Genomic DNA, 56,915 nt, shown 5'->3' with positions numbered 1-56,915 from the left:
GTCGACTACTTTAATATATTCATCTGCTGAAACGAAAGCGACAAAGCCCTCTTTCTTTTCATCCAGCAATTCTTTTAACTCATTGATGAAATAATTCCGGTTCGGCAAAGCGGTTTCTTTATCGGTGTACGCTAAGCGCAAGATTTCTTCCTGCTGCTGCGAATACCTTACCGTCAAAGACACAATGGAGCCAATCTGCTCCACGAAGGCAATGTCTTCTTCAGTCGGCAATGTCTTGTCTGTGAAATAGATGCCGAATGTCCCGATTGCTTTGCCATTTGCGTCATCGATCGGCACCGACCAGCTGGAAGTGAAGTGAAGCTCCTCCACCAGGTATTGAAGGCCATTCCACAGCGGGCTCGTCTTCATGTCTTCCACTATGACTGTTTGATTGGTGTGGAAAGCGGCTCCGCACGTACCCGTCACCGGAGAAGACTGAATTTGCTCGACTTTATCATGAAATTCACTTGGCATCGATTTTCCGGCCCCTACTTGAAAGTAGCCGGCATCATTGACAAAAAGCACCGTGCATTTCGTATCGTCTTTGAAAAAAGATTCCACTGTATCGCATGCTTTTTGAAGCAAAAAGCTCAACAGATAGCCTTTTCCCATATCGTTATGGATTTGCTGCTGCAAATTGATCAATGCTTCTGCGCGCTTGCGGTCGGTAATATCCCGCTGCAGCATGATCGTGAACGTAAAGTTCGTTTCATGCATGATAATTGGCTGGATCGTGATTTCGTTCCAGAAAGGCAGCCCGTCTTTGCGATAATTAACGATTTCAAAAATGCCCGCTTTTTTCGATTCCATGCAGTTCCTGATTTTCTGTCCGACCCGTTTATCCGTTTTTGAGCCATGCATAAACTTGCCATTCTGCCCCAAAACTTCCTCTTCCTCATAGCCGCTCATCTCTAAAAAGGATTGGTTGGCATAAATGATCGGATGGTTTTCCAACTCTGTATTCAGCACAATAAAACCTGTCTGGAATTCCATTCCCAAACGCCGCAGCCAATTAATGATCACTTTTTTCTCTTCATGTATTTCGTGAGTAGGCATACGCGGTTCACCCAGCTTCCCTTAGTTAATGTATTCTATGTATTGCTGCTTTGTGAGGAAATTAGAAATAAGTAACATTATTAATAGAATTACCAGTTTTATACCAAATTTGCATTTTTATTATTCAAAAATCTTGGAAAAAAATACAGCTGCCCAAATTGCTCTTTGGCAGCTGTATTCCCTTATTTGTATAATGGAAAACTAGCTGTAAGTTTCGCAGTGCGTTCAGCAGCTTCTTTTTTCGCATTTTCATCCTCAGGATTTTTCAGCAAGGATGCAATAATCGAGGCAATTTCTAACATTTCCGGTTCTTTAAAGCCGCGTGAAGTGACAGCCGGCGTTCCTAAACGGATGCCTGACGTGACAAACGGGCTTTCCGGATCATACGGAATCGTATTTTTATTTGTCGTGATGCCGACTTCATCTAATACGTGCTCCGCCACTTTTCCGGTTAGACCGAGTGAACGAAGGTCAATCAGCATCAAATGGTTGTCAGTTCCGCCAGAGACGATATCTACGCCTTCAGCTTTCAATCCTTCAGCCAGTTCATTGGCATTTTTCACCACTTGTTCGATATAAGTTTTAAATTCAGGCTGCTGCGCTTCGCCGAATGCAACCGCTTTTGCAGCAATGACGTGCATTAACGGTCCGCCTTGAATTCCCGGGAAAATCGTTTTATCGATTTTCTTAGCGAATTCCTCTTTGCAAAGAATCAACCCGCCGCGAGGCCCGCGCAAAGTTTTATGTGTGGTCGATGTGACGAAATGGGCATGCGGAACCGGGTTTGGATGGGCACCAACTGCGACCAATCCGGCGATATGCGCCATATCCACCATTAAATAAGCCCCTACTTCATCCGCGATTTCACGGAATTTAGCAAAGTCCAGCTGGCGTGAGTAGGCACTTGCTCCAGCCACAATCATTTTCGGCTTGTGCTCAAGAGCGGCCTCCCGAACGGTTTCGTAATCGATCAATTGATTGTCTTCCGTTACCCCGTACTCAACGAAATTATACTGCATGCCGCTGAAATTCACCTTGCTGCCATGCGTTAAATGGCCGCCATGGTTCAAGTTCATCCCTAAAATCGTGTCGCCTTTTTCTAGAACCGCTGTATAAACGGCCATATTGGCTTGTGATCCGGAATGCGGCTGTACGTTGGCATGGTCCGCGCCGAAGATTTCTTTCAGGCGATCACGAGCAATGTTTTCTACGATATCCACATATTCGCAGCCGCCGTAATAGCGTTTGTTTGGATAGCCTTCAGCATACTTATTCGTAAGTACTGAGCCTTGGGCGTCCATCACTGCTTGTGATACAAAGTTTTCAGATGCGATAAGTTCGATGTTCGATTCCTGACGTTCTTTTTCCGCTTGCATTGCTTCATAAACTGCCTGGTCCTGCGTCTTAATCAATTCCATCTGTTATTCCCTCCTGTAGTTGAACAAGCTCACGATCGTACCTAGCGCGTTCCCCGCCAATCAATTTCGGCCGAGTGGTTGCAGCTGAGACAATCGCTTCTCCTACTAGTTTAACAGAAGTTCGCACAGGAACGGCTACTCTTTTTAAATGCATGCCAATCATTGTCTGTCCGATGTCGATTCCCGCATGCGCCTGCACTTCTTCCACGACAACCGGATCTTTTAAATTTGAATAAGCGAAGGCACTCATTGAACCGCCCGCTTTTGGCACCGGCACGACTGACACAGGCTCCCAGCCGTATTTTTCCGCTGCTTCCCGCTCGAGTGTCAACGCCCGATTGATATGCTCGCATCCTTGGAAAGCCAAAAAGATCCGGTGGCGGTCTGCAAAATTCTGCAAAGGTTCAAATAAACTTTCGGCTATATCCAGGCCGCCAGCTGTCCCGATCCGTTTGCCTACAACTTCTGAAGTTGAGCAGCCGACGACAAATACTTGGCCATTTTTAAATTGAATTTCCTGCTCCAATTCACTTAAAGCTTCTTCAAGCTGTAATTGCCATAAGGGTTGCATGCCAGCCACTCCTTCAGTTTTTTATTTTTCCAAATCCGAGATTTTTTGAACGCGTTTTTGGTGGCGTCCGCCTTCGAATTCTTCAGTCAGCCACGTCTCTGCAATTTCACGCGCGAGTCCTGGGCCGATAACGCGTTCGCCCATTGCCAGAACGTTTGAATCATTATGCCCTCTTGTCGCTTTTGCACTGAATACATCATGCACAAGCGCGCAACGGATGCCTTTTACTTTGTTAGCGGCAATGGACATGCCAATTCCTGTTCCGCAAATAAGGATGCCGCGGTCAAATTCTCCGCTGGCGACTCTTTCCGCAACCGGTGTTGCATAATCCGGATAGTCGACCGAGTCATCTGTATGCGGCCCAAAATCTTGATATTCCATGCCAAGTTCGTTTAATAAGTTGACGATTTCTTTACGAAGATTATTTCCGCCGTGATCTGATGAGATTGCAATTTTCATTAAAAACCCTCTTTTCTTTTCGGATAAAGCGAAACGCCAAACTGCATTCCACTTACTTTTGCTTCGCTGGGAGATTTTCGTTCACACGAGTTCCCTCAACGATGGTTCACTTTATTTTAACATCATTATATGAAAAAACATACAAACCCGCATAGGCTTGTATGTTATCGCTCCATTTCTCTATTCAATTTTCCAGCCACTTGGTTGATCAGGCCGTGCAGTTCATTGAACGTAGACTGATAAGTGGATAAAGAGCCGCCGTACGGATCGCTGACGTCTGCTGCAGAACCGTTTGCAAATTCTTTTAATGTGTAGATTTTTGTCGCGTATTCAGGAAAATTCTGCAGCAGGAATGTCCGATGCGATTCGGTCATCGTCAAGATCAATGTTGCCCATTCCATATCTTCAGGCATCAGCTGTTTAGAGGTGTGGGCAAAGTCGATTCCTTGATCGCCTAAAACCGTTTGGGCATGGGACGACATCGGCGATTCTCCAGCAAAGATGCCGGCGGAACGAACTTCCACACCCGGCAGTTGCTTCGCTGTTAAAATGGCTTCCGCCATCGGACTTCTGCATGTATTCCCGGTACAAACAAAGAAAATATTCATGTTACTTCCCCTCTTTTCGCATCATTAACTGAACCATTTATGGTCAGCTGCTTTTTCTAACCGATTCATCATCGCTTCACTTCGATTGGCATCTGCAGAAATTGCCGCCAAAATTAAATCCGCATCCGTTTGATCGCATTTGCGCAAGCTAGCATAAAGCGTTTCCGCTGAAAGCGGGAAACAATAATCCGCACTCGGGTGTTTCTCCGAACTTAGAATGGCCACTTTTTTGCCGTCATTTTGCACATGCGCTATCGCCTTCTCTATTAGCCCGTCTGTCTTTTCAATCAAATAGACCGGTGCTTCAGGCGCATAATGGATATATTTCATTCCCGGTGATTTGGGGATATTCCCTTGAATTTCTGAAGACAGCCGGACGGTGCCGATCACCGCTTCTAAATCTTTTTTTGTGATCTTGCCGGGACGAAGGATCACCGGCGGTTCACTGGTCATATCCAATACGGTCGATTCAATCCCTATCATCGTCGCACCGCCATCCAAAATCAATGGAATAGTCCCTTCCATATCGTGATAGACATGCTCCGCTAACGTCGGGCTCGGCTTGCCGCTTGTATTGGCACTTGGTGCCGCAATCGGCAATTTCACACGCTTCAGCAAATTCAAGGCTACCGGGTGGTTCGGCACTCGAATTCCAACTGTGGATAGGCTGGCTGTGACGTTTTCAGCAAAAACGCCTGGTTTCGTTTGCAGAATCAACGTCAGTGCTCCAGGCCAGAAGGTTTCCATGCATTGAATCGCTTTCGGGCCAACATTTTGCACGTAATTCAACGCACTTTCTTTTGAATCCACATGAACGATTAATGGATTGTCTGCCGGGCGCCCTTTCGCAGCAAAGATTTTTGCCACTGCCTCTGCATTTGTAGCATCCGCTCCAAGCCCATAAACAGTTTCCGTCGGAAAAGCAACAACTTCACCGGTTTGCAGCATTTCCACAGCCTGTGAATAAGTTTCTTCTTTATTCACATTACTATCCACAAGTATGGTTTCCGTTTCCATATAAACATCTCCTATTATCACTAGTTTTTGATGAAGTTATGCACAATTCGTGGATAACTTCATCTGTTCTGTTTAAAATATGTTAGCAACTTATTTGTTTATGCAAAAAACCATCCGGTCCTTTTTGTTGATATCTTTTTTTACATATACATTCGCTTCCGGAAAAGCAGCTTTTAGGAAGGCTCTCACGGCTTCTCCCTGTGCATAACCGATTTCAAAGCCGATAATGCTTGGTTTATCCACAATTTCCGGAAGTCCTGCAGCCATTTTTTCATACAATGCCAAGCCTTCATTTTCTGCAAATAAAGCAGTATGAGGTTCGAAATCACGTACACTGTCCGATAAATCAGGGGCTTCTTCGTAGCCGATATACGGAGGATTGGATAATACAATATCCCATTTCCGCTCTTTGATCGGTTCCAGCAAATCTCCTGATTCAAACGCGACATCTGCATTCAAACGCTTAGCATTGTCTTTCGCAACCGCTAAAGCTTCTTCTGAAATATCCGTTGCTGTCACTTTCGCAGCCGGCAACTCGCATTTCATGGTGATCGCAATCACGCCGCTACCTGTGCCTATATCCGCGATTGAAGGATTGCCTTCCGGGAAATAGCGAGCGGCTATTTTTAAAGTTTCTTCAATCAGCTCTTCTGTTTCCGGCCTCGGAATTAGCACTTGCGCATTGACTCGGAAAGAGCGTCCATAAAACTCTTCGGTGCCCGTTATATGCTGAACCGGCGTACCGGATGCATGCAATTCAATTTTATCCCAAAACTCGCGGAATTTCTCTTCTTCCAACTCTTCGCGCATTGAAGCAAGCAGCCCTGCATGGGAGAGTCCCAGCTCATGCTGGAGGATAATCCGCGCAGCCGCTTCTTCACGGCCATTGCTCTTTAAAAAAGAAGAAGCCCCTTGGAGGGCCTCGAAAATGTATTTTCTATTAGTCATTGTTTAAGCTTTCCATTCTGGCTGATTGCTCTTCAATGATCAAAGCATCAATGACTTCATCCATCTTGCCTTGAAGAATCTGATCCAGTTTTTGGATCGTCAAGCCGATCCGGTGATCTGTAACGCGGTTTTGCGGGAAGTTATACGTACGGATCCGCTCAGAACGATCGCCTGTTCCGACTGCTGATTTCCGGACCGCATCATATTCCGCTTGCGCTTCTTGTTGGAATTTATCGTATACACGGGCACGAAGCACTTTCATCGCACTCGCTTTGTTCTTGATCTGGGATTTTTCATCCTGGCACGTTACCACTGTATTGGTCGGAATATGGGTCAAACGGACAGCCGACATTGTCGTGTTGACCGACTGGCCCCCTGCACCAGATGATGCATAGGTATCGACACGGATGTCGTTGTCATGGATTTCAACTTCCACTTCTTCCACTTCCGGCAGGCAAGCGACTGTTGCTGTCGAAGTATGGATCCGGCCGCCTGATTCCGTTTCCGGAACCCGCTGCACCCGGTGGGCACCATTTTCATATTTCAATTTTGAATAAGCGCCTTTTCCGGTAACCATGAAGACCAATTCCTTGAATCCGCCGAGCCCTGTCGGATTGGAATCCATGATGCTCACTTTCCAGCCATTTGATTCAGCAAATCGGCTGTACATGCGGTAAAGATCCCCCGCAAACAGCGCCGCTTCGTCTCCGCCGGCAGCTCCCCGGATTTCCATGATCACGTTTTTGTCATCATTCGGGTCTTTCGGAATCAATAATACATGTAAACGGTCTTCAATCGCTTTCGCTTGCGCTTCCAATTCGTTCACTTCTTCTTTGACCATTTCACGCATCTCGGCATCAAGCTTCTCATCGAACATCGCTTTTGCATCATTCAACTGGGAAGTGATTTCTTTGTATTCGCGGTATGCTTCCACTGTTTCCTGCAAATCCGACTGCTCTTTTGAGTAATCGCGCAATTTGTTTGTATCGCTGACAATCGCCGGGTCGCTTAATAACTCATTTAAGCGGTCGTACCTGTCTTCTACTGCTTGTAATCTATCGAACATTGCTGCTTCACCTCTAATTCACATATTTATACTTAAACTATATAAGTTGGATGAAAGAAGTAGCATTTATACACCGCTTCGGCGCTATGGATACGGCTTAGCGCATGTCCCCGGCAAGCCCAGCTGTTTTGCGGAATATCGGTTTGTACAAATCATTAGTTCAACTTATATAACGATTTAATTAATATAACGGGCAAAAAAATAGTTTCACCTTGTTTAGGAAGCTTCCAAAATAAGCTATTTCGCCACTGTCACGCCAGCAGGCACTTCATGGTGATGGCGGCAGCGGGGCTCATAGGCTTCTGAAGCGCCGACTAATATGGTCGGGTCGTCAGAACCAGCGGGCTTGCCGTCAATCAGGCGCTGCGTCCGGCTTGCTGGAGATCCGCAAACGGTGCAAACGGCTTGAAGTTTTGTCACTTGTTCGGCGATCGACAATAGAATCGGCATCGGCCCGAATGGACGTCCTCTGAAATCCTGGTCTAAACCGGCAACAATTACACGAAATCCGTGGTCTGCTAATTTCTGGACATTCTCAATGATCTGTTCATCGAAGAATTGAGCTTCATCAATAGCGATTACGTCGAAATCATCGGAGATATAGTCCCAGATTTCCTTTGAATGCTGAATCGGCAAGGCAATCACTGTTGCGCCATTATGGGAAACAACCGCTTCTTTGCTGTAGCGGTCATCGATTTTCGGTTTAAAAACTGCAATCTTTTGTTTGGCAAATTGTGCGCGGCGCACACGGCGGATCAACTCTTCTGATTTCCCTGAAAACATGCTTCCGCAAATCAGTTCAACCCAACCGGATTGTTTCATAACGTACATAAATAAGCCCCTTTCAAACAACTTTATCATTATTCATCATACCCAAAATCGGGCTGAATTACTGCTTTTTTCTCCATTATGTAAAAGATTTAACGCTCAAAATGTGTCTTTAAACGAAAAAATACCTGCTTCGCGTTTTCGCGCAAAGCAGGTATATTCTTTACTATTACTGGTTGATTTCTTCTTTGATGCCGTATTTTTTGTTGAAACGGTCTACGCGGCCATCTGCTGCTGCGAATTTCTGACGTCCAGTGTAGAATGGATGACATTCAGAGCAAAGCTCGACGTTGATGTTTTCTTTTACAGAACCTGTTGTGAAAGAATTCCCGCAAGAGCAAGTTACTGTAGCTTGTTTGTAGTCTGGATGAATACCTGTTTTCATTATTGTTTCTCCTCCCGCCCTGAACCATCTGGAACAGAGTTTAATAATCTATTTTGACTATTGCCTTACATGGCTCTTTAGGCCATATATGCAATAGCACTGTTTTAATTCACTCTCATAATCATAACAAATCTTTCGCTTGTTTGCAACTAATTAGATCATCTTTTTAGTGCTTCGATGAGCTTTCAATTCGCTGTTAAGCTGTTCAAAAAATTCTTCATTGGATTTTGTTTGGCCGAGCTTTTTCAAGAAACGCTCCCCGAAATCCGGTGAATCCGAGAAAGTTTTGCGGATCGTCCAAAGCTTATCGAGCTGATCGGCTCCGATGAGCAATTCTTCTTTCCGCGTTCCTGAACGGCGGATATCGAGCGCCGGGAAAATGCGGCGTTCCGCTAAACTGCGGTCCAAATGCAATTCCATGTTGCCCGTTCCTTTAAATTCTTCGTAGATGACTTCATCCATCCGTGAACCGGTATCGACTAATGCTGTCGCAAGAATCGTCAAACTGCCGCCTTCTTCAATATTGCGGGCGGCTCCGAAGAATCGTTTCGGCCGGTGAAAAGCGGCTGGATCAATCCCTCCTGATAGTGTACGCCCACTTGGAGGAATGACCAAATTATATGCTCTCGCCAGACGTGTGATGGAATCCATTAATATGATAACATCCCGCTTGTGTTCGACCAAGCGCATTGCTCGCTCTAATACAAGTTCAGCCACTTTTACATGATTTTCCGGAACTTCATCGAATGTGGAAGAAACCACATCGGCATTGACGGACCGTTCAATATCGGTCACCTCTTCCGGACGCTCATCAATCAACAGCACAATCAATTCCGCTTCCGGATGGTTGGTCGTGATGGAATTGGCGATTTCTTTCAATAGCATCGTTTTGCCGGCTTTCGGCGGAGCGACAATCAATCCGCGCTGCCCAAATCCGACTGGGGCAACCAAATCCATGATTCGTGTTGATAAATGTTTAGGCGACGTTTCCAGACGGATATGGCGATCCGGGTAAAGCGGCGTCAAACCAGGGAAATGGACGCGTTCTTTTGCGACTTCCGGATCTTCGCCGTTCACGGCTTCGACTTGCAGCAATCCGAAATAACGTTCATTTTCTTTTGGCGGACGGACTTTCCCTGAAACTTTATCGCCATTTCTCAAATCGAAGCGGCGGATTTGCGACGCGGAAATATAGATGTCCTGAGAACTTGGCGAGTAATTGATCGGGCGCAAGAAACCAAAGCCTTCGGACTGGATGATTTCTAGCACGCCTTCCATGAAGAAAAATCCTTCTTGTTCCGCACGGGTTTTCAAAATAGCAAAAATCAATTCTTTTTTCGTCAATTTGCTGTAATTCGTCAATTTATATTCTTTTGCTAAATTATAAAGTTCTTTTAGCGTCATATTTTCCAATGCGGAAATTGTTATCGTTGTCATGTGTCAGACACCACTCTTAGTCATTTTTTAGGGTTAATTTGTTGAGGATCAGTCGTTGCAATGATTGGAAGATCTTTAAAGAAGGAGTCCGGCATAGAGCCGGACCCATTGAGAAGCAGGATCATTAATCGTGCATGACAAGATTCGGTTTTTTCTTCAAGCTGTGACGGCCTTCGATAAAGCGGACAGTTCCTGATTTCGCACGCATAACTAAAGTGTGGCTTTCTGCAAAACCGCCTTTTAGTTGAACGCCGCGAAGCAATTCGCCGTCCGTTACACCTGTTGCAGCAAATATCGCATCGTCGCCTTTTACTAAGTCGTCCATTTTCAGGACTTTCGTAACGTCGATTCCCATATCGATGCAGCGCTGTGCTTCTTCTTCGTTTTGCGGCAATAGTTTGCCCTGCAATTCGCCGCCGAGGCATTTCAGGCCGACTGCAGCGATCACGCCTTCCGGTGCGCCGCCAATTCCAAAGAGAATATCGACGCCAGTCTGGTCAAAAGCCGTATTGATGGCACCAGCCACGTCGCCGTCGTCGATCAGTTTGATCCGGGCTCCGGCTTCGCGGATTTCATGAATGATTTGATCATGCCGCGGACGGTTCATCACTGTCGCCACCAAGTCTTCTATGTCTTTGTTTTTCGCTTTTGCCACCGCCCGGAGATTCTCGATGACGGGTGCGTTAATATCAATTTTGCCAACTGATTCAGGACCCACTGCGATTTTTTCCATGTACATATCCGGTGCATTCAATAAATTTCCGCGGTCGGCGATCGCCAATACCGCAAGAGCGTTCCAGCCCCCGGCTGCGACAATATTCGTTCCTTCCAAAGGATCGACTGCCACGTCCACTTCCGGACCTTGACCCGTTCCGAGTTCTTCACCGATATACAGCATCGGAGCTTCATCCATTTCGCCTTCGCCAATGACGACGACTCCGCGCATCGGAATCGTATCAAATACATTTCTCATTGCAGTAGTCGCTGCATCGTCAGCTTCGTTCTTCAGTCCACGGCCCATCCACTTTGAAGATGCAATAGCTGCCGCTTCTGTAATGCGCACCAATTCCATTGATAAACTTCGTTCCATCATTCATTTCCTCCAGTTCAGCTAGTTGTTCATTTTTTGCAGCCTTTTTACATCAGCCAAAAAGAAGTCAATTCGCGCTGTGTCCGAAATCAGATTTTGCGCTGCTGACAGGATCGATCGTTTCTCGGCGGATATCAGCACCCAGCCCCTGCAATTTTTGGACAATCGCAGAATAGCCGCGTTCGATATGGTAAATTTCACGGATTTCAGTTTCGCCATCAGCCAGCAAACCAGCGATGATCAATGCCGCACCGGCACGCAAATCAGATGCTACAACAGTAGCGGAAGTCAATGGCGTCGGCCCGGTAATAATTGCAGCCCGGCCTTCCACACGCCCACTTGCATTCATGCGGCGAAGTTCATCGATATGTTTGAAACGAGCCGAATAAATTGTATCGGTAATCATCGAGGAGCCGGTTGCCTGTGTCATCAATACAGAGAACGGCTGCTGCAGATCGGTTGCGAATCCAGGGTACACAAGCGTTTTCACATCAATCGCCTGCAGTTTTTCAGCTTTTGGAATGTAAATGGATTCTTCGCCTTCTTGCACGTCCACACCCATTTCACGCAGTTTCGCGGTTAAAGCTTCCATATGGAAGGGAATAACGTTATCGATCGTGATGCCATCTCCAACGGCTGCTGCCATGATCATGAATGTACCGGCTTCAATACGGTCTGGAATGATCGTATGGTTTGTGCCATGCAATTCTTCAACACCGTCAATCCGGATTACATTGGTGCCGGCCCCTTTGATTTTCGCTCCCATATTCGTCAGTAAAGTAGCAACATCAATGATTTCGGGTTCTTTAGCCGCATTTTCGATAACGGTCTGCCCTTTTGCAAGCACTGCCGCCAACATGATATTGATCGTCGCGCCAACACTCACCACATCCAGATAGATTTTCGCTCCGCGAAGCTCATCTGCACGCAAATAAATCGCGCCGTGTTCGTTTGTAACTTTCGCTCCAAGCGCTTCAAACCCTTTGATGTGCTGATCGATTGGACGAGGCCCTAAAAAGCATCCGCCCGGCAAACCGATGGCTGCATGCTTGAACCGTCCAAGCATAGCGCCCATCATGTAATAGGAAGCACGGAGTTTTTTAACGTTTCCGTTTGGCAGAGGGATATCAACCATATTGGTCGGATCGATGTTCATGGTTCCGTCTTCGAAAGAAACTTCCCCACCGATCTCTTCAAGAATATTTTTCAGTGTCCAGACGTCAGAAATTTCCGGTAAACCTTCGATTTGCACGGGTGAATTCGCTAAAATTGATGCAGGAATCAAAGCCACTGCACTGTTTTTTGCGCCATTCACTTTAATCGTGCCCGACAAGCGTTTACCGCCTTTTACTTTATATACATCCATCAGATCTAATTTCTCCTTTGCCTTACTTCGAGAATCAGCAGGATTTAAACAAATGGCCTGCTAATTCTTGAAATTTGATTGCCGTGCCGTTTTATTTCGCTTCTTCTTCAACTGAGCGTTTTTCCCAATCTGCCAAGAATGCTTCGATGCCTTTGTCAGTCAATGGGTGCTTGAACATTTGCTGCATGACTTTGATCGGCATCGTTCCGATATGGGCACCGTTTAGAGCTGCGTCCGTTACGTGCTGCGGATGGCGGATTGAAGCGGCAATGATTTCGGCTTTGATGTCATGGATAGCAAAAATATCTGCAATTGTCGCAATCAAATCCATGCCGTTATGTCCGATATCATCTAAGCGCCCAAGGAAAGGAGAAACATATGAAGCACCGGCACGAGCTGCAAGAAGAGCTTGGTTAGCGCTGAAAATCAACGTAACGTTCACTTTGATGCCTTCTGCTGCAAGCGTTGAACAAGCTTTTAAGCCGTCTGGAGTCATTGGCAATTTCACCGTGATGTTTGGCGCAAGTGCAGCCAGTTCACGGCCTTCTTTGATCATGCCCTCTGCATCAAGTGCGATAACTTCGCCGCTGATTGAACCGTCGACCAAAGCTGCGATTTCTTTTAAGCGGTCATGGAAAGAAACGTTTTTCTCTTTCGCCACTAGGGACGGGTTTGTCGTTACGCCTGAAAGGATGCCCCATGAATGCGCTTCTTTGATTTCTTCGAAGTTTGCTGTATCAATAAAAAATTTCATTGTTGTTTTCCTCCTGTAATTTGGAAAAAGGAAGAAGAGACCACTCGGACGCTTCTCCCTTTCCCAGTTTTAGTTTATGGTTTTGCCGGTCAATCGATTACGCTTTGTTCGAACTTCCGAATTCACGCATTTTGCCGATGACTGTCGCTTTGATTGCATCGCGTGCCGGCGTCAAGTATTTGCGCGGATCATACATTTCCGCGTCTTTAGCCAATGCTTCGCGGACCGCTTTCGCAGACGCAATCTGGTTTTCTGTATTGACGTTGATTTTCGCTGTTCCAAGTGATACAGAACGTTGAATGTCTTTTGTCGGAATGCCTGTGCCGCCGTGCAAGACAAGCGGAACATCACATAGTTGAGAGATTTCTTCCATTTCTTTAAAACCTAAATTCGGTTCGCCTTTATAAGGTCCGTGGACAGATCCTAGAGCTGGCGCTAAACAATCGATGCCTGTCTGGTCGACGAGCTGCTTGCATTCCTGCGGATCTGCGTAGATCACGCCGTCAGCGATGACATCGTCTTCCTGGCCGCCTACAGTTCCAAGCTCCGCTTCAACAGAAACGTTGTGCTGATGCGCGTACTCTACCACTTGTTTTGTGATTTCGACGTTTTCTTCGAATGGGTGATGCGAAGCATCAATCATGACAGATGTAAATCCAGCATCAATCGCTTCTTTGCATTTTTCAAAGCTAGAACCGTGATCTAGGTGAATCGCCACTGGCACTGTAATTTTGTAATCATGCATTAAGCCTTTCACCATATGTACTACAGTGGTGAAACCGCCCATATAACGCGCTGCCCCTTCAGATACGCCTAAAATTACCGGCGAGTTTTCTTCTTGTGCAGCTTGTAAAATTGCTTGGGTAAACTCGAGGTTATTCAAATTGAATTGACCGATTGCATAACCTTCCTGTTTCCCTTTGATCATCATATCTTTCATTGAAACTAATGCCATTCACAATTCCTCCTAAGCTCTACTCTTATCCAAATATCCTTTATACTATACCAAAAACGCTGTGCTTTCGCCACTTCTGCGTGTATCAGTCTGCTAACAATTGCTTTACAGCTTCGCGTATCTCGAATACATCGAACGGTTTTGTAAAATAACAGGATGCTCCGTTGGTGATTGATTCTTCGATCAGGTCCAGTTCGCCGTAAGCGGTCATCATGATGACTTGGACGTCCGGCTGGATCTGCTTTAAATTCTTTAAGATTTCAATGCCGTCCATTCCTGGAATTTTCATATCGAGCAAGACGATATCCAATTGCTTTTCGTCTGCCGTTTGAAGGGCTTGGTTGCCATTTGCAGCCGTCAAGGTATCGTACCCCTCTTTTTTAAATACTTCATTCAATAAAAGACGGATTCCCATCTGGTCATCTACAATCAATATCGTTTTCAACCGCATTGCTCCCTTCTCTTCCAGCTTTCTCCACTCTAATTTCATTCTACTGAATCGCCGCTTTTATTTCCACCAATACTTTCCAGTTCTTTTTTAGCCATTTTGGATTTGGACAGCCGGAAAGCTTAATCTTTTCTTTTGTTTGGCTATAATGAAAAGAGAGGTGAAGGAAATGAAAATGTTGGCTACTCAAACCGCCGGGCTGCTTCAGCGCCTGGCAAAGCAGGAAGAAGCTGTTGAAGACACGGCAAGAGTGTTGGCGCAAGCTGCAGTCGGCGAAGGGAACATCTTTCTCGCAGCTTTCGGTGAAATGAAAGCCGTTGTCGAGACGGCGCTAAACGGCGTTGAACCGCTTGCAAGCGCCATCGATTGGAAGCCTGACAGCATTCTGACGAGCGCAGACCGTGTATGGATTCTGGCCCCGAATGATGAAGGCGATGAACTGGCTGGACGCTTGAACGATGCAGGTATTCCGTTTGCCATGGTGACGGGCGTTGCAAGAGAGCTAGAAGCCGATGCGTTCATTTCACTCGGCATTTCCAAGGGCCTTATTCCTACAGACGACGGCGGGCGCACGTTGGTTCCTTATGCAATGGGTGCCTTGTTTATTTACCACGCTGTCAAACTGATCATCGACGAAATGCTCGCCGAATAAAAAATCCTCCCCGGGAAATTTCCCGGGGAGGATTTTTGGGTTTAGTTATTTAAAGAAGCTCTAACAAACTCTCTGAAGAGCGGCTGCGGACGGTTCGGACGCGAGATGAACTCCGGATGGAATTGGCAAGCGACAAACCAAGGATGGTCTGCAACTTCAATAATTTCCACGAGGCGGCCATCCGGGCTCGTGCCGGAGAATTTAAAGCCGGCTGCTTCGAATTGCTCACGGTATTCGTTATTGAATTCGTAGCGGTGGCGATGGCGTTCGTAAACAATTTCTTCGCCGTATGCTTCATGCGCTTTTGAACCCACTTCCAATTTCGCCGGGTACAGGCCAAGGCGAAGCGTTCCGCCTAAATCTTCAATGTCTTTTTGTTCCGGAAGAAGATCGATGACCGGATATGAAGTTTTCGGATCCAGCTCAGATGAATGGGCGTCGTCAAAGTTCATGATGCTGCGTGCAAATTCGACTGAAGCCAATTGCATGCCAAGGCAGATTCCGAAGAACGGCACATTGTTTTCGCGTGCGTATTTGGTCGCCACGATTTTCCCTTCGACTCCGCGGTCTCCAAATCCGCCCGGAACCAGGATGCCGTCGCAGTTTCCGAGTTTCTCTTCCACGTTTTCAGCGTTAATGTGCTCTGCATTGATCCAATCCACTTCGATATCTGCATCAAATGCAAAGCCGGCGTGTTTCAACGCTTCCACTACGGAAATGTAGGCATCTTGAAGTTCCACGTATTTCCCGACAAGGCCGATGCGCACTTTCTTCGATAAGGATTTCACTTTTTCGACCAGTTCAATCCATTCGCCCATATCCGCTTCCGGCGCTTCGATGCCGAAATGGTCCAGGACGATCTGGTCCATGTTCTGTTCTTTCAAGCGAAGCGGCATTTCGTAGATCACATCAACGTCGCGGGATTCGATCACTTCTTCCGCTTTAATGTCGCAGAACAACGCAATTTTGTCTTTCATGTCCTGAGGCACTTCATGTTCGGTGCGGACCACGATCAAGTTTGGCTGAATCCCTAAGCTGCGCAATTCTTTTACGCTGTGCTGCGTCGGCTTCGTTTTCATTTCCTTCGCAGCGCCCAGGTAGGGGATCAACGTACAATGGATGTACATGACTTCTTCCCGTCCAAGATCTGAACGCATTTGGCGAATAGCTTCAAGGAACGGAAGCGATTCGATATCCCCGACAGTTCCACCGATTTCAGTGATGACCACATCCGCTTTCGCTGTTTTCGCAGCGCGCAGCAAGCGATCTTTGATTTCGTTTGTGATATGCGGAATCACTTGAACTGTTCCGCCCAAATAATCGCCGCGGCGTTCTTTTTGGATAACAGTTGAGTATACTTTCCCTGTCGTTACGTTAGAGTATTTATTTAAATTGATGTCGATGAAACGCTCGTAATGCCCTAGATCCAAATCCGTTTCCGCGCCATCGTCTGTTACGAACACTTCCCCGTGCTGGTACGGGCTCATCGTCCCGGGATCAATGTTGATGTATGGATCAAATTTTTGGATCGTCACGTTCAACCCTCTATTTTTCAATAAACGCCCAAGCGACGCGGCGGTAATCCCTTTTCCCAATGACGATACAACGCCGCCAGTCACAAATATATACTTTGTCATGCCTGCTTCCTCCTCTAATTTTTAAAAAATAAAAAGCGCCCCGCCTGCAAGTGCAGAGGGAGCGCGTAAACTGTATAAATCATGTCTCCTATTTTAAGGAGCCCAGTAAAATCTTATCCAGTCTCACCGCATAAGTCAAGGTAAAAAAATGTTCTGATTACTTCAGATCATCTTCCTCATCTTCATCTTCTTCATCAATGATGTTGCCGTCCAAATCTTCTACAAGGACGCCGTCATTGTCATCGTCTTCATCTTCCACGTCGAAATCAAGGACTTCCACTTCCGGAACTTTCAATAGTTCATCCGCGTCATCGTCGTCTTCCTCATCATCGTCGTCATCGCTTTCATCGAAGTCGTCGAATTCCAATTCATCTTCAAGTTCCAGATCCAAATCATCAAAGCCGTCGTCGTCTGCGACTTTCGCTTTTTTCTTGCGTGCCTTAACTGTCGGCGCCGACTCTTCTTCGATCTGCTCAACCGGGTACCACTCGCGAAGGCCCCAACGGTTTTCGCCCAAGATCAAGAAGCGGCCGTCAATATTCATGTCTGTGTAGAACTGAGCCAGACGTTTTTTCATATCCTCTTTAGATAAACCGAGCAATTGTTCAATTTCTGCAACAATCTCCGGATAAGTTTTTGTTTCGTGTGTTTCTTCTAAAAGTGCATAGGCTAAGTCGACAAACGACTCTTCCACTAATTCTTCTTTTGATAATTCACGGATTTTCAATCTGTGCACGTCCCTTCTTCTATCTTAACTTAATTCATTATATACAAAGTAGTTGCGCTCCGCTACCGTGTTTTCTTTTTTCTGCTCCCCAGCTGCCTCCAGCCGAAATAAAACAAGTATAACGACAAGATCAAAAAGGGAATTGATCCGAGCGCCTTGTTGTAGAGAAAGAAAGTAAGGATGAGGCAGAGGAAGATGATGAGATAGTGCGCATATTTCGACATGGATGATCATCCTTTTTGTTTTCTACGGTCAACTTTCTTCTATTATACAGAAAATAGCCCTCCTTATCGACTCGCAGTCCTCCCGGGCAGTGAATAAATTCGCTTGCTTCCGGCTAGAAAACCGCAAAATTCGGCTGAACGCGCGCAAATCGGTTTGAGCGCGCGTATTCCATCTTAACGGCAAAAACTGTTTAGTTTTATCCCACTAAAAAAGGTTCGCGGATGCTCCGCGAACCTTTTTTCGTAATCCAGCCCTGAACGGCCGATTCCGCTTTTCCTTGTCTAGTTGCAAGTGCCTAGCTCTTCGGGTCATAAGCCAGCCCACTGCGGCGGCAACAGCCTCCTCGCGGTCCGTCTTATGCCTGTCGGAGCTGAACGGCCGATTCCGCTTTTCCTATCACATATTCCGTCTATACTGCCCGCCGACTTCGTATAGCGCTGTCGTGATTTGGCCAAGGCTAGCGACTTTTACAGTTTCCATCAATTCTTCGAAGATGTTGCCGCCGGATTTCGCTGCGTGCTTCAAGCGATTCAGCGCTTCTTCGGAAGCATTGCGTTCCTGGAACGCGCGCAAGTTGGCAATTTGCGTTTCTTTTTCTTCCGTCGTTGCCCGGGCAATTTCCATCGCATTGATATCGTCATCGCTTTGCGGATTCGGATTCAAGTAGGTGTTGACACCGATGATCGGCAACTCGCCTGTGTGTTTCTTCATTTCGTAATGCATGGATTCTTCCTGGATCTTGCCGCGCTGGTATTGCGTTTCCATTGCGCCAAGAACGCCGCCGCGGTCGTTGATGCGGTCGAATTCCTGCAATACCGCTTCTTCAACCAGCTGCGTCATTTCTTCGATGATGAACGCACCTTGCAGCGGATTTTCGTTTTTCGACAAGCCATGCTCTTTTGTGATGATCATTTGGATTGCCATTGCGCGGCGCACCGATTCTTCTGTCGGTGTCGTAATCGCTTCATCGTAGGCATTGGTGTGAAGCGAGTTGCAGTTATCCTGCAGCGCCATCAATGCCTGCAGCGTCGTACGGATATCGTTGAAGTCGATTTCCTGTGCATGAAGGCTGCGTCCTGAAGTCTGCACATGGTATTTCAGTTTCTGGCTGCGTTCGTTTGCGCCATATTTGTCGCGCATCACGACTGCCCAAATGCGGCGTGCGACGCGTCCGATCACCGTATATTCCGGATCCAGCCCGTTCGAGAAGAAGAACGACAAGTTCGGAGCAAAATCATCGATGTTCATGCCGCGGCTCAAGTAATATTCCACGTACGTGAAGCCGTTTGACAACGTGAACGCCAGCTGTGAAATCGGGTTCGCTCCCGCTTCCGCAATGTGGTAGCCGGAAATCGATACCGAATAGTAGTTGCGCACTTTATGGTCGATGAAATACTGCTGGATGTCGCCCATCATGCGAAGCGCGAATTCCGTCGAGAAGATGCATGTATTCTGGCCTTGGTCTTCTTTTAGGATATCCGCTTGAACCGTTCCGCGGACCACTTGAAGCGTCGATTCACGGACTTCCGTGAACTCTTCCAGCGTCAATGGACGACCGAATTTCTCTTCGTTTATTTTCACTTGCTGATCAATCGCCGTGTTCATGAACATTGCCAAAATGATCGGCGCCGGCCCGTTGATCGTCATCGAGACCGAAGTGGACGGTGCACACAAATCAAAGCCTGCATATAATTTCTTCATGTCATCCAATGTACAGATCGACACGCCCGACTCGCCGACTTTTCCGTAGATGTCCGGACGGTGGTCTGGATCTTCGCCGTAAAGCGTTACGGAATCAAAAGCCGTCGATAAGCGTTTCGCATCATCGTCTTTCGACAAATAATGGAAGCGTTTATTTGTCCGTTCAGGCGTCCCTTCACCCGCAAACTGGCGTTTCGGATCTTCGCCTTCCCGTTTGAACGGGAATACTCCAGCTGTGTAAGGGAATGAACCCGGAACATTTTCCAAATAAACCCATTTTAAAATCTCGCCATAGTCTTCGAATTTCGGCAAGACGACTTTCGGGATCTTCAATCCGGATAAGCTCTCCGTACGTAAGATCGTGCGGATTTCCTTGTCGCGGACCGTAGTGACGAACTCGTCGCCGGCATACGCTTCTTTCAACTGTTTCCAGTTTTCCAGAATGCGTTTGGATTCCGCCGTCAATTCGTCGCGAACGCCATATGCGAGTGATTGAAGCGACTCGACCAATGCATCATCCGGCGCTTTTTCTTTGACCGCTTCGATGGCGCCTTCCAATTGGAACAAACGGCGGGCAAATGCTGCCTGTGCCTGAGTTTTCGCATGGTAATTGCGGACCGTATCCGTAATTTCGCGCAAATAGTAGCGGCGGTTATTCGGAATGATCAAGTTCTCTTTTTGCGTTTTGACGAATTGGTCGTAATCCGTTGTCCAATCTGTGCCGCATTTTTCGTTGACAGTGTGCACGAGCGCCGCAAAAAGCGAGTTTGTGCCTTTGTCGTTGAACTGGCTTGCGATCGTGCCGAATACCGGCATTTCGTCCAATTCCTTATCCCACAACAGATGGCTGCGCTGGAACTGCTTTTGCACTTGGCGAAGCGCATCTTCTGAACCTTTGCGCTCGAATTTATTGATGACAATCAAATCTGCGTAATCGATCATATCGATTTTCTCAAGCTGCGTCGGCGCCCCGAATTCGCTTGTCATGACGTACATGGAAACATCGGAGAAATTAGCGATTTCCGCATCCCCTTGCCCGATTCCGCTTGTTTCCACCACGATCAAATCGAAATCTGCCGCTTTGACGACATCGAGGACATCGCCTAATGCGCTGGAGATTTCAGTTCTTGAACCGCGGGTCGCCAAACTTCTCATGAAGACGCGTTTATTGAAGATCGCATTCATGCGAATCCGGTCGCCAAGCAAAGCACCGCCCGTTTTTTGTTTCGTCGGATCGATTGAGAGAATCGCGATTTTCTTATCCGGAAGTTCAGACAGGAAACGGCGGATCAGTTCATCCGTTAAAGAAGATTTTCCAGCGCCGCCTGTTCCGGTGATGCCGAGGACTGGCGTATTCTTCGTTTGAGCACGTACTGCCTGAAGCAATTTATCGGTATCCAGCTCACGTGTGTGTGCTTCTTCGGCTGCCGTGATCAAGTTCGCCAAAGCGACGGGTTCGTCAGCTGAAATCACATCAAAAGCAGGCGTCTCTTTGATCGTCGAGAAATCGCATTCTTTGACGATTTCCAGAATCATGCCTTCAAGGCCCAGTTTGCGGCCGTCTTCAGGCGAGAAGATGCCGGCAATGCCGTACTCTTCCAATTCTTTGATTTCGCGCGGAAGGATAACGCCGCCTCCACCGCCGTAAATGCGGATGTGGCCAGCGCCTTTTTCCTGCAGCAAATCGTACATGTATTTAAAGTATTCCATATGGCCGCCCTGATAAGAGGAAATGCAGATTCCTTGAACGTCTTCCTGGATGGCTGCATTGACCACTTCTTCGACCGAACGGTTATGGCCTAAGTGGATCACTTCAGCCCCGCTTGCCTGCAAAATGCGGCGCATGATGTTGATCGATGCGTCGTGTCCGTCAAAAAGGCTGGATGCCGTGACAAAGCGAACATGATTTTGCGGCTTGTATTTCGTTTCTTCTTGAATTGTCGCCATAATCTATTAACCCCCCCGTAGCGTAGTTTTTTCCCCTGCCATCCCCTGCAGCAGAAATTTCGTTTGAAGCTCGATGAATTCCTGAATCGTATAATCCCTAAGTGCCCAGCGGCGGAATGCCCACATCTGGCCCTGGACGAATAAATGATTGGCCGCCAGTTTAATTTCTTTCGGCGCCATGGCGATTTCTCCGCTGTCCGCACACTCTGTAAGCAACCGTTCAAATAGAGACACCATTTCCATTTCTTTATCCAGCACGTAGCGAAGCGCATCTTTTGGCAGCGATTTCGATTCCTGGTACATGACCACGTATTCGTCCTGCATATCATCGATTAAGCTGTAATAATGTTCGATTGCCGTAATCAGTACATCCAGCGAACCTGTATCAACGTCGAGCGCATCGAGCCGTGCATGCACTTCGTCGTAGATCGAGTCGCACACCAGATACAGGACATCTTCTTTCGTGCGAATGTATTCATAGAGTGTGCCGATGCTGAAACCTGAAGCTTTGGCAATTTCTCTCGTCGTCGTCCGGTGAAAGCCTTTTTCTTTAAAAAGCGTGACAGCGCCGCGGATCATCTGTGCACGGCGCTTTTCAATCAGGCTTTCGTCTTTTACGGAGGACTGAATTTCACGCTTTTTGTTCATAGAGCAGCCCTCCGGTTATTTAGTGACCATACGGGAAATGACCAAACGCTGGATTTCCTGTGTGCCTTCGTAGATTTGAGTGATTTTCGCATCACGCATAAAACGTTCTACCGGATAGTCTTTTGTATAGCCGTAGCCGCCGAATACTTGCACCGCTTCAACCGTTACTTTCATCGCTGTATCTCCAGCCATCAATTTCGCCATTGCCGATTCTTTGCTGTATGAAAGTTTGTTCGACTCAAGCCATGCAGCTTGGTACGTCAACAAACGCGAAGCTTCGATTGATGTCGCCATATCCGCTAATTTAAATGATACGCCTTGGTTCGCAGCAATCGGTTTGCCGAATTGCTCGCGCTCTTTCGCGTAGCCGATAGCAGCGTCCATTGCACCTTGTGCGATTCCGACTGCTTGGGCAGCGATTCCGTTGCGTCCGCCGTCAAGTGTCTGCATCGCAATTTTAAAGCCTTGGCCAAGTTCGCCCAGTATGTTTTCTTTCGGTACGCGGCAGTTATCAAAAATGATTTCCGTTGTCGGGCTTGAACGGATCCCGAGTTTCTTCTCTTTTTTGCCGACTGAGAATCCTTCAAAGTCTTTTTCAACGATGAAAGCGGTCGTGCCTTTATGCTTGGATTCTGGATCTGTCACCGCGAAAACGATGTAGATGTCCGCAATGCCGCCGTTTGTGATGAAGATTTTTGAACCGTTCAAGATGTAATGGTCGCCGTCTACTTTCGCGGAAGTTTTCATGCCGCCTGCATCCGATCCTGAAGCTGGCTCCGTCAAACCGTAAGCACCAATTTTCGTACCTTCTGCCATCGGGCGAAGGTATTTCTGCTTCTGTTCTTCTGTTCCGAATGTGTATACCGGCCAGCCGGCAAGCGACGTATGCGCTGATAGCGTTACGCCAGTTGAAGCGCAGACGCGGGACAATTCTTCCACCGCGATGCAGTAAGCCAAATAATCCGATCCGATTCCGCCGTACTCTTCCGGCCACGGAATCCCCGTCAATCCAAGCTCTGCCATCTTGTCAAAAATTTCGCGGTCAAAACGCTCTTCTTCGTCGCGTTCTTCAGCTGTCGGCGCCACTTCGTTGTTTGCGAAATCGCGTACCATTTTGCGGATCATTTCATGTTCTTCGCTCAATTGAAAATTCATTTTCATTTCCCCCAATTATTTTAATAGTTGCTTGCTGATGACAATGCGTTGAATTTCACTCGTGCCTTCATAGATTTCCGTCACTTTCGCGTCGCGGAACAACCGCTCGACCGGATAATCTTCCGTATAGCCGTAGCCGCCGAATACTTGGATCGCTTCAATGGAAACGTCCATTGCCGCTTTTGATGCAAATAATTTCGCCATTGAAGCTTGCTTATTGCAGTCTTTGCCTTGTGCATAAAGGTCAGCTGCCTGATAGACCAGCAATTTCGCCGCTTCCACTTGCGTTGCCATATCAGCTAATTTAAAGCCGACGCCTTGCTGCTGTGAAATCGGTTTGCCGAACTGGACACGCTCTTTTGCATAAGCTACGGCATGTTCATAAGCCGCTTCTGCGATACCCAGCGCCTGCGCCGCAATCCCGATGCGGCCGACATTCAAATTCGCCATCGCGATGCTGAAGCCTTTATTCTCCGTACCCAGCAAATTCTCAACCGGCACTTTCATATTATCGAATGTCAGCTGCACTGTCCGTGAACCGTGAAGCCCCATTTTCTTCTCATCTTTGCCGATGACCATGCCCGGAAAATCCTTTTCCACAATAAATGCAGAAATTCCACGCGAGCCCGCTTCCGGTTTTGTCGACGCGAAAACGATATATGTATCCGCTTCTCCGCCGTTTGTGATAAATACTTTTGAGCCGTTTAAGACGTAATGATCGCCGTTCAACACTGCTTTCGTCTTTAAGCTGCCTGCATCAGAGCCGGCAGCCGGTTCTGTTAGGCAAAATGCCCCCAAATATTCGCCTGAAGCCAATTTCGGAACATAGCGCTGGATCTGCTCTTCTGTACCGAAGTTCAAAATCGGATTGGTGCCGACTGACGTATGGACGGACAAAATCACACCGACAACTGCACTGACTTTTGATAATTCATGAATGGCGCTGATATAAGAAGTAAAGTCCATATCGGAACCGCCATATTTCTCAGGTGCGGTGATGCCCATCAAGCCAAGTCCGCCCATTTTCTTGATGATTTCGCGGGGAAATTCCCCTTCTTCCATCCGGTCGATAAATGGTGCTATTTCTTCTTTTGCAAAATCACGCACCATATTGCGCATCATCAATTGTTCTTCTGTAAATCGCAAATCCATTGCTGTTCCCCCTAAATTAGCTGTATTCATAAAATCCACGGCCCGTTTTCTTGCCTAACCAGCCGGCTTTCACGTACTGGCGAAGCAATGGGCTTGGACGGTATTTGCTGTCGCCGAATCCTTCGTGCAAAACTTCCATGATGTAGAGACAAGTATCGAGCCCGATAAAATCGGCAAGCTGCAATGGCCCCATCGGATGGTTCATGCCGAGTTTCATGATGTCGTCAATCGCTTCTTTCGTTGCGACACCTTCTTGCAGCGTGAAAATCGCTTCGTTGATCATCGGCATCAAAATGCGGTTTGCAACGAATCCTGGGAAGTCGTTGCATTCAACCGGCGTTTTCGAAAGTTTAAGCGTCATTTCTTCAACCGCTTGGTACACTTCATCAGAAGTTGCCAACCCGCGGATGATTTCAACCAGTTTCATGACCGGTACCGGATTCATGAAATGCATGCCGATCACTTGCTCTGGCCGGTTCGTCACTGCTGCAATTTCCGTGATTGGAAGCGACGATGTGTTCGATGCTAAAATCGCATGCTTCGGCGCCACTTCATCCAGCGTTTTGAAAATGCTGTGCTTGATTTCCATATTTTCTACTGCAGCTTCGATGACGATATCTGCATCATGGGCATCTTTTAAATCAAGAGATGGTGTAATGCGGCCGAGAACCGCTGCTTTCTCATCTTCCGTCATGCGTCCTTTTTCAACGTTGCGGGATAAGTTTTTTGTAATCGTCCCGATTCCGCGGTCATAGGCTTCTTGTTTCATGTCATTCAATTTCACGTTGAATCCTGCTTGTGCACAAACCTGTGCGATGCCTGAACCCATTTGGCCGGCACCGATTACCATTACGTTTTGAATCGCCATTGTCAGTTTGCCTCCTGTTTCGGTACTTCAATCATGATTGCATCGCCTTGGCCGCCGCCTGAACAAATGGCTGCGATGCCAATTCCGCCTCCGCGGCGCTTCAACTCATACGCGAGTGTCAGGATGATGCGTGTTCCGCTTGCTCCGATCGGATGTCCAAGCGCAACCGACCCGCCGTTCACATTCACTTTTTCAGCATCCAACCCAGCAATTTTCGAGCTTGCCAGCGCCACTGCTGCAAACGCTTCGTTAATTTCGAATAAATCGATTTCCTCTAGTGATCTGCCCGTTTTCTTCAATAATTCGTTGATGACAATTCCTGGAGTTTCCGGGAAACGGTGCGGCTCAATCGCCACTTCCGTATGCGCCAAAATATGCGCTAGCGGATTCTTGCCTTCTTTTTGTGCGCGTTCTTCGCTCATTAAGACGAAAGCCGCTGCCCCATCATTGATCCCTGGTGCATTCCCTGCGGTAATTGTGCCGTCTTTGCCAAATGCCGGCTTCAATTTCGCAAGTGCTTCGATTGTTGAATTCGCACGCGGCGCTTCATCTACATCAACTGTGATTGGATCCCCTTTGCGCTGTGGAATTTCAATCGGTGCGATTTCTTCTGCAAACAACTCTTTTGCATTGATCGCACGTTCATGCGAACGGACCGACCATTCATCCTGCGCTTCACGCGTCAAGCCGAACTCTTCTGCTGTCGAGTTGCCGTATGTTCCCATGTGCACGCGATCCGGATGGAAAGAGCAAGACAATCCGTCATGAACCATCCCGTCAATCACTTGAGCATCGCCCATGCGAAGTCCCCATCGGCCTTTCGGCAAATAATACGGCGCATTGGACATTGATTCCATGCCGCCCGCAACAATTACTTCTTCGTCGCCCAAACGGATGATTTGATCTGCAAGCGTCACACTGCGCATGCCCGATGCACAGACTTTGTTGATTGTTTCCGATTTAACGCTGTACGGAATTCCTGCTTTTTTCGCTGCCTGGCGAGAAGGAATCTGCCCCTGCCCTGCTTGAAGCACGTTGCCCATGATGACTTCCTGCACTTGCTCCGGCTCAATGCCTGCGCGCTTCATCGCTTCTTTGATCGCCGCTGCCCCAAGCTCGCTTGCTGTCAGCGTACTCAAATTTCCGCCGAATTTCCCGAATGCTGTTCGTGCCCCTTCGATGATCACTGTTTTTGCCATTTTCTTTTTCCTCCCCTTTGTGTAGGTGTAAACGGTTTCATAGCGGCCTAAAAAAATTCTTGATATGAATAAAATCAAGTTGTATATGGAGTGATTGTGGTTTTACATGATGTTTATGGATCCTTTGCATGAATTTCTGCTTCGACGCAAATTTTATACTTAGCATCGCTTCATACTATTGCCTCTGTTTCTGCATCGCTTCGCTGCTTCGAAACATGGAAGTGCGTTGCACTACTGCGCTAGCTTCGGCAAACCGTTTGCTCCTGCATCGCTTCGCTGCTTCGTCGCAAATTTTATACTAGCGTCGCTTCATACTATGCGCCTGCACCGCTACGCTAGCTTCGTCGCAAACATCTGATGCCGCGTTTCCTGCGGCATCAAATGTTGACTGAACGCTCGCTCGGATTTTGGTTCAAAAGAAAAGGGAGTGGTTAGACTCCCTTTCTTTTCTGTTACTTATGGTTCTATCTTATAGAATTTTTGTAGTTTTGGCAATAATTATTGAACGATTACCGGTTCAAGTTCCGGTGTCTGGCTGCCGATGACGGCCATTTCCAGAAGTTCGGCCACGTCGTAAGTGCTGACGGTTTCTTCTACTTCTTTCGCTTTCGTCCCGTCAGACAACATCGTCAAGCAGTACGGGCATCCAGAAGAGATGACCGTCGGATTTACTTCCAACGCCTGTTCTGTACGCGCTACGTTGACGCGGTGCCCTGCGTCTTCTTCCATCCACATCAATCCGCCGCCGGCTCCACAGCACATGCCGTCCTGGCGGTTTCGGACCATTTCGACCAATTCGACGCCTTCGATTGATTTCAAGATCTCGCGCGGTGCGTCGTAAACGTCGTTGTATCGACCGAGGTAGCAGGAATCATGGAAAGTGATTTTTTCATTTACCGGGAATTGCGGTTTCAGTCGGCCTTCTTGCACGAGCTCAAACAGCATTTCCGTGTGGTGGTAGACTTCCGCTTTAAAGCCGAAATCCGGATATTCGTTTTTGAAGATATTGTATGCGTGCGGATCGATCGTCACGATTTTCTTGATCTCCGCTTTTTCGAATTCTTTGATGTTCGCTGTTGCAAGTTCCTGGAATAGGAATTCATTTCCTAAACGTCTTGGCGTATCGCCGGAGTTCTTTTCTTTATTGCCGAGAATCGCGAATTTCACGCCTGCTTCGTTCATCAAACGTGCAAATGATAACGCGATTTTCTGAGAGCGGCTGTCGAATGAACCCATGGATCCAACCCAGAATAGGAATTCGAATTCTTCGCCTGCTTTGTTCATTTCTTTTACAGTCGGGATTGAGATATCTGGACGTGCATCTCTCCAGTTTTCTTTTTCTTTGCGGTTAAGGCCCCAAGGATTCCCTTGCTTCTCGATGTTTGTCATCGCGCGCTGAGCGTCTTTGTCCATCTTCCCTTCCGTCATTACAAGGTAACGGCGAAGGTCGATAATTTTATCCACGTGTTCGTTCATAACCGGACATTGGTCTTCACAGTTGCGGCAAGTCGTACATGCCCAGATTTCTTCTTCTGTGATGACATCTCCAATCAAGCTCGGGCTGTAAAGTTCGTCGATAGAGACCCCTTCAGCACCTGCAGCCATTGCCAGCTGGTTCCCTTTTGTGCCGTTGAACGCCATTGCCGGCACCCACGGTTTTTGGCGCGTCATAACTGCACCTGTATTCGTCAAATTGTCGCGAAGTTTTGTAATCAGGTCCATCGGAGACAGCATTTTCCCTGTTCCGGTTGCCGGACACATATTCGTGCAGCGCCCACATTCAACGCAAGCGTAAAAGTCGATCATTTGCGACTGGCTGAAGTCGGTGATTTTGCCGACGCCGAATGAAGGCATCGCTTCCTCATCTTCTTCATCTTCCATTGCTTCAAAATTGATCGGCTTCAAACGGCCGACATGGTCCACACGGTGGAACCAAGTATTGACCGGTCCAAAGATTAAATGCGCGTGCTTCGATTGCGGCACGTAAACCAGGAATGTTAATAGGAACAAGAGATGCGCCCACCACATTACGTAGAAAATTGCTGCTGCCGCTGTTTCAGGAAGTCCTGAGAAGAGCGTTGCAAAGACAGATGCCACAGGCTCTGTCCAAGCTGTTTCGTGTCCGAGCCAAATCATGCTTGCGCCGTTTCCGACAAGGACAGATACCATCAATCCGCCGATGAAAATCAGCACCAAGCCGGATTTCCAGCCGCGCTTCAAGCGCACCAACTTTTCGATGTATCTTCTATAGAACGCCCAAACAACCGCAACCAGAATCGTCAATGTGACGATTTCCTGGAAGAATGTGAACGCCGGATAAAGCGGCCCTAATGGCAAATGCGCTCCAGGCACTAAGCCTTTGATAATGAAATCGATGGCGCTTGCCTGCACCAATAAGAAACCGTAGAAGAACATAACGTGAATCGTTCCGCTCTTCTTATCTTTCATCAATTTCTTTTGGCCAAAAACGTTGACCATGACTTTGCGGAAACGTTCTTTAAAGTTTTCTTCAAATTCGACTTTCTTGCCGAGTTTGATGAAATCGTAGCGCGTTTTCAGCAAATAAATAAATAGATAAACTGCATACCCCAAGATGGCTATGAAGAAGACCCAGTTCGCAATGAGCAATGGCTCCATGATGTTATCCCCCTTTTTTATGTGTAAATTCCAAAAATTCCTTACGCGAAGTGTACTTGAACCCTTTTTAACTGTCGATGCTAATTTCTAGTTTAGAATATGAATGAGCATTCAGTCAACTGTTATTTGAAAGGGGTTTCATCTTTTTATTATACACAGCCCCCAAGCGAATAAAAGCTTTTTCTGGAATCGCTTCGGCAAGCTCATATCAAAGCGATGGGATGCTTCTGGATGTTTGCAAAGCACTTTTCAATTTCAAGGCTACTCCAAGTGATCAGCGAACTTCCGAAATTGCTCATAGAAAAAAGCAGCGCTTTACACGCTGCCTTCTTCCTTCTCTATAATCAACGGTTCTAAAAATTCGCCGAAAAATCGTTCCGTTTCTTTGACCCAATCTTTTTTCACTCCCAGCAGGACGCAGCATGCCGGGCCGGCGGAAGCGGCGAGGTCGATATCTGCTGAAAGGCTCGCCGTTTCGCCGAATAGCTTCCGGGCTTCCGCTGCAATGCCTTTAGAGCCAATTGGCCAGATCCGTTCTGCTAGCCCGCTTCGAATGGCGGTACGGATTTTCTTGAGATCAGCGACTGCTTTTTTTTGTTCGAGCACAGCTTTGCCGACCAGCGGCTTTCCGTAGACAAACCATTGCAATGGTTCCGATAGCACGAAGCGCTGCTGCCTTCCGAGCATCGTTACCGCAATTCCCGATTGGAGCGTTGCCATATTCGTTTCAGAGCTTCCGCCGATTTGCGGCACGGCCATTTCTGCTTCTTGAAAAATTTCTTCAATTCCAGCCTTATAGGCAAGCCACTGCGCATCGCCGCTAAAATTGTGAACGAGCACAGCTTCCGGTTCACTGCCTGCCGCCCATTGTTCCAAAAGAGCAACGCGGGCTGCAAATTTCGCAGCCAGTTGATCCGGCGCTTTGACGACATCCAATTCCTTGCAGCCGATTCCTGCTGAATTATCGGTTGTGATCACCCAGCCGTCCAGTTCAATGCCGTTTCGCATCAGACCACTTTCTCCGGAACGCGGAATATGAACGGCATGACAACTGCCGCGACGCCTGCGTTAATGGCGGCTGCAAGAAAGAGCCCCGGAACAGAAGTATAGAAAAATGCAGGCGACAATAAAAAATAGAACGGAATGGCGGCGATGATTCCATTCCCGATGACAAATGCCGGCCACCTTAATTTATTCCAGCCATATTCACTCATCTTCGCGAACAGCCAAACCACCGCAAACATTTCAAAGGCAATCAAGAAATGAAAAGGCCCAAGCGGAAAGCCGCCGAGCATCGCAGATAGCAGATGGCCGGATGCCGCAACAACCGCCGCAAGAGGAGCAGGCAAAAAGGAGGCAGCGATCAAGGCCGGCATGGAATCGAGGGCGATAGAAGCGATGCCGACTGGAATTTTCAATAAGCCGCCGATTGCAGATAAACTGATAAATATAGCAGTGAGGGCAAGCGTCTTTGTCTTCATATTAATCCTGCTTTTTCGCACGGCCGCCGTTTTTGAACACTTTCGCGCTTCGGATGTATTCGTTGTCCGGCACTCCGGCACGCGAGTTGACCACACGGGCCGCTGCAAATAGATAGTCGGATAGGCGGTTCAAATAGCGCTGAACGACTTGCGGGAATTCTTCCCCTGATTTCTTCAAAGTCACTGTCTGGCGCTCTGCACGGCGCGTAATCGTCCGCGCGATATGCAAAGTGGCTGCAGCCGGCGATCCGCCAGGCAGGATGAAACGTTCGAGCAGCGGCGGCTCTTCCATCAAATCGTCAATACGCGATTCCAGCACTTCCACCGGCTGTTCCGTCATTTTGTAATTCGGCTCTTTCCGCACATCTGCCAGATCGCCCCCGCAGTCGAATAATTCGTTTTGGATCGCTTCCAGGTCCGCCAGCAAATCTGCGTACTTTTCTGCATCCAACTCTGTCATCGCTTTGCCGATAAACGAATTGACTTCATCAATCGTTCCGTAAGCTTCAACGCGCGGTGCATCTTTATCCGCCCGCGCCCCGATTAAACCCGTCTGCCCTTTGTCGCCTGTTTTTGTGTAGATTTTCATCTTTCATCCCCGCCTTTTATGTTTTGTGGTATGCCGTACCAGATCCGTGTAATTTCAGTCGCTTCGGAAAATAAAAATTGATAAAGCCGTCCGAGCACGTCGCGCAATTCGCGTTCGATGGGGTCAATCGGGACGATTCCCCGGTTCATGTCGGTTAATATCCAAATCAGTTTGTAATTTTTATATTTAGCCAGCACTTGCTGAATTTCTCCAAGAATTTCACATTCAGAAATTCCGCTGGTCAATTGGGATTTGATGCGGTGTTCGATTCCAGCGACTACTATTGCCGCGGAAACCGCCGGACTTTTTGGAAGTTTACTCTCAACCCAATCCACTTCCTGGCCCGCTAACCGTTTTTTTACGTATTCACGTTTGCCATTAAAGGCACCGCCGAAAACGATGTGCATAAATCTCCCTCCTCCACGGCTTTCCGGGTTTTCCAAACCAATGTAATTCGATGCCCGTGCGATGCGGTTTGCTGCTGAATTGATTCGCCAGTCGCTCTGGCCAATAAATACCGGATTGGACCACCGTGAGTCAAAATGGTAAATTCATCTCCATCCGGCAATGCTTTTACAGCCCTTTCAATACGCGTCGCCAGCTGATGAAGGCTTTCTCCATTCGGCGGCGCGAAATGGAACGGATCATCAACCCAGTTTCGGTACAAACCGTTGCTCTCGAGTTCTGCATACGTTTTCTGCTCCCACTCCCCGAAATGACATTCGCGCCAATCTGGTGACGCATGATAAACCGCATTGGGAAAAAGACAGGCTGCCGTTTGCCGGCATCTTTTCAGATCACTTCCCCAAACGGCTATCTGCGACGCATCCGGTTCTGCCTTAAACGGCAGCACCGCTTCATCCGTCCAGCCGATATATTGTTTCGCCTGGTTCCCGGCAGTCGGTGCGTGGCGGATCAAATGAAGAATAAAAGAATTGCCCATAATAGCCATTCCACCCCTTCCAAATATGCACCAAACAAATCTCCAGTCACGCCTCCGAAATGGCGCTTGCACCAATTCCGGTAAAGCCCTATTGAAACAGCAAAGGCGATGAATTGCACAAAAGCCAGCTGCCAGCCGCACACGATAACCAGCACGACTAGTACAATTGCTATATAAATGAAGGAAACGGCGATCAAACTTTTTTTATTCGCTTTATTCTGAAAAAAGAAGGCGAGCCCATCCTTTTTGGCACTTCCAAGCGTACTGAATAGCAGCAAGAGGCCCGTTCGCGACAAAAAGGGAATGAATAAAACTGCTGTTAGCGAAACGTGATAAATAACTTCTGAAATAATAAGGATTTTTCCGATTACCGCAAACAGCAGCACCATCGTTCCGAAGGCACCGATTCGGGGATCGGCCATAATTTCAAGCCGTTTTTCCCGATGCTGATAAGAGAAATAGGCATCTCCTGCATCCGCCAGCCCGTCCAGATGCAAACCGCCTGTTAAAGCAGCAAAAAGAACCGTGATGAAGAATGCGGCAATTAATGAGCTGAGTTCTGTGAAATCCCTGAATACAAGCGCCATAACTGCCGCTGCACCGCCAAAGAACAGCCCGAGAAGGGGCAAAGCCATATACATTGCGGTGATGTCTTTTTTCTCCATCGGCAATTCCTTTTTCACTGGAATGGCTGAGAAAAATTGAAATGCTAATGCGATTCCATTCGCTAAATGCCGCATCCTGCCGTCACTTCCTTTTCTGGGCCATGCCGTTTTCCATTTCATACGCTTCGCCTGCCTGTGAAGCGATCCAGCAATGGATGCGCCCAAGCCAACGCTGATACGTTTCATCCCGGATGAAATCATCCAGCACTTCATTCGACACGATGACCAGCAGTTTTGTCCGGCTCTGCAGATTTTGGATCGTGTTCTGCAAAGCTGCCCATTTCGTTTCCATGCACCCCGGCTGGTCCGCACACGGAGCCCCGTTTTCCCAACCTTCATATAATTCATTGGCGAGCCAAGTCGTTGCACAGTCCCATAAGACCGCGTCGCCTCTCTCTATATACGGAAGCGCTTTTTCCAAGTGCAGCGGCTGTTCGATGGTGACCCAGCCTTGGCCGTCCCTGTCCTCCTGATGGCGGTTGATGCGCTTCACCATTTCGGGGTCATGGGCTTGCCCGCTCGCTAAATAAACTTTTCGACTTCCAGCCGATTCTCGAATTCTTCGTTCGGCCCAAGCACTTTTTCCGCTGCGGACTCCTCCGCTGACAAAGATCAATTGGCCATTAGCCATCTGTTGATCGCCTCCTGCAATTGATCCATTTGCGCGGGCGATTTCATGCCAATGCGGAACCATTTGCCGTCCATTCCGGAAAACGACTTAGTGTGGCGCAGCACAAGGCCTTGCTCCAGAAAATCCAGGAAAAAGCGGCAGGAATCTTTTCCTTCCGGCAGTTTGAAAGCTAGGAAATTCACGGCAGACGAGCTCACTTTGCAATGATGCTCTTCTAAAAATACGGTCATGCGTTCGCGTTCTTCATTCGCTGAAGCAATGACCCGCTCCCTGTAAATCCGTTCATTAAAGCATTCGGCTCCGACTTGAGCGGAAATGGCGTTGACGTTCCAGTGGGCCGCTCCTTGTTTTAGCGTCCGCATGATTTCCGGGCTGCCAATGGCATACCCGAGCCGCAGCCCGGCAATTGCGTACATTTTTGTCATCGATCGGACGATTATGGTTTGAGGGTAAGACGATTGGCGCGGAATAAATGAAAAAGCCTCCCCCGCAAAATCGATGAAGGCTTCATCGATCACCAATTCACAGCCTTCCTTTTTGCACGCCTCCGCAATAAACTCCATCTGCTGCTGTTCGATCAGCAGGCCGGTCGGATTATGCGGATTGCAAATATAAATAGCGGCACAGCCTTCAAGAGAAGATGCCAATAATTCCATATCAAGCTGCCAGCCGTTTTTCTCCGTCAATTGAACGGTTACGATTTGGGCTTCTTCCGCTTCCAGGGTTTTGCGGTATTCGGAAAAAGCCGGTTCAATGAGCACCACTTTCTTTTTTTGATACCGGCGGGCAAGCCATGTAAAAATTTCAGCTGCCCCATTCGCTGTCACTACTCGCTCCATTGGAACATCGTGGAAACGGGCAGCGGCACTCCGAAAAGGCTCCCCTTCCGGATCCGGATAGCGTTCGATCAATTCCAACAGCGAATGCCACGAATTCCGGATGAATTCCGGCGGTCCAAACGGATGGACATTTTCACTGAAATCCAAAATCCGTTCCGGATAGTCGATATTCAATTGCTGATAAAGCAGGTGCGGATTCGCTCCATGGTCAGGCAATTTCAAAAATCATCGCTCCTCCTGCAAATAAAATGTAAAACCAAAAGACAGCTAGATGCATATGCGCCACTGTTTCTTTAATATGATGGGCTTCCAATTTAAAAATTGGCGTCCCCATTCGTGCACGGACGGATTGAACCCCTTTGTAAGTATTGACGCCGCCTAGTTCAATGCCAAGCTGGATGGCAGTCGCAGCTTCCAGCCAGCCACTATTCGGACTTGGATGTTTCGGAGCATCGCGCAGCCATTCAGCAAAACGCTGACGTAAGGTAAGCCCTCTTTTATTTCGTGTAGACAGAAGAATAATCGCTCCCGTAATCCGGCTCGGGATAAAATTCAGCACATCGTCCAATTTGGCAGAAGCATAGCCGAATCGGCTAAACTGCTCGTTTTGATAACCGACCATCGAGTCGCAAGTATTGACCGCTTTATACAACCATAGCCCAGGTGCGCCCAGCAAAAATGCCCAAAACAAAGGAGCGGTAACACCGTCGCTTGTATTTTCAGATACGGTTTCGACGACGCCTCTTGTGATTTCGCTTTCGTTCAAGTGTTCCGTATCCCGACCGACAATCCAGGATAGCTTTTCGCGTGCTTTTGAAAAGTCCTTCCGCAAAAGCGGCTGATGCACTTCTTCTGCTGCGTCCTTCAAGCTTTTTTGTGCGAGTCCTACCGCGATCAATACAGCTTCAACAAAGAAGCCCACTATTCCGTGCACTTCATAAGCTAAGCTGACGATCAGATAAGCAATCGCAAAAGCACCGCCAGCCATTAAAGCGACTAGCAAGAAACCATTGCGAAACGCATGTGGCGCACGGTTCAACTTTCGAGTCAGCTTCATAATGAGCGATCCGATCCAGCGAACCGGATGCGGCCAATTCGGCGGATCGCCGATGGTCCGGTCGATTATGAGGCCAAGCGCAATCGCCGCGATATGCGCCATCATTGCGCTTTCGCCTGCCGATAGGATTCAAGTGCTTCTACAGTGCATTCAAAAACACCCGTACCAATCAATTTGCCCAGTTCTGTAATGGGTCCGGCATACGGCAAATATCCGCCTTGCTGCGTAGCGGATACGAGGCAGCTGTCTGTCGAAGTTCCAGTAGCAATCGTGCCTGTCAACGGATCTTTTACTCCTTCTTGATGAAGCGCTTTTGTTTTGGCTTCCGTCGCCGTAATCATCGCTTGGATAAACGCCTCGTCCGACAAATGGCCATTGACCATGATCCATGTATTGATCGTACCGACGCCAACTTCCCGTTCAACCGCTTTTGAGACATCGACGGCATTTCCTACCCCTGCGGTCACGGCAATGACGACGGACCCGAAATCTCCTTGATACTCTTTTACCACCGCATGTTCGGTTCGCACAGCCGTCATCATGCCGACGGTTTCTGTCGGCTTGAAGCCTTTATTTTCAATAAACCCGGTCATTTCCTGAACGCTGTCGTCGATATTGTAATTCATGTCCACATGGCGGTTGATAAAAGTACGGAACCAGCCTGAACCCGCATTGATGACCGCGGAAGAAACAGTTTTCAAAGGCATTTCACTTTGGTAGAGGACCATTTCAGGCGAAACCAGAAAATCCTCGGCTGCTATTTTCGCAGCGGCAGCTTTCCGCTCCACTCCAGGCAGCAAGGTAATCTGCGGTTTTGGGAGCTCGGGATGGGGATGGTTGCTGACGCGTGTATGGTAAACCGTTTCGATATCCTGCGCTCTTACAACTTCGTGCGGCTCGCCCATGCGGACAATTCGCCCTTGGTCCAAGAGCAAAAGCTGATCGCAATACATGGAAGCGATATTGATGTCATGAAAAATCGACACGACGGTCAAGTTTTTTTCGATCGCCTGTTTTTTTATGGTATCCAGCAATTCTTTCTGGTGATTGATGTCCAAATGATTGGTTGGTTCGTCCAACAAAAGAATGCGGGCGTTTTGGGCTAGAGCTTGCGCCACGAAAACCCGCTGCTGTTCTCCGCCTGACAGCTGATCAATTTGCGTCTTTTCATACTGGCTGATGTTCATCAAACGCATCGCTTCCTGCACTTCATTTTCATCTTCCTTTGACCAGGAAGAAAACCAGCCGCTTTGATGCGGGTAGCGGCCAAGCGCAATCGTTTCGCGGACCGTATGGGCAAACGCATGGGCGTGAAGCTGCGGCAGCACTGCCATTTCTCTCGCCAGTTCTTTCGCTTGAAATGCCCCTATTTCTTTGCCACCGATTTCGACCGTGCCGGAAGATGCCGGCAATACGCCGCTGATCAATTTCATTAAGGTCGATTTGCCGCTGCCGTTCGGACCTAAAATGCCGAGCATGGTTCCTTTCGCTACGGAAAAAGAGACGTTCTGGACAATATTCCGGTCCCCATATCCGCCGCTTAAGTTGTTTATTTTCAACATATTATGCCACTCCTTTGCGTTGGCGGAAAAAGATAAAAGCAAAAACGGGCGCGCCGATAAAGGCGGTGATCACGCCGATCGGGAGTTCCGTCGGCGAAATGATCGTACGGGACACGAGATCGCAGACGATCAGCAATGCCGCTCCGTTGATAAAGGAGAGCGGCAGTACATGGCGATGGTCTGAACCCCATAGCAAGCGGACCATATGCGGAACCACGAGTCCGACAAATCCAATCGTTCCGGAAACGGCTACGGCGGCACCGGTCAAAACGGACCCACTGACCAAAATCATCATTTTGCTTCTTTTGATATTGACGCCAAGATGCTGCGCCCGTTCTTCGCCGAAAAGCATCGCGTTTAATTCCCTGCGGTTCAGCCACAATAGAAACGAGCCGATGAGGAGGAATGGCAACGCCATTTGCACGTAAGGCCAGCCGCGCATGGAAACGGAACCGAGCAGCCAGCCGATAATCTGGCGCAGCTCTTCGCCTGTCAACGCGATCATCAACGAAATGACCGAGCCGAGAAAAGAGCTGAAAATAATCCCCGTCAAAATCACCGTTTCCATCTTCATCGATCGGTCCACTAATTTGGCAAAAGCCATAACCATCAGCATGGTGGCCAGTGCGCCCGCCATGCTGAGAACCGGTAACGTGAAAATTCCTAAAAAAGGGATGGTAATGCCGAAAAAGAGCGTCGTCACGGCACCTACTGAGGCACCGGAAGACACTCCTAACGTATAAGGATCGGCCAATGGATTTTTCAGCAGCCCTTGAAAAGCTGCCCCGGCAATAGCAAGCGCCGCTCCGACAAGGCCCGCCAGAACCACACGCGGCATCCGGATGTTCCACAGGATATTCGCTGCGGTTTCATCCGATGATGGATTCCACAGCACTTGCGGTGAAATTGTCACCGTCCCTACCGTTACACCCAGCACCACAGCCCCCGCCAATAAAAGGAAAGAGAGTGTGTAGGCGAACAGATTTTTATTCACCGTAGACCTCTGGATATACTGCCCGTGCAAGCTCCAGCAATCCTTCAGTCACGCGCGGGCCTTGGCGCGTCAATTTATCTGAGTCGAGGTTATAAACCGCCTCGTCCTGTACTGCTGTGATTTCAGCAAAACCATTGCGGTCCATAATAAGCTCGACTGCATTTGGCACGTATGCGCCTTCAGTAGTGACAATGACATCCGGATTGCTGTTGACGATCGCTTCCGGATCTATGCTGACCCAGCCTTCCTGATCGCCGGCGATGTTTTCAGCATTGATCGTTGACAGCATTTCGTCTATGAACGTGCCCGTTCCGGTCGTATAGATTTCCGGCGTACTTCCCACTTCGATAAACACTTTTTTCGGTTCTTTTACTTCTGCAGCCATTTCTTCGATTTCGTCCAATTGCGCTTCCATCTCTGAAATTTTTGCATCCGCTTCTTCCATTGTGCCTGTCGCTTGGCCGATGATGGTCATCGTTTCAAAAACTTCATCGAAAGTGGTAGCTTCTTCAACTACAAATACATCTAGGCCAGCATCTCGAAGCTGCTGCAGCCCCGCGTCTCCGATTCCTAAATTCGATTCATGCGCTAATACGATATCGGGCTGCAGGCTGATGATTTTTTCCACATTGAATTCCTGTCCGCCAATCTTCTCAACGCTTGCCGCTTCTTCCGGATAATTATCAAAATCGGAAACCCCGACCATTTTTTCACTCAATCCCAGTTCATAAGCGATTTCCGTATTAGAAGGCACCATCGAGACAATCGCATCCGGCTCTTCTTCAATCACCACTTCTTCACCTACAGCATCCGTTAAAGTTACCGGGAATTCGACTTCCGCCACCTCTTTGGGCGGTTCTGCCGGTGTTTCAATGTCCTGATCTTCTACCGGTGCCGCTTCTTCACCACAGCCTGCCAGCAGCAAAGCCGCCATACCCGCACTCATTCCAAACTTCCAAACTTTTTTCATTGCTGTATCCCCTTTTCTCTTGGTGTTCTGTTTTAATGTATTAAAAAATAAAAAAGTCCTTCCGCATAGGACTGCGGAAGGACGAAGGGACGGCATAAAGAAAACTATGCATCCAGCCGGTCCTCGCAGGCTAATGGGGCGTTTCATAAAGGCAGGTCTCCTGGCTCGTGCTCAACGCTTTCTGTGCCTTCCCGGAAATTTGTTCCAGTGGCCTCAACAGATTGCTCACACTTACAGTGGCGGGACCGCGCCAGATTCGAACCGGCTTCCCTTTTAACTCATGCTGTTACACATAAGCACCTTTATGATTTCAACTATTCAATTGATTTAGTTTCATTATACCCATTCATTTGAAAAACAGAAAGTTTACATTTTATCCGGTGCTGAAACGCCGATCACGTTTAACGCATTCGCAATCGTCGTCCGAACCGCTGTAATTAATGCTAGGCGTGCACGCGTCAAATCTTCATTCGACGCGTCAAATACTTTATTGGCATTATAGAAGCTATGGAAGTTCGAAGCAAGTTCTTGGATGTACGTAGTAATGCGGTGCGGTGCACGCAGCTTCGCAGCATCGGCAACCACTTTCGGGAAATCACCGATTTTCTTCAGGACATCCACTTCTTTTTCTGAAGATAATAAGTCCAAATGGTCAGTTGAAGCAGTAAATCCTTGCTCTTCTGCCTGGCGCACAATCGAACAGATGCGGGCATGCGCATACTGCGAATAGTAAACCGGATTTTCGTTGGACTGGGAAACGGCCAAATCCAAATCGAAGTCCATATGCGAATCGCCTGAGCGCATCGCGAAGAAGTAACGGACTGCGTCTAAGCCGACCAGCTCAACCAATTCACGCATGGTTACCGCTTTGCCGGTACGTTTGCTCATCTTCATCTTCTCGCCGTCTTTGTAAAGCTGGACCATCTGCACGATGTTCACTTCCAACGTGTCGCGGTCGTAGCCAAGCGCTTCGATTGCCGCTTTCATACGCGGAATATAGCCATGGTGGTCAGCGCCCCAAATATTGATCAATTTATCGAATCCACGCTGCAATTTATCTTCATGGTAAGCGATATCCGGAGTCAAATATGTGTAAGATCCGTCGTTCTTGATCAATACGCGGTCTTTATCGTCGCCGAATGCTGTGGAGCGGAACCATGTAGCGCCGTCTTCTTCATAGACATGCCCATTTTCACGGAGTTTTGCCAACGCTTTATCGATTTTTCCGTTTTCATAAAGGGATGATTCCGGATACCACACATCGAATTCCACGCGGAAATCCGCAAGGTCTTTCTGAAGCTTCGCCAATTCCACTTTCAAGCCGTGTTTGCGGAAAGCTTCAAAACGCTCTTCGTGCGTCATCGCAACAAATTTATCGCCGTGTTCTTTTACCAGGTCTTCTGCGATATCTTTAATGTCTTGTCCGCGGTAGCCGTCTTCCGGCATGCTGTCGCCTTGGCCAAGCGCTTCAAAATAACGGGCTTCGATCGAAAGCGCCAATTTGTTGATCTGGTTTCCGGCATCGTTGATGTAGTATTCGCGTGAAACGTCATAGCCTGCAAGGTCAAGCACATTGCAAAGCGAGTCGCCGACAGAGGATCCGCGGGCATGTCCTAGGTGCAAGTCGCCGGTTGGATTCGCTGAAACGAACTCGACCTGGATGCGTTCGCCTGCGCCTGAATTGGTGCGGCCGTACTCTTCCTTCTGCTCCAATACGGTTTTGACGACATCCAGCAAATAATCTTTTTTGATGGTGATATTGATAAAGCCCGGGCCTGCAATTTCCACTTTTTCAATATTCGCCGATTCTTTATCCATGTTTTCCACAATCGCTTCCGCAATCGCACGCGGCGCTTTTTTCGCGATGCGCGTCAATTGCATCGCAACATTCGTGGCATAATCGCCATTCGCTTTGTCCTTTGGCGACTCCAAATGGATATCCATTGGTTCGGTTGTTAACTCGGCTTTTTGGACCGCTTCGCTAATAGCCGTTTTGATGGCTTGTTGCACTTTTTCTACTGCATTCATGATTTACCCTCCATAAATTGTATTTCCATTTCGTATTCCCCAACATGGGACGAGCCCATCGCCAGATCGTATCGAACTTTGAAACGCGTATCGGTTGCCGACAATTCGTGCGCTTTGGTCGTCAGCATGAAAGACCCCTGTTCATTCGTTAAATTTCCCGTTTGCTCTTTATGTAATAAAAACGGCAGCCGCATCTGCAAGCCTCCGCTTCTCATAATTACTGCTTCATCTTCGCTGATTTTCACGGTCGTCCGGATGCTGAGCTCCTCAAGCTGCTCCTCATACTGCAAATAAAGCCGGTTGTTTTTAACCGTCTTTGTGCCTTCCGACCACATTTCCAACACTTGCTCTTCAACATCCGGTTGGCGGATTTTCGTTGTCAGTTTGATTTGTACGGATTTTTTCAAAACGCTTCCGCCTTCCTGTCGATTGATAACCTTTATATTATAGCCTGTATTGCACCCGTTTTTCAATTAAGTTTGGGAGAGTCGCCGCCTTTGCAATAAAAAAAGCGCACAGCCAGGCTGTGCGCCACTCGAATCCACTTTACCGCGTATACGTTTTGACGAAAGAAGGCCGCGGAAAAACATTCGGACGTTTGTCGATACCATCTGACGTGCCGCGTTTCGCATGCGCGTGGCTATATGCCTGCGACTGCTGCCAGTTTGTAAACGATTCTTCGTCTTTCCATAACGTCAAAATGATGTATGTGTCGGAGTTTAATGGGCGCAGCACCCGGATCGCCGCGAAGCCCGGCTCTTCTTCCACTTTGCCGGCACGGTTTTGAAAACGTTCTTCAAACAATTCGCGCCCTTCTTCAGATACCGGGATGTTGTTGAAGACTGCATAAAATCCGTCATTGATATCGCCGACTGCGTTCAAGATCTGAAATGCTTCAAATCCTTGCGGCGCTGTGCCCGCCTCTGCTTCAAACAACACCGTCGACTCTTCGCCGTCCACCAAATAAATCAGCCGGGAATTCGGCGAGGATGCAAGGATCGATATTCCCTGATCGCGCGGTCCGGTCCATTTGTATAATTCCATCGTCAGCACCTCTTTCACTATTTTCTCTTTCATCTTACCGTTTCTTTTTGAAAGATTCTATTTTGATGGTCTTATAAGCGGGTTCGAGCGTTCTATAATCACTTTTCTGGATTCTATGATCATTTAGCCCAAGTCTGCGTTCCACCGCTCCAAAATTTGCCGAAATAAAAAACGGCCTAGAAATTTCCAGGCCGTTTCCGCTTTTCTTGTTGTCCAGCTGCAAGAGCCAGCTTCTCGGCCATAAGCTGGCCCACTGCGGCGGCAACAGCCTCCTCTTGGTCCATCTTATGACTGCCGAAGCTAACCGGCTCTTTCCGCTTTTCTTATTGTCCAGTCTCCGGCAGCTAGCCGCTCGAGGTCGCTTCAGCCTTATCCGCAATGGCAAAAACCGCCATTACTGCTAAGGCTTCCAGCGCTTGTCGCGGCTGACGAGCTGCCTACGCTTTTCTTGTTGTCCAGACTCCAACGGCCAGCCCCTCGGGTCATAAGCCAAATCAGCTGTGCGGCAAAGAACGCCGCTTCGCTGATTCGTCTTATGCCTTTCGGGGCTAACGGGCCGTTTCCGCTTTTCTTATTGTCCAGCTCCAACGGCCAGCCGCTCGAGGTCTTAAGCCGTCTCGCCTGTGCGGCAAAAAGCGCCGCTTCGGCAATCCGCCTTAAGCTTTTCGCGGCTACACGGCCGTTTCCGTTTTTCGTTATTTCACCCAACCCAAAATCATTTCGCGCAGCAGTTTGCTCGCGGTGTTGGCTGTTTGATCGGAGTGGTCGTAAACCGGAGACACTTCCACCAAATCGAAGCCGACGACATTGACGCCGGAAGCGGCGATGGCGTGGATCGATGCGAGCAGTTCGCGGGAAGTGATGCCGCCTGCGTCAACGGTTCCTGTTCCCGGTGCATGCGCCGGGTCCAGGACGTCGATGTCAATTGTCACATAAACTGGGCGTCCGGAAAGTGTCGGCAACACTTCTTTTAACGGTTCCAATACTTCGAACATGGAAATGTGCATGCCGTTTTCTTTTGCCCACTGGAATTCTTCTTTCATGCCTGACCGGATGCCGAACGAATAAACGTTTTTCGGTCCGATATGATCTGCAATTTTGCGGATCGGCGTCGAATGCGAATATTCTTCGCCTTCGTAGTTTTCGCGAAGATCGGTGTGCGCATCAAAATGAATGATCGCTAAATCATCGTATTTGCTCGCCACTGCCTTCATCACCGGAAGCGATACTAGATGTTCGCCGCCCATGCCGATTGGGATTTTATTGTCTGCCAATAAGGTATGGATGTACGTTTCGATTTCCAGCAGCGATTTTTCCGGGTTGCCGAATGGCAAAGGAATATCGCCGGCATCGAAAAATTTCACGTCGCCAAGTTCACGGTCCAGGTAAGGGCTATACTCTTCCAGGCCGATCGACACTTCACGGATTTTGTTCGGGCCGAAGCGGGAGCCGGGACGGTAGCTGACGGTCCAGTCCATCGGCATTCCGTAAAGGACCGCTTTCGATTCTTCATAATTCGGATGGCTTTTGATAAATACTTTTCCAGAATACGTCTCGTCGAAGCGCATCTTATTCGCCTGCCATATCTTTCACGAATTTCGGCAAGACGAATGCCGCATTATGCAATTCTTTCGTGTAATACTTAGTTTCGATGTCATGGAAGCGTTCAGCTGGAACAGCTGTCGGATCGTATTTCTTCGAACCGATTGTAAACGCCCAAAGGCCTGATGGGTACGTCGGGATGTTCGCCAAGTATAATTTCGTGATCGGGAAAATTTCCTTCACGTCTTTTTGGACTTGCGTGATCAACTCCGCTTTAAACCAAGGGTTGTCCGATTGCGCAACGAAAATGCCGTCCTCTTTCAACGCGCGTGAAATGCCAGCGTAAAAGCCTTTTGTGAATAAATTCACAGCTGGGCCGACCGGCTCCGTCGAATCCACCATGATCACATCGTATTTATTTTCAGATTCTGCAATATGCATGAAGCCGTCGCCAACGATGACGTCTACACGTGAATCTTCAAGGCCTGACGCAATAGATGGCAGGAATTTTTTCGAGTACTCGATCACTTTGCCGTCGATGTCGACAAGCGTCGCTTTTTTAACAGAAGGGTGTTTCAGCACTTCACGGATCACGCCGCCGTCTCCGCCGCCTACAACCAACACGTTCTCCGGGTTCGGGTGCGTGAACAATGGAACATGTGCCACCATTTCATGGTAGACGAATTCATCTTTTTCAGAAGTCATGACCATGCCGTCGAGGAAAAGCATATTTCCCCATTCCGCCGTCTCAGCCATCTCTAAATATTGGAAATCCGTTTGCTCCGTGTGAAGCGTCTTGTTGATTTTCATTGTAATACCGAAATTCTCGGTCTGTTTTTCTGTATACCAGAATCCTGCCATTTATAATCAAACCCCTTTAACTTTCAGATTAAAATCTACTTAAAAAAGTATAAATCTTTTCAACGAAAGTGCAATCATTATTTGCACACTCTTCTTTACCCGAAATCCATCCAATTATTCCCAAAATAAAAAGGTTTTCTGTGCAGAGAACCTTTCCCTGTACAGAAAACCTTTTTATGCCTGACAGCGCGAAGAAAGAGACATGAGGCATTGGGCTTGGGTTTTCTCGCAATGGCTCACGTCACTTGTCCGCAATCAGGTGTCCTAGCTTTCTATTTAAAAGCTGTAGTTATAGTGTACTGCCTTTTTTAAACAACTTCAACTGCCTGTTGGAAGCAATTGCAAATGTCACAAATCGTACAAATTTTTTTGCCTTTTATGCGTTTAAATCTTGTTTCAGCTGATCAACGCTGCGCTCCCACATTTCAGGATTGTGGTTTCTTAAATACTCAGCAAGCACTTTTTTCGAACTGTCGTCCATCTGGTCGACAATAATTTTCCGCTTCATGGACTTGTCCATCAAGTTTACGTGGTCTGCGAGAATTTTATAGCCGCGGCGCTTTTCCCGGTTCACAACCATTTCGCAAGCCGTCACACCTGCGTAATACGGCCCTTCCGGATTAAAGTCAATCGTGATCCACACGAGCCAGTACGGTTTTCCGCCTTCCGAATCCTCCCGATTGACTGTAAATTTGATCCCCCGTTCGACTTGGCTGCGGGCGTGCATGGCGCCGATATCAATAAAAGCCTCCTGCTCTTCGATATCGATAAACAGCGGCGAGACGTTTTCGAGCGACAATGAACCGATGCCATAGCCTTTATGGCCATCCGTCGGGTCGTTCTTTATGATGGTGAAGCCTACTTTTTGTTTTGGTTTTTCTTCGTTTGCCATGTGTACATTCCCTCCGTTCTGATATGATAAGAATATCCCTAAAAAAGGAGCTGTGTCCATTATGCCATACGTAACTGTGAAAATGCTCGAAGGCCGCACGGAAGACCAAAAGCGTGCCCTTGTCGAAAAAGTGACCGAAGCCGTCTCTGAAACAACTGGCGCTCCTGTCGAAAACGTCGTCGTCTTCATCGAAGATATGAAGAAAACTGACTACGGCGTCAAAGGAAAACTGTTTTCGGATATCTAATTCCAATTTTCTAAAGAAAAAACTCCCTCAAGGGAGTTTTTTTAATGCACTCAATTCTTCAATAAAGGCAAATGCCTCTTCAATCTCTTCCTCTGTAAAGTTCAGCTTCCCTTTGACGACGTGAAGCTTCTCGATTTGTTCGCTGCGTTCCAGCTGGTCAAAATACAGAAGCGTGGCGGTCAATTCCAAAAAGCGCGCGCTTTTTTCATTGAGCTTCTCGGCATAAGCGGGGTCTTCCAGCACCGATTCTTTCAAAGTGCTCCGGAAATCGCCGCCTTCCTTTGTCACGCTGTATTTATATTGGACATAAGATCCTTTGTCTTCCATTTCCTCCGACAAAAATCCCATATCGCAAAGTTCTTCGACCCGGGCCGTCAGCTCTTCCGAATACGGTCCATAAATGTGGAATTCATATTTTTCCTGAAAAGGAACCCCCATTTTCTTTAAGATGTAGATCATCTTCTGCATCTTCTTGCGTCCGGTAATTCCTTCTGCTGCGGCAATAAAATCCACAATTTTCGCATGTTCCTGGAGCAACTAAATTCCCCCTTCTCTTAACATTTCCAGTATTTGCTGTTTGACGGCTTTTTTCTTGCCATCGATCAATAATTCAGCTGGAAAATACAATTTATAGTCTGTGCGCCGCTTCCCGGAGATCGCATCGACGATTTGGGACAAGCGGGACAGTTCTTTAATTTCACCGGACGGCATCAATAATTGGATCGGAAGGCGTTCTTCCTCTTCTCCCGGACGGTAAAAGTCATATGGCAAATCGGACGTAGAGTCATCAATCAAATAATAATCCGGGTCGATACCGGCTTTCCGGAACAGCTGCGCGAGTTCCCCGAGCTTCCGGTAGTCTTTCCCGGGATCAAAATCGACGTATTGGAATAAGCGCCGATTCACAAAACGGTCGCTCAAATCCGCCAAAATTGGATCGCGTTCCGTCATCCACAATTGGAAGTACGTCATCAAAACGCCTTCATCCAGCGCCAAGTAATCCTTCAGCGTGAACGTGCGGTCGAAAAATGACAGGAAATGCGTGGGTGGCTGGGCAAATTCATAGCCGCCTTCACTCAATTCTTTCGCCCGCTGGAGGATTTTCCGCAAAATGACTTCAGCGCTGCGGGCAACCGGATGGAAATACACTTGCCAGTACATCTGGTAGCGGCTCATGATGTAATCTTCGATGGCATGCATGCCGCTTGACTTGATCACCACTTGGTCATCTACCGGACGCATGACGCGGAGAATCCTTTCCATATCAAAATGGCCGTAGGAAACTCCCGTGTAATACGCATCCCGCTGCAAGTAATCCATGCGATCCGCATCGATCTGGCTCGAAATCAGCGAGACGACTTGTTTATTGCCGTAGGTTTTGGCAATGACTTCCGCAACTTTCGCAGGAAAATCCGCTCCCACTTTTGTGAGGACGCGGTTGACTTCGGTATCGCCAAGCAAAATTTCGCGGGTGAATTCTTCGTGGTCGACTTGAAATACTTTTTCAAATGAATGCGAGAATGGCCCGTGGCCAAGATCGTGAAGAAGCGCCGCACATAAAACGACAAGCCGTTCACTTTCATCCCATTCCGGGCGGCCATGGAAAATGTCGTCGGAAATCCTCCGGACGATTTCGTAGACGCCGAGGGAATGGCTGAAGCGGCTATGTTCTGCGCCGTGGAAGACTAAATATGAGGTGCCGAGCTGCTTGATGCGCCGCAGACGCTGGAATTCGCGTGTGCTCACCAAGTCCCAAATCACTTGGTCCCGCACGTGTATGTATCGGTGAACCGGATCTTTAAACACTTTTTCTTCAGCTAATTTTTGCGATGCGTAATCCACAAGCCCACCTCCAAATTTTCCTGCGTAACAGGTATTCTACACCAGCAAAAGGACCTCATTCAAGAGGCCCCGGAAGCATTTTCGCGTTGCGTTCAACGACGCGATTCAAATAAAATCCGTAAAGTTCAGTCTCATCAGGCATTAGCGGACGCGGCGCCGGCGACCCCAGCAATTCATATAAATTTATGACAACTTCCTGAACGGTTATTTCCTTATTCAACAATTCGCTCAGCGAAGCCATCACTTCCGGTTTGATTGCCGGGTAATCGAATTTGGTGTCTTCGCCTTGCAGCCCTTTTTCATAAAAGCCGCGAATCAGTTCCGCGCGTGCTGCACCAAAACCTTCCACGCAAAGATAGACTTGAACAGCGATCCCTTTGCGTATGCGGCGCTGGGAAATGCCCGCGAACTTTTTGCCGCCGATGCTGAGGTCGTAGGAACCTGGACAATACGAACCGACAATCTCGTAAGCTTCAATTGGCGCTTCCGGAAACAGTGCCTGCACCAGTTCGAGCATCATATCATAGCCGGCCGATATATCGATGGCGTGCTCTTTCTCCGAAACGACCAGTGAAATATTCAAAACGCCGGCATCAAGAACCACGGCCAATCCGCCGGAATTCCGTACAATCGGGTGGTAGCCGTTTGCTTCCAAGTATTCCATACCCGCTCCGACATGCGGCAAACGGTGATCTTGGATGCCAAGCACGACCGTATCGTCATGGACCCACGTCCGGACGGTCGGCTCGCTTCTGCCGCTGCCGACCAGTTCGCATAATGTATCATCCGCCGCAAATGATTCCAGCGCCGAACGTTTTTTGGCGCTCAAGGATTGGTCCCAGAAACGCCAATTGGTTTGCTGTGAAAATAAGCTCATATTCATTCTCCTCAAAAGCGTTTTGCTTAACTCTAGTCTACCCGACTCTTCGCCCGCTGAAAAGCTGCGGCAGCAATGACGAATTGGTGACAGCCTCCTGTTTTGGAGGAACTTAAATGGCTGTTGTGATAAACTGGATGGGAGAGATTCAGATCAAAGGAGTGTTTAGAGAATGAATGAAGCTGCAATTACATTAGACGGCTGGTACGTCCTCCACGATTTCCGTTCGATGGACTGGGTGTCCTGGAAAATGCTGACGGACGAAGAGCGCCAATTTGCGATCGACGAGTTCCAGGCATTTATGGACAAAATCAACCAAGCCGATGAAAATAAAACAGGTGCCCACGCTTTATATTCAATCGTTGGCCAAAAAGCGGACTTGATGCTGATGCTGCTTCGCGAAACGATGGATGAGCTGCGCGAGCTTGAGACCGAATACAATAAGCTGACATTGATCGCTTATACTGTCCCTACTTATTCGTATGTATCGGTTGTTGAACTTTCCAACTACCTGGCTGGAAAATCAGACGAAGATCCATACCAAAACCCTCACGTACGCGCGCGTTTGTATCCTGAACTTCAGCGTTCGCAGTACATCTGCTTCTACCCGATGGATAAGCGCCGCGAAGGCGACGACAACTGGTACATGCTGCCAATGGACACACGCAAAGAATTGATGCTGTCCCACGGCAAAATCGGCCGCAGCTATGCCGGCAAAGTCAAACAGATCATTTCCGGATCTGTCGGCTTTGACGATTACGAATGGGGCGTTACGCTGTTTGCGGACGACGTTCTCCAGTTCAAAAAATTGATCTACGAAATGCGCTTTGATGAAGTGAGTGCACGATATGCAGAATTCGGTTCTTTCTATGTGGGAACGCGTTTAGATGCAGAGCGCACAGCTAAATTTTTGGAAGTGTAAAATGAAAAACCGCCCTCGGGCGGTTTTTTTTATTGTTTGAGCTCCGAACGCACCTCGGAACCATATTTTCGCACCCCAATGCTGCATTTCCGCACCTCAAATCGATATTTTCGCACCTCAGAACGATTTTTCCGCACCTTATGGACCAATTCCTTTCCTTCATCCTCAAAATGCATGCGACAAGATCGGCGCATCTCGATTTTTCAGAATTCCGACACAGCTCTATTCTCCCAACTCGCCAACACTGCGCTATACTAAAAGAAAAATGGGGTGTTCAGATGTTCATGTTCGCCATGCGTCGAACCCAGTTTGCAAAATGGGCTTTACTTTTGCTTGCACTCGTCCTCACCAGCAATTTCCTGCTCTACCATTCTTCTTTCTCCAGCATCATCATTCCGGAAGAAAGCGTGTGGGTCGTCAGCGGCTCGCTGCTTGATTTAGCTCTGGTTGCGCCGCTCCTGTTGCTTGCTGCTTTCCGGTTGACCGCCAAACAGTTCATCGGACTGATTGCTTCGGGCATCATACTGGCCCGCTTGCTCATTCCTTCTTCTTATATTGAACCATTCTCCGGACTGGTCTACGCAGCAATCGGACTGGAAGTCCTGGTCATAGCGGCAGAGGCTGCGCTGATTTTCTTTTTATGCTATCATTTCCCCAAAATCTTGCGGTCCATTAAAAATCAAGAAGAGAGTCCGCTTTTTACTCTTTTTCCAGCGACATTCGCTGTCATGAAACCCAATCCGCTTGTTTCCGTTGTTCTCTCGGAAGCGTTAGTAGTCTACTATGCCTTCTTCTCCTGGAAGAAACGGGCACCTGACACGCCTTATACCGTTTCACTTCACAAAAATACGAGCGCCATCGCCTTTTACATCATGCTGATTCACGCAATCGTAATAGAAACCATCGGCATCCACTGGTTCCTGCACGAAAAATCGCTGATGCTCTCAATGATTCTGCTCATCCTAAACATCTATTCCGTGTTTTATTTTCTGGCTGAAATACAGGCCATCCGCTTAAATCCGTTGACGGTCAAAGACGGTTCTGTCCAATTGTCCCTCGGGTTGAGCAAACGGATGACGTTCCGCTTGGATTCCATCGAGTCCATCCGGTGGGGCGAACCTGCTAAAAAAGACACCTTGGAATTTATCGCAAACGACATCGAAACCGGCGAACCTCAACTCGTCATCAACTTCAAGGCGCCTCAAAAAGCGACACTATTCTATGGCCGTACGAAAGAGGTTTCCCAAATCGCCTTGAAAGTGGATAACCCGGAAAAATTGAAAAACTTACTGGAACAATAAAGGAGTTGTCCCAAAAATAATTTGGGACAACTCCTTTTTCACACAATTTATAATGCTTTTGCAGCTGCCACAACCACCAGGATCCACGCAGCGATAAAAGCTACTCCGCCAATTGGTGTAATGGCGCCCAGCACGCTGATGCCAGTCAAGCTCAAGACATATAGGCTGCCAGAGAAAATGATGATGCCTGCCAGCATCAAATAGCCTGCCCAGCTTAATGAACCCAAGTTGCCGATCAGCGACGAACTCATTAAGATGGCAATGGCTATTAAGCCAATGGAATGAAACATTTGATATTGGACGGCTGTCTGCCATGTGTCCAAGTATTTATCGGCAATGCGCCCTTCCAGCAAATGGGCTCCAAATGCCCCGAAAGCAACAGACAGCATGGCATTGACTGCTCCTGCAATTAAGAAAAACTTCATGATGGGTCCTCTACTTTCTAGTTAAAATTCAAACAATGAATCGCCGTTTGCATCTTCTTCTTTGAGTTTATTGACCGATGAGACGGTTTGCACTTGCGGAGACGCTAGCGGCATCGCTTTCGGCCTGCTGGATTCAGCCAGCGGTTCATCGTTCAGCAGCAGGTCGCATAAAGCCCGAATGGCCGCAACCGATTCACGGACTTTTGCCGGCTCCGCATTTTTCGCCTGTGCAGCATGCTTTTCGATCTCCGTTACGATCCGGACAGCTTCAATCGCCATTTGAACTCCCCCTCTCTACTTCTAATCATCCTATTTTATCACGCGCAGAGAAAAGCCGTCAGGCCAAACAGAAATCTATCGGCTTTTCTCCGCGTGCCTGTAACAGTTCGTTCACTTTTGAATACGGTTTGCTGCCGAAGAATCCACGGCTCGCACTTAATGGACTCGGATGCACCGATTCAATCACGTCATGCCGCTCCAAATCGATCAGCTGTTTTTTCTTTTGGGCCGGCTTTCCCCACAGCACAAAAATAACAGGCTCTTCGCGTGCTGATAATTTACGGATGACTTCGTCGGTGAAAATCTCCCAGCCACGATTGCGGTGCGAATTGGCTTCGCCTCCCCGGACCGTAAGCACTGTGTTCAGCATCATCACCCCTTGGTCCGCCCATTTTGTCAGCGTTCCATCTTTCGGCTTGTCGCAGCCGATGTCCTCTTTCAGTTCCTTGAACATATTGCGCAGGCTCGGCGGATGGGGGACGCCTGGCTGAACGGAAAAGCTGAGGCCATGCGCCTGGTTGGGCCCGTGATAAGGGTCCTGGCCCAAAATCACGACTTTTACATCCCGATACGCAGTATGCTCAAACGCATTCCAAATGTCTTCTTTCGGCGGATATACCGTTTCGTTTTCATATTCTCTTTTCAGGAATTCCCGCAATTCCAGGTAATAAGGCTTGTCAAATTCCGCACCTACAATTTCTTGCCAGTCGTTTTGAAAAATTTTCTTTGGCATGCCAGCCACTCCTTATTCTTCAAATTCTACCGTAACGTCATAATCCACTAAATTAAACATGCTGCGGACCGATTGGGCAGCATTTTCTTCTGCCAGCTCCAATACGCCTTGCCCTTTCGTTTCTTCCAGAATCAATTGCTTCGCTTCATCGGCTAATTCAAAAGCTTCGGAAATATCAGAGCCGCCGCTGAACAAACCCTCGTAAGTGTAGATTTCCGCCTGGTCCATAAACAATTCCGGACCTCCAAGAAAATCGGCTTTCGGCAAAGTCAATGTCGCCGTTTTCGCATCTTCATCGAGTTCGATGTCATTTTCCGTTAGTTCGGAGAAATCCACTCCTGCACGGACCGATCCTGGAATCACAACTAAAATCTGGCGTTTGGTCCCCGGCAGATCAAGCCCGATATCTTGGCCAAATACTTTATTGTCTTCCCGCTCGATAATCACTTTCGAAAAAGCTTCGGCAGTTGCTAACTCATTGAGATCCTGGATCTGCTCCAAAAATGCCCCTTTGCTTTCCGTAGCCGTGCTGCCTTGGATCATCCACCAAGTGCCAAGCGGCAACGCAATCAATAATAGCAGGAGGATAGTGATCAGCACCAAAAACGAATTGCGCCAAACACCCATCATCACTCGGATGCTTTTCCAGAATCCGGATTCTTTTGTATCTTCTTTCCCTTTTACTTCTTTTAATAAGCGTTCAATTTCCGTCAGTTTCGGATCTTTTGCCAAGTGCTCTCCCTCTTTCTTTTTATTCATTTCGTCTCCGCTCCATGATAGGATTAAAGAAAGGAGCGATGAGTATGGCGGACTTGCGTGAAAAAATAAAAACAATCTCCTCCACTAAAGGAGACCATGCCCCGGAAAGCGCCAAGCGCATCGGGTTATGGGTCATCGCCGCAATGGCGGCAGCTGTTTCCATTCTAACATTTATCATAGCAATTGGTCTTTTCAGAAACGGCAACTGGATATTAGCTGCCATCGCCAGCCTATTTTTTCTATTATCAGCTGCGACCGCGTATGTACTGGCGTTTCCCCATAAGCTGAATACTATGTAAATGCTTCGCCATTTGTTAAAATAAAGTGATAAACGAATCCATTTAAAAGGAGTTTTGATGATGTCATTGAAAAAGACTTTAACGATCGCTGGATCGGATACTTCCGGTGGAGCCGGCATACAAGCAGACTTGAAAACTTTCCAGGAACATGGCACATACGGTATGAACGCGTTGACCGTCATTGTCACAATGGACCCAAATAATGGCTGGAGCCACGGCATCCATCCGATTCCGGTTGAAACGCTGCATGCTCAATTGCAGACCGCCTTTTCTACAGGGGTTGATGCATTGAAAACCGGCATGCTGCCGACAGTCGACATTATCGAAATGGCCGGCAAAGCCATTAAAGACTCTGGCTTGAAAGACGTTGTCATCGATCCGGTCATGGCATGCAAAGGCGAAGACGAAGTGCTCTTCCCTGAAAATGTCGATGCCATGATCCAGCATTTGCTTCCGAATGCGAAAGTGGTGACGCCAAACTTGGTTGAAGCTGGCCAATTGTCCGGTATGGGCACGCTTCGCACAGTCGAAGACCTTCAAGCAGCAGCTGAAAAAATTCATGCACATGGTGCACAGTTCGTCGTCATCAAAGGCGGCAAGCAACTGCAGCATGAAAAAGCGGCCGATCTTCTATACGATGGCAAAAAGCATTATTTGCTGACAGCCGAAAAAACTGAGACGACTTACAACCACGGTGCGGGCTGTACATTCGCCGCTGCGATTACTGCTAATTTGGCGAATGGGCAATCGGTGAAAGATGCCGTATTAAATGCGAAGATCTTCGTTTCTTCAGCCATTGAGCATGGCTGGAAACTGAATGAATATGTAGGGCCGGTTATGCACGGCGCTGCCAACAAATTCCCGAAACCTGAAGTTGTCGTGACTGAACTTTAATCATAAATGAAGCCGAAAGAGGAGAGCACCGCTTTTCTCTTTCGGCTTTTATTTTTTTCTGCACTTTATAATTCTTTTGCCATCATCACTTGCTTCGTCGTCACTTGAAAGCCTGTTTCTGACAAAACTTGATGGGTGAATTTGTTCATTTCCACCGGAATATTCACTGCTACGCGATTGATTTCTCCGGAGAAGTTTTCAAAAACTTCGGAGATCAAACGGGCAGTCACGGACTTTGGATCTGCAGCCGACGGATCCGCTGCACATTGATAAAGCGTTGTCGCGATATGCTGGCCATTATCATCCTTAGCTTTCCGGAAATAGGCATAGCCCACCGCTTTGCCATCCACATCATAAGCAATCAGCGCCTCTCCGTCTTTGACGCTTTGCCATTGCGTTTGCCACGTAAAATCATGGCGATAGAAATCCAGGCTACCGGCATTTTCCGGACGGGCCGGTTTAATGATGATTGCTTGTGCGGATTCTCGTTCTTGCGGGTGCTTTGCCACTTTCCCTTTCAGTTGCATAAAGTCCACTTCATCCACTACTTCATATCCCATCTTCCGGTAAAGTTCGATTGCCGCTTTATTTTCATTGACAGCTTCAAGCGTCGCTAACTCAACTCCTGCACCCTTCAGCTGCTCAATCGTCTTTTCCATCATGCGTTTTCCAACGCCTTGCCCGCGAACGGATTTTGCCACACCTGTACCGCCGTTCCATGATACTTTTCTTCCGGCATTTTCGCGAAGCCCGTTTCGGACGATGCCTACCGGCTTGCCGCCATCAAATGCGACGATGGACAATTCTTCATCCAAGTCTTCCATTGCCCCTCTTTTTTCAAATGCTTCTGCCGTTGTATCCATATTAAAGTAATAGCCTTCAAATCCCTTATTCCAGGCTTCGACTTTTTCATCCATTGAACACTCAGACATCTTCTTCATTTCGAGCATTTGCTGTCCCTCCTCATTTGGTGAGCTTTCCCCCGTTAATTTTTTCGACAGACCCAGTTAAATTTCCTTTTTTCAACACGGCATGCTATCTTGCATAACAAACTAGTTGACGACTCCTCTTTTAAATGCTATCTTGTATTACAAAGTAGCACCTCCGCAATCCACTATCTTGCTTTGCGAGCTACCAGAGAGGAGCACGTATATGTCATCCAGCCAGATGCTAAAAGGAATACTTGACGGGTGTCTGCTCGGCATTATCCATAAAGGCGAAACTTACGGATATGAAATGATCGAAAAATTGGAGATCTACGGTTTTCGGATGGTCAGCGAAGGCAGTATTTATCCGGTGCTGATGCGCCTGCAAAAAGATGGGTTTGTCCGGTCGGTCATGAAAGAATCGCCGAGCGGCCCGAAAAGGAAATACTACACCCTCACCCCGTTAGGCGAAGAAGAATACGAACAGTTCAAAGAACGGTGGGAAAGCTTATCCCATTCTGTCAACCGACTTGTAAAGGAGGAAAACTAATGGTGTTATCAAGGGAAAGCGAAGAGTTCATTGCGAATTTGCGGATGTATTTGATGACTTCCGGAAAGAACGACCACGAAATCAATGAGATTGCGGAAGAATTGCGGGGCCATTTGGAAGATGCCGAAAGCCGTGGAAAAACAGTAGACAGCGTCACTGGCGGATCTCCCAAAACTTACTTGGAGACCATCCGCAACGAAATGAAAACCGATTATTTCGGTTTAACGAGATTGGCCCCTATGTTCATACTGCTGCTTATCGCTTATTTCATCACCGGTTCAGCTATTCGCGGCGATTTAAGTTTTTCCTTGCTGAAGCTCGTTGCTTACCCGGCTATTGCGCTTTTGAGCATCGGTGCTTATATTTATTACTTCCGGAAAATGAGTGCGGCTAACTATTCGACGAAAAAAGAGCTATCGATTTTTATCGCTATTCAAATCATCACCACCCTTTCGTTAGCGGCGGTTCTTTTCATAGACATCTTTTTCTTTGAGCCTTTCTATATACCTTCTCGCGAAACGATGTGGGTCATTGCAGCGCTTGGGGCTCTAGTTTTCATTGCAGGTGCCATCTGGACAAAAACGTGGATTACCATTATCCTTCCGCTGTTTCTATTCGGTCCGGATTTCATTCTGCAGTTCCTTCAATACAATGAAACGACAGAGCTGATCATTAGCGCAAGCGGCCTCTACCTTGGCATGGCCGTTGTAGTCCTTATTCTTTATTGGCAGAATAAAAAACAAAACCCTCACAAATCGTGAGGGTTTTTTAAACGGATCATTTTCTCCCGCAATTGTTCTTTATTCCATTCCACGATGTTTTCCGATGGCGAAGCGATGCCTTTGCGCTTTTTCACCTGAGGGTTTTTCGAACGCAAATATCCTTCCATCATGAAAGAGACGGACAATATTGCCAGGGCAATAAAAAAGACCGGATATAAAGGCAGCCACGGCGCCCCTTGGAGATAACGGAAAGTTGAACCGAACAGTCCTGCCCATTCATATGAAATGGACATGGGCGGATCGCCGAACAACGGATCGTAGCTGACTTTTGTCCCGCCGAGGAATAAATTCAGCAAACTGAGGTGAGCCATCACGATAAAAGTCTCCATCACCTGTTGGCCGTACAGAACCGCCAGTTTTTCACGCATTTGCGGATACAGGTGCTTTCGGATAATCCGGAAACGCCCTGCTCCCAATACACGGGAAGCGAGAACGTATTCTTTGCGGTATAGAAGCGCCGCTTCGTTCCCTACTAATACAGCCACGACCGGCATCGTCAATAATGACATCAAGACAACTTGGATCGCGATGCGCTCCCACACTCCATTTGCAAATCCTTCCGGCGGCATCCAAAGAACGGGATACAGTACATAAGCCGCAAATAAAGTCAAAGGGATGTAGTGAAGCGAATCGGCAAGTCCGCCAATCCATGCACGATGCTTTTGCAGGTAAGTCCCAAGCAAATAGCCGAACGGCACGGCAATTAGCATTCGAATTGCAGCGACTGCGAGTGCAGCGATAATGGTGTATTTTCCGCCAAGCATGATTTTGCCAAAGAGGTCATAGCCATACTGGTCGGTTCCAAGCGGAAATTCCCATTTCGGCGAAATCGGCGGCCCTTCCACGGCCCGTCCATTTTCTTCGATAAAAAAGATTTGCTTTGGCACATTGCCAAAAATCCATTCAAAGGCAAAGCTTCCGAAAAGGAGCAAAGCCATTATGCTGAAGCCAATGGCAAAATAAGGCTGCTTCCACATTTACGCCACTTCCTTTCCACGGAAATGGCGGAGGAAAAACCACTCGCCTA

The 56,915-nt window shown here is 47.9% G+C and carries 62 protein-coding genes and 1 riboswitch (2 of these 63 running past the window's edge); of the genes, 8 read left to right on the top strand and 54 right to left on the bottom strand.

Going from position 1 to position 56,915, the window contains the following annotated elements:
- From BN1080_RS04140 to BN1080_RS04065, 16 genes are all read right to left on the bottom strand, one after another.
- Positions 1-1,056, bottom strand: the 5' end (the start) of a protein-coding gene (locus BN1080_RS04140) for an EAL domain-containing protein (RefSeq protein ID WP_052650683.1). Its footprint begins 1,119 nt before the window's first position; only the first 1,056 of its 2,175 coding nucleotides appear in the window; the start codon lies at positions 1,054-1,056; its stop codon lies beyond the left edge, outside the window.
- Positions 1,057-1,238: 182 nt separating this feature from the next.
- On the bottom strand, positions 1,239-2,474 hold the full coding sequence (locus tag BN1080_RS04135; RefSeq protein WP_052650682.1) for a serine hydroxymethyltransferase: 1,236 nt from the start codon (positions 2,472-2,474) through the stop codon (positions 1,239-1,241).
- Complete coding sequence (locus BN1080_RS04130; protein WP_052650681.1) at positions 2,461-3,045, bottom strand: TIGR01440 family protein; 585 nt, start codon at positions 3,043-3,045, stop codon at positions 2,461-2,463. The genes BN1080_RS04135 and BN1080_RS04130 overlap by 14 nt, the downstream gene beginning before the upstream one ends.
- A 21-nt stretch (positions 3,046-3,066) precedes the next feature.
- Entirely contained in the window at positions 3,067-3,504 is a 438-nt protein-coding gene (gene rpiB, locus BN1080_RS04125; RefSeq protein WP_052650680.1) for a ribose 5-phosphate isomerase B, read from the bottom strand.
- 164 nt (positions 3,505-3,668) lie between these two features.
- Positions 3,669-4,112: a low molecular weight protein arginine phosphatase gene (locus BN1080_RS04120; RefSeq protein WP_052650679.1), complete on the bottom strand. Its 444-nt coding sequence runs from the start codon at positions 4,110-4,112 to the stop codon at positions 3,669-3,671.
- Positions 4,113-4,136: 24 nt separating this feature from the next.
- Positions 4,137-5,129 carry an L-threonylcarbamoyladenylate synthase gene (locus BN1080_RS04115; RefSeq protein ID WP_052650678.1) on the bottom strand — a complete coding sequence of 331 codons (993 nt, stop codon included), beginning with the start codon at positions 5,127-5,129 and terminating at the stop codon, positions 4,137-4,139.
- Positions 5,130-5,219: 90 nt separating this feature from the next.
- Positions 5,220-6,077, bottom strand: a complete 858-nt coding sequence (gene prmC / locus BN1080_RS04110) for a peptide chain release factor N(5)-glutamine methyltransferase (protein ID WP_052650677.1) — start codon at positions 6,075-6,077, stop codon at positions 5,220-5,222.
- Complete coding sequence (prfA, locus tag BN1080_RS04105) at positions 6,070-7,143, bottom strand: peptide chain release factor 1 (RefSeq protein ID WP_052650676.1); 1,074 nt, start codon at positions 7,141-7,143, stop codon at positions 6,070-6,072. The genes prmC and prfA overlap by 8 nt, the downstream gene beginning before the upstream one ends.
- Before the next feature lie 237 nt (positions 7,144-7,380).
- Positions 7,381-7,974, bottom strand: coding sequence for a thymidine kinase (locus BN1080_RS04100; RefSeq protein WP_052650675.1), 594 nt, complete (start codon positions 7,972-7,974; stop codon positions 7,381-7,383).
- A 166-nt stretch (positions 7,975-8,140) separates the two neighbouring features.
- A complete protein-coding gene (gene rpmE / locus BN1080_RS04095) occupies positions 8,141-8,356 on the bottom strand; it encodes a 50S ribosomal protein L31 (protein ID WP_036809761.1) in 216 nt (71 codons plus the stop codon).
- Between the two features lie 153 nt (positions 8,357-8,509).
- Positions 8,510-9,793, bottom strand: a complete 1,284-nt coding sequence (rho, locus tag BN1080_RS04090; RefSeq protein ID WP_052650674.1) for a transcription termination factor Rho — start codon at positions 9,791-9,793, stop codon at positions 8,510-8,512.
- A 124-nt stretch (positions 9,794-9,917) separates the two neighbouring features.
- The gene (gene glpX / locus BN1080_RS04085) at positions 9,918-10,883 is read right to left on the bottom strand and encodes a class II fructose-bisphosphatase (RefSeq protein ID WP_052654387.1); all 966 of its coding nucleotides are present in this window, start codon (positions 10,881-10,883) and stop codon (positions 9,918-9,920) included.
- Positions 10,884-10,950: 67 nt separating this feature from the next.
- Positions 10,951-12,249, bottom strand: coding sequence for a UDP-N-acetylglucosamine 1-carboxyvinyltransferase (locus tag BN1080_RS04080; protein ID WP_052650673.1), 1,299 nt, complete (start codon positions 12,247-12,249; stop codon positions 10,951-10,953).
- A 91-nt stretch (positions 12,250-12,340) separates the two neighbouring features.
- Positions 12,341-13,003 carry a fructose-6-phosphate aldolase gene (fsa, locus tag BN1080_RS04075; RefSeq protein WP_052650672.1) on the bottom strand — a complete coding sequence of 221 codons (663 nt, stop codon included), beginning with the start codon at positions 13,001-13,003 and terminating at the stop codon, positions 12,341-12,343.
- 97 nt (positions 13,004-13,100) lie between these two features.
- On the bottom strand, positions 13,101-13,958 hold the full coding sequence (locus BN1080_RS04070; RefSeq protein WP_052650671.1) for a class II fructose-bisphosphate aldolase: 858 nt from the start codon (positions 13,956-13,958) through the stop codon (positions 13,101-13,103).
- Between the two features lie 85 nt (positions 13,959-14,043).
- Positions 14,044-14,403 (bottom strand): response regulator, encoded by a 360-nt coding sequence (locus tag BN1080_RS04065; RefSeq protein ID WP_324607150.1) that lies wholly within the window; start codon positions 14,401-14,403, stop codon positions 14,044-14,046.
- A 172-nt stretch (positions 14,404-14,575) separates the two neighbouring features.
- Here BN1080_RS04065 and BN1080_RS04060 point away from each other — a divergent pair, with 172 nt between their 5' ends.
- A complete protein-coding gene (locus BN1080_RS04060; protein WP_052650669.1) occupies positions 14,576-15,058 on the top strand; it encodes a DUF2529 family protein in 483 nt (160 codons plus the stop codon).
- A 41-nt stretch (positions 15,059-15,099) separates the two neighbouring features.
- On the opposite strand, the gene BN1080_RS04055 is transcribed toward BN1080_RS04060, so the two are convergent.
- From BN1080_RS04055 to BN1080_RS03915, 28 genes are all read right to left on the bottom strand, one after another.
- Complete coding sequence (locus BN1080_RS04055; RefSeq protein ID WP_052650668.1) at positions 15,100-16,695, bottom strand: CTP synthase; 1,596 nt, start codon at positions 16,693-16,695, stop codon at positions 15,100-15,102.
- 157 nt (positions 16,696-16,852) lie between these two features.
- Entirely contained in the window at positions 16,853-17,422 is a 570-nt protein-coding gene (gene rpoE, locus BN1080_RS04050; RefSeq protein WP_052650667.1) for a DNA-directed RNA polymerase subunit delta, read from the bottom strand.
- 621 nt (positions 17,423-18,043) lie between these two features.
- Positions 18,044-21,295, bottom strand: coding sequence for a fused isobutyryl-CoA mutase/GTPase IcmF (gene icmF / locus BN1080_RS04045; RefSeq protein ID WP_052650666.1), 3,252 nt, complete (start codon positions 21,293-21,295; stop codon positions 18,044-18,046).
- A 6-nt stretch (positions 21,296-21,301) separates the two neighbouring features.
- On the bottom strand, positions 21,302-21,943 hold the full coding sequence (locus tag BN1080_RS04040) for a TetR/AcrR family transcriptional regulator (RefSeq protein ID WP_052650665.1): 642 nt from the start codon (positions 21,941-21,943) through the stop codon (positions 21,302-21,304).
- 15 nt (positions 21,944-21,958) lie between these two features.
- Positions 21,959-23,098: an acyl-CoA dehydrogenase gene (locus BN1080_RS04035; protein ID WP_052650664.1), complete on the bottom strand. Its 1,140-nt coding sequence runs from the start codon at positions 23,096-23,098 to the stop codon at positions 21,959-21,961.
- 15 nt (positions 23,099-23,113) lie between these two features.
- A complete protein-coding gene (locus BN1080_RS04030; protein WP_052650663.1) occupies positions 23,114-24,250 on the bottom strand; it encodes an acyl-CoA dehydrogenase in 1,137 nt (378 codons plus the stop codon).
- A 16-nt stretch (positions 24,251-24,266) separates the two neighbouring features.
- On the bottom strand, positions 24,267-25,118 hold the full coding sequence (locus BN1080_RS04025) for a 3-hydroxybutyryl-CoA dehydrogenase (RefSeq protein ID WP_052650662.1): 852 nt from the start codon (positions 25,116-25,118) through the stop codon (positions 24,267-24,269).
- Positions 25,119-25,120: 2 nt separating this feature from the next.
- Positions 25,121-26,317 carry an acetyl-CoA C-acetyltransferase gene (locus tag BN1080_RS04020; RefSeq protein ID WP_052650661.1) on the bottom strand — a complete coding sequence of 399 codons (1,197 nt, stop codon included), beginning with the start codon at positions 26,315-26,317 and terminating at the stop codon, positions 25,121-25,123.
- A gap of 498 nt (positions 26,318-26,815) precedes the next feature.
- Entirely contained in the window at positions 26,816-28,954 is a 2,139-nt protein-coding gene (locus BN1080_RS04015; RefSeq protein WP_052650660.1) for a (Fe-S)-binding protein, read from the bottom strand.
- A 315-nt stretch (positions 28,955-29,269) separates the two neighbouring features.
- Positions 29,270-29,962, bottom strand: coding sequence for a hypothetical protein (locus BN1080_RS04010; RefSeq protein ID WP_052650659.1), 693 nt, complete (start codon positions 29,960-29,962; stop codon positions 29,270-29,272).
- Positions 29,962-30,435 carry an ECF transporter S component gene (locus BN1080_RS04005; RefSeq protein WP_052650658.1) on the bottom strand — a complete coding sequence of 158 codons (474 nt, stop codon included), beginning with the start codon at positions 30,433-30,435 and terminating at the stop codon, positions 29,962-29,964. The genes BN1080_RS04010 and BN1080_RS04005 overlap by 1 nt, the downstream gene beginning before the upstream one ends.
- 1 nt (position 30,436) lies before the next feature.
- Positions 30,437-31,024 carry a cob(I)yrinic acid a,c-diamide adenosyltransferase gene (locus tag BN1080_RS04000; RefSeq protein WP_052650657.1) on the bottom strand — a complete coding sequence of 196 codons (588 nt, stop codon included), beginning with the start codon at positions 31,022-31,024 and terminating at the stop codon, positions 30,437-30,439.
- Positions 31,021-31,431 carry a bifunctional adenosylcobinamide kinase/adenosylcobinamide-phosphate guanylyltransferase gene (locus tag BN1080_RS03995; protein ID WP_234398926.1) on the bottom strand — a complete coding sequence of 137 codons (411 nt, stop codon included), beginning with the start codon at positions 31,429-31,431 and terminating at the stop codon, positions 31,021-31,023. Before BN1080_RS03995 ends, BN1080_RS04000 begins: the two co-directional genes overlap by 4 nt.
- On the bottom strand, positions 31,383-31,976 hold the full coding sequence (locus BN1080_RS03990) for a histidine phosphatase family protein (RefSeq protein WP_234398925.1): 594 nt from the start codon (positions 31,974-31,976) through the stop codon (positions 31,383-31,385). The genes BN1080_RS03995 and BN1080_RS03990 overlap by 49 nt, the downstream gene beginning before the upstream one ends.
- A complete protein-coding gene (gene cobS, locus BN1080_RS03985) occupies positions 31,940-32,752 on the bottom strand; it encodes an adenosylcobinamide-GDP ribazoletransferase (protein WP_234398924.1) in 813 nt (270 codons plus the stop codon). The genes BN1080_RS03990 and cobS overlap by 37 nt, the downstream gene beginning before the upstream one ends.
- Positions 32,715-33,263, bottom strand: a complete 549-nt coding sequence (locus BN1080_RS03980; RefSeq protein ID WP_052650654.1) for a bifunctional adenosylcobinamide kinase/adenosylcobinamide-phosphate guanylyltransferase — start codon at positions 33,261-33,263, stop codon at positions 32,715-32,717. The genes cobS and BN1080_RS03980 overlap by 38 nt, the downstream gene beginning before the upstream one ends.
- Positions 33,245-34,324, bottom strand: coding sequence for a threonine-phosphate decarboxylase CobD (gene cobD / locus BN1080_RS03975; RefSeq protein WP_052650653.1), 1,080 nt, complete (start codon positions 34,322-34,324; stop codon positions 33,245-33,247). Before cobD ends, BN1080_RS03980 begins: the two co-directional genes overlap by 19 nt.
- Positions 34,311-35,264: an adenosylcobinamide-phosphate synthase CbiB gene (cbiB, locus tag BN1080_RS03970; RefSeq protein ID WP_052650652.1), complete on the bottom strand. Its 954-nt coding sequence runs from the start codon at positions 35,262-35,264 to the stop codon at positions 34,311-34,313. Before cbiB ends, cobD begins: the two co-directional genes overlap by 14 nt.
- The gene (locus BN1080_RS03965; protein ID WP_052650651.1) at positions 35,261-36,721 is read right to left on the bottom strand and encodes an adenosylcobinamide amidohydrolase; all 1,461 of its coding nucleotides are present in this window, start codon (positions 36,719-36,721) and stop codon (positions 35,261-35,263) included. The genes cbiB and BN1080_RS03965 overlap by 4 nt, the downstream gene beginning before the upstream one ends.
- Before the next feature lies 1 nt (position 36,722).
- Positions 36,723-37,715, bottom strand: a complete 993-nt coding sequence (locus BN1080_RS03960) for a FecCD family ABC transporter permease (protein ID WP_052650650.1) — start codon at positions 37,713-37,715, stop codon at positions 36,723-36,725.
- On the bottom strand, positions 37,708-38,685 hold the full coding sequence (locus tag BN1080_RS03955; protein ID WP_052650649.1) for an ABC transporter substrate-binding protein: 978 nt from the start codon (positions 38,683-38,685) through the stop codon (positions 37,708-37,710). Before BN1080_RS03955 ends, BN1080_RS03960 begins: the two co-directional genes overlap by 8 nt.
- Positions 38,686-38,818: 133 nt before the next feature.
- Positions 38,819-39,004, bottom strand: a riboswitch (cobalamin riboswitch).
- 47 nt (positions 39,005-39,051) lie between these two features.
- Entirely contained in the window at positions 39,052-40,713 is a 1,662-nt protein-coding gene (argS, locus tag BN1080_RS03950; RefSeq protein WP_052650648.1) for an arginine--tRNA ligase, read from the bottom strand.
- Positions 40,710-41,120 (bottom strand): YwiB family protein, encoded by a 411-nt coding sequence (locus BN1080_RS03945; protein ID WP_052650647.1) that lies wholly within the window; start codon positions 41,118-41,120, stop codon positions 40,710-40,712. The genes argS and BN1080_RS03945 overlap by 4 nt, the downstream gene beginning before the upstream one ends.
- A 139-nt stretch (positions 41,121-41,259) precedes the next feature.
- Positions 41,260-41,757, bottom strand: coding sequence for an antibiotic biosynthesis monooxygenase family protein (locus tag BN1080_RS03940; protein WP_052654385.1), 498 nt, complete (start codon positions 41,755-41,757; stop codon positions 41,260-41,262).
- 369 nt (positions 41,758-42,126) lie between these two features.
- On the bottom strand, positions 42,127-42,465 hold the full coding sequence (locus BN1080_RS03930; protein ID WP_052650645.1) for a hypothetical protein: 339 nt from the start codon (positions 42,463-42,465) through the stop codon (positions 42,127-42,129).
- On the bottom strand, positions 42,453-43,325 hold the full coding sequence (speB, locus tag BN1080_RS03925; RefSeq protein ID WP_052650644.1) for an agmatinase: 873 nt from the start codon (positions 43,323-43,325) through the stop codon (positions 42,453-42,455). The genes BN1080_RS03930 and speB overlap by 13 nt, the downstream gene beginning before the upstream one ends.
- A gap of 1 nt (position 43,326) precedes the next feature.
- Entirely contained in the window at positions 43,327-44,160 is an 834-nt protein-coding gene (gene speE, locus BN1080_RS03920; protein ID WP_052650643.1) for a spermidine synthase, read from the bottom strand.
- Positions 44,161-44,536: 376 nt separating this feature from the next.
- Entirely contained in the window at positions 44,537-45,052 is a 516-nt protein-coding gene (locus BN1080_RS03915; RefSeq protein WP_052650642.1) for a YwhD family protein, read from the bottom strand.
- Between the two features lie 61 nt (positions 45,053-45,113).
- Here BN1080_RS03915 and BN1080_RS03910 point away from each other — a divergent pair, with 61 nt between their 5' ends.
- Positions 45,114-45,299 carry a 2-hydroxymuconate tautomerase gene (locus BN1080_RS03910; protein WP_052650641.1) on the top strand — a complete coding sequence of 62 codons (186 nt, stop codon included), beginning with the start codon at positions 45,114-45,116 and terminating at the stop codon, positions 45,297-45,299.
- A gap of 27 nt (positions 45,300-45,326) precedes the next feature.
- On the opposite strand, the gene BN1080_RS03905 is transcribed toward BN1080_RS03910, so the two are convergent.
- From BN1080_RS03905 to BN1080_RS03895, 3 genes are read right to left on the bottom strand one after another with little or no spacing between them, the layout of a single operon-like run.
- A complete protein-coding gene (locus BN1080_RS03905; protein WP_052650640.1) occupies positions 45,327-45,836 on the bottom strand; it encodes a YwgA family protein in 510 nt (169 codons plus the stop codon).
- Positions 45,837-47,141: an HD domain-containing protein gene (locus tag BN1080_RS03900; protein ID WP_052650639.1), complete on the bottom strand. Its 1,305-nt coding sequence runs from the start codon at positions 47,139-47,141 to the stop codon at positions 45,837-45,839. It lies immediately after the preceding gene.
- A 55-nt stretch (positions 47,142-47,196) separates the two neighbouring features.
- On the bottom strand, positions 47,197-48,018 hold the full coding sequence (locus BN1080_RS03895) for an octanoyl-[GcvH]:protein N-octanoyltransferase (protein WP_052650638.1): 822 nt from the start codon (positions 48,016-48,018) through the stop codon (positions 47,197-47,199).
- A gap of 172 nt (positions 48,019-48,190) precedes the next feature.
- On the opposite strand from BN1080_RS03895, the gene hemQ reads away from it, so the two are divergent.
- Entirely contained in the window at positions 48,191-48,940 is a 750-nt protein-coding gene (hemQ, locus tag BN1080_RS03890) for a hydrogen peroxide-dependent heme synthase (protein WP_052650637.1), read from the top strand.
- A gap of 278 nt (positions 48,941-49,218) precedes the next feature.
- On the top strand, positions 49,219-50,241 hold the full coding sequence (locus tag BN1080_RS03885) for a beta-carotene 15,15'-monooxygenase (RefSeq protein ID WP_110925566.1): 1,023 nt from the start codon (positions 49,219-49,221) through the stop codon (positions 50,239-50,241).
- Between the two features lie 47 nt (positions 50,242-50,288).
- Here the strand turns inward: BN1080_RS03885 and BN1080_RS03880 are convergent, their stop codons facing one another.
- Genes BN1080_RS03880 through BN1080_RS03865 form a run of 4 tightly spaced genes read right to left on the bottom strand, consistent with a single transcriptional unit; the run spans position 50,289 to position 52,437 of the window.
- Positions 50,289-50,666 (bottom strand): DUF423 domain-containing protein, encoded by a 378-nt coding sequence (locus BN1080_RS03880; protein ID WP_052650636.1) that lies wholly within the window; start codon positions 50,664-50,666, stop codon positions 50,289-50,291.
- A gap of 21 nt (positions 50,667-50,687) precedes the next feature.
- A complete protein-coding gene (locus tag BN1080_RS03875; protein WP_052650635.1) occupies positions 50,688-50,945 on the bottom strand; it encodes a YwdI family protein in 258 nt (85 codons plus the stop codon).
- Positions 50,946-51,003: 58 nt separating this feature from the next.
- Positions 51,004-51,678, bottom strand: a complete 675-nt coding sequence (locus tag BN1080_RS03870) for a uracil-DNA glycosylase (protein WP_052650634.1) — start codon at positions 51,676-51,678, stop codon at positions 51,004-51,006.
- Between the two features lie 12 nt (positions 51,679-51,690).
- The gene (locus BN1080_RS03865; RefSeq protein WP_234398923.1) at positions 51,691-52,437 is read right to left on the bottom strand and encodes a DUF4230 domain-containing protein; all 747 of its coding nucleotides are present in this window, start codon (positions 52,435-52,437) and stop codon (positions 51,691-51,693) included.
- Positions 52,438-52,481: 44 nt separating this feature from the next.
- Here BN1080_RS03865 and BN1080_RS03860 point away from each other — a divergent pair, with 44 nt between their 5' ends.
- Complete coding sequence (locus tag BN1080_RS03860; protein WP_052650633.1) at positions 52,482-52,736, top strand: hypothetical protein; 255 nt, start codon at positions 52,482-52,484, stop codon at positions 52,734-52,736.
- A 60-nt stretch (positions 52,737-52,796) separates the two neighbouring features.
- Positions 52,797-53,630 carry a pyridoxine/pyridoxal/pyridoxamine kinase gene (gene pdxK / locus BN1080_RS03855; protein ID WP_052650632.1) on the top strand — a complete coding sequence of 278 codons (834 nt, stop codon included), beginning with the start codon at positions 52,797-52,799 and terminating at the stop codon, positions 53,628-53,630.
- Between the two features lie 65 nt (positions 53,631-53,695).
- Here pdxK and BN1080_RS03850 read toward each other — a convergent pair whose 3' ends face one another.
- Positions 53,696-54,580, bottom strand: coding sequence for a GNAT family N-acetyltransferase (locus tag BN1080_RS03850; protein WP_052650631.1), 885 nt, complete (start codon positions 54,578-54,580; stop codon positions 53,696-53,698).
- A gap of 202 nt (positions 54,581-54,782) precedes the next feature.
- Here BN1080_RS03850 and BN1080_RS03845 point away from each other — a divergent pair, with 202 nt between their 5' ends.
- Entirely contained in the window at positions 54,783-55,106 is a 324-nt protein-coding gene (locus BN1080_RS03845; protein WP_052650630.1) for a PadR family transcriptional regulator, read from the top strand.
- Entirely contained in the window at positions 55,106-55,867 is a 762-nt protein-coding gene (locus BN1080_RS03840) for an HAAS domain-containing protein (protein ID WP_052650629.1), read from the top strand. Before BN1080_RS03845 ends, BN1080_RS03840 begins: the two co-directional genes overlap by 1 nt.
- Here the strand turns inward: BN1080_RS03840 and BN1080_RS03835 are convergent.
- Together BN1080_RS03835 and BN1080_RS17155 are read right to left on the bottom strand one after the other, a co-directional pair.
- Positions 55,855-56,865, bottom strand: a complete 1,011-nt coding sequence (locus tag BN1080_RS03835) for an ABC transporter permease (RefSeq protein ID WP_052650628.1) — start codon at positions 56,863-56,865, stop codon at positions 55,855-55,857. The two genes, BN1080_RS03840 and BN1080_RS03835, sit on opposite strands and share 13 nt — an antisense overlap.
- Positions 56,866-56,915: the final stretch of an ABC transporter permease subunit gene (locus BN1080_RS17155; protein WP_407674774.1), read on the bottom strand. Its footprint extends 814 nt past the window's final position; 50 of the gene's 864 nt are visible here — the last part of the coding sequence; the start codon falls outside the window, past its right edge; its stop codon occupies positions 56,866-56,868.

This window comes from Planococcus massiliensis, assembly GCF_000821325.1.
Taxonomy (GTDB): domain Bacteria; phylum Bacillota; class Bacilli; order Bacillales_A; family Planococcaceae; genus Planococcus; species Planococcus ruber.
Note: the sequence above shows the minus strand (reverse complement) of the source record. Positions and strands in the feature narration are given on the sequence as shown.

Bases quoted from the DNA above. Each gene is read 5' to 3' on its own strand.
- BN1080_RS04100 (WP_052650675.1), bottom strand. From the start codon at position 7,974: ATGTACGTTATGAAACAATCCGGTTGGGTTGAACTGATTTGCGGAAGC.
- BN1080_RS04000 (WP_052650657.1), bottom strand. From the start codon at position 31,024: ATGAAAATCTACACAAAAACAGGCGACAAAGGGCAGACGGGTTTAATC.
- BN1080_RS04015 (WP_052650660.1), bottom strand. From the start codon at position 28,954: ATGGAGCCATTGCTCATTGCGAACTGGGTCTTCTTCATAGCCATCTTG.
- BN1080_RS03870 (WP_052650634.1), bottom strand. From the start codon at position 51,678: ATGCCAAAGAAAATTTTTCAAAACGACTGGCAAGAAATTGTAGGTGCG.
- prfA (WP_052650676.1), bottom strand. From the start codon at position 7,143: ATGTTCGATAGATTACAAGCAGTAGAAGACAGGTACGACCGCTTAAAT.
- BN1080_RS03840 (WP_052650629.1), top strand. From the start codon at position 55,106: ATGGTGTTATCAAGGGAAAGCGAAGAGTTCATTGCGAATTTGCGGATG.
- BN1080_RS03910 (WP_052650641.1), top strand. From the start codon at position 45,114: ATGCCATACGTAACTGTGAAAATGCTCGAAGGCCGCACGGAAGACCAA.
- rpiB (WP_052650680.1), bottom strand. From the start codon at position 3,504: ATGAAAATTGCAATCTCATCAGATCACGGCGGAAATAATCTTCGTAAA.
- rpmE (WP_036809761.1), bottom strand. From the start codon at position 8,356: ATGAAAACAGGTATTCATCCAGACTACAAACAAGCTACAGTAACTTGC.
- BN1080_RS04030 (WP_052650663.1), bottom strand. From the start codon at position 24,250: ATGGATTTGCGATTTACAGAAGAACAATTGATGATGCGCAATATGGTG.
- BN1080_RS04120 (WP_052650679.1), bottom strand. From the start codon at position 4,112: ATGAATATTTTCTTTGTTTGTACCGGGAATACATGCAGAAGTCCGATG.
- BN1080_RS04005 (WP_052650658.1), bottom strand. From the start codon at position 30,435: ATGAAGACAAAGACGCTTGCCCTCACTGCTATATTTATCAGTTTATCT.
- BN1080_RS04060 (WP_052650669.1), top strand. From the start codon at position 14,576: ATGAAAATGTTGGCTACTCAAACCGCCGGGCTGCTTCAGCGCCTGGCA.
- BN1080_RS03990 (WP_234398925.1), bottom strand. From the start codon at position 31,976: ATGGCTATTATGGGCAATTCTTTTATTCTTCATTTGATCCGCCACGCA.
- BN1080_RS04025 (WP_052650662.1), bottom strand. From the start codon at position 25,118: ATGGCGATTCAAAACGTAATGGTAATCGGTGCCGGCCAAATGGGTTCA.
- hemQ (WP_052650637.1), top strand. From the start codon at position 48,191: ATGAATGAAGCTGCAATTACATTAGACGGCTGGTACGTCCTCCACGAT.
- BN1080_RS04035 (WP_052650664.1), bottom strand. From the start codon at position 23,098: ATGAATTTTCAATTGAGCGAAGAACATGAAATGATCCGCAAAATGGTA.
- BN1080_RS03835 (WP_052650628.1), bottom strand. From the start codon at position 56,865: ATGTGGAAGCAGCCTTATTTTGCCATTGGCTTCAGCATAATGGCTTTG.
- BN1080_RS03875 (WP_052650635.1), bottom strand. From the start codon at position 50,945: ATGGCGATTGAAGCTGTCCGGATCGTAACGGAGATCGAAAAGCATGCT.
- argS (WP_052650648.1), bottom strand. From the start codon at position 40,713: ATGAATGCAGTAGAAAAAGTGCAACAAGCCATCAAAACGGCTATTAGC.
- speB (WP_052650644.1), bottom strand. From the start codon at position 43,325: ATGCGCTTCGACGAGACGTATTCTGGAAAAGTATTTATCAAAAGCCAT.
- rho (WP_052650674.1), bottom strand. From the start codon at position 9,793: ATGACAACGATAACAATTTCCGCATTGGAAAATATGACGCTAAAAGAA.
- cobS (WP_234398924.1), bottom strand. From the start codon at position 32,752: ATGAAATGGAAAACGGCATGGCCCAGAAAAGGAAGTGACGGCAGGATG.
- BN1080_RS04055 (WP_052650668.1), bottom strand. From the start codon at position 16,695: ATGACAAAGTATATATTTGTGACTGGCGGCGTTGTATCGTCATTGGGA.
- BN1080_RS04135 (WP_052650682.1), bottom strand. From the start codon at position 2,474: ATGGAATTGATTAAGACGCAGGACCAGGCAGTTTATGAAGCAATGCAA.
- BN1080_RS03880 (WP_052650636.1), bottom strand. From the start codon at position 50,666: ATGAAGTTTTTCTTAATTGCAGGAGCAGTCAATGCCATGCTGTCTGTT.
- BN1080_RS03885 (WP_110925566.1), top strand. From the start codon at position 49,219: ATGTTCATGTTCGCCATGCGTCGAACCCAGTTTGCAAAATGGGCTTTA.
- BN1080_RS03995 (WP_234398926.1), bottom strand. From the start codon at position 31,431: ATGCACATCGTTTTCGGCGGTGCCTTTAATGGCAAACGTGAATACGTA.
- glpX (WP_052654387.1), bottom strand. From the start codon at position 10,883: ATGGAACGAAGTTTATCAATGGAATTGGTGCGCATTACAGAAGCGGCA.
- BN1080_RS04080 (WP_052650673.1), bottom strand. From the start codon at position 12,249: ATGGATGTATATAAAGTAAAAGGCGGTAAACGCTTGTCGGGCACGATT.
- BN1080_RS04130 (WP_052650681.1), bottom strand. From the start codon at position 3,045: ATGCAACCCTTATGGCAATTACAGCTTGAAGAAGCTTTAAGTGAATTG.
- BN1080_RS03915 (WP_052650642.1), bottom strand. From the start codon at position 45,052: ATGGCAAACGAAGAAAAACCAAAACAAAAAGTAGGCTTCACCATCATA.
- BN1080_RS04115 (WP_052650678.1), bottom strand. From the start codon at position 5,129: ATGGAAACGGAAACCATACTTGTGGATAGTAATGTGAATAAAGAAGAA.
- BN1080_RS03850 (WP_052650631.1), bottom strand. From the start codon at position 54,580: ATGCTCGAAATGAAGAAGATGTCTGAGTGTTCAATGGATGAAAAAGTC.
- BN1080_RS03955 (WP_052650649.1), bottom strand. From the start codon at position 38,685: ATGAAAAAAGTTTGGAAGTTTGGAATGAGTGCGGGTATGGCGGCTTTG.
- BN1080_RS04010 (WP_052650659.1), bottom strand. From the start codon at position 29,962: ATGCGAAACGGCATTGAACTGGACGGCTGGGTGATCACAACCGATAAT.
- icmF (WP_052650666.1), bottom strand. From the start codon at position 21,295: ATGGCGACAATTCAAGAAGAAACGAAATACAAGCCGCAAAATCATGTT.
- pdxK (WP_052650632.1), top strand. From the start codon at position 52,797: ATGTCATTGAAAAAGACTTTAACGATCGCTGGATCGGATACTTCCGGT.
- BN1080_RS03860 (WP_052650633.1), top strand. From the start codon at position 52,482: ATGGCGGACTTGCGTGAAAAAATAAAAACAATCTCCTCCACTAAAGGA.
- prmC (WP_052650677.1), bottom strand. From the start codon at position 6,077: ATGACTAATAGAAAATACATTTTCGAGGCCCTCCAAGGGGCTTCTTCT.
- BN1080_RS03980 (WP_052650654.1), bottom strand. From the start codon at position 33,263: ATGGCTAATGGCCAATTGATCTTTGTCAGCGGAGGAGTCCGCAGCGGA.
- BN1080_RS04070 (WP_052650671.1), bottom strand. From the start codon at position 13,958: ATGGCATTAGTTTCAATGAAAGATATGATGATCAAAGGGAAACAGGAA.
- BN1080_RS03965 (WP_052650651.1), bottom strand. From the start codon at position 36,721: ATGTTGAAAATAAACAACTTAAGCGGCGGATATGGGGACCGGAATATT.
- BN1080_RS03865 (WP_234398923.1), bottom strand. From the start codon at position 52,437: ATGAATAAAAAGAAAGAGGGAGAGCACTTGGCAAAAGATCCGAAACTG.
- BN1080_RS04020 (WP_052650661.1), bottom strand. From the start codon at position 26,317: ATGGCAAAAACAGTGATCATCGAAGGGGCACGAACAGCATTCGGGAAA.
- speE (WP_052650643.1), bottom strand. From the start codon at position 44,160: ATGGCAGGATTCTGGTATACAGAAAAACAGACCGAGAATTTCGGTATT.
- cbiB (WP_052650652.1), bottom strand. From the start codon at position 35,264: ATGATGGCGCATATCGCGGCGATTGCGCTTGGCCTCATAATCGACCGG.
- BN1080_RS04040 (WP_052650665.1), bottom strand. From the start codon at position 21,943: ATGAACAAAAAGCGTGAAATTCAGTCCTCCGTAAAAGACGAAAGCCTG.
- fsa (WP_052650672.1), bottom strand. From the start codon at position 13,003: ATGAAATTTTTTATTGATACAGCAAACTTCGAAGAAATCAAAGAAGCG.
- BN1080_RS03940 (WP_052654385.1), bottom strand. From the start codon at position 41,757: ATGGAATTATACAAATGGACCGGACCGCGCGATCAGGGAATATCGATC.
- BN1080_RS03845 (WP_052650630.1), top strand. From the start codon at position 54,783: ATGTCATCCAGCCAGATGCTAAAAGGAATACTTGACGGGTGTCTGCTC.
- BN1080_RS03895 (WP_052650638.1), bottom strand. From the start codon at position 48,018: ATGAGCTTATTTTCACAGCAAACCAATTGGCGTTTCTGGGACCAATCC.